The organism is Scandinavium sp. M-37 (assembly GCF_043558715.1).
GTDB lineage: Bacteria > Pseudomonadota > Gammaproteobacteria > Enterobacterales > Enterobacteriaceae > Scandinavium > Scandinavium vulneris_A.
Window position 1 is genome coordinate 1 of the sequence record NZ_JBIGIN010000007.1, and the last position, 56,649, is coordinate 56,649.

General features: G+C 56.6%; 54 protein-coding genes and 1 riboswitch (1 of these 55 only partly in view). Of the genes, 25 read left to right on the forward strand and 29 right to left on the reverse strand.

All coding sequences use genetic code 11. The annotated features are described in order from the left end of the window. Positions 1-155: transposase (locus ACG0Z5_RS07150; protein ID WP_394446431.1), on the forward strand; the 155-nt coding region annotated here is incomplete at its 5' end. 54 nt (positions 156-209) lie between these two features. Here the strand turns inward: ACG0Z5_RS07150 and rhlE are convergent. Next, a complete protein-coding gene (gene rhlE, locus ACG0Z5_RS07155) occupies positions 210-1,589 on the reverse strand; it encodes an ATP-dependent RNA helicase RhlE (protein WP_394446308.1) in 1,380 nt (459 codons plus the stop codon). A 232-nt stretch (positions 1,590-1,821) separates the two neighbouring features. Here rhlE and cecR point away from each other — a divergent pair, with 232 nt between their 5' ends. Genes cecR through ACG0Z5_RS07180 form a run of 5 tightly spaced genes read left to right on the forward strand, consistent with a single transcriptional unit; the run spans position 1,822 to position 7,461 of the window. After that, positions 1,822-2,490, forward strand: a complete 669-nt coding sequence (gene cecR / locus ACG0Z5_RS07160) for a transcriptional regulator CecR (RefSeq protein ID WP_394446309.1) — start codon at positions 1,822-1,824, stop codon at positions 2,488-2,490. 4 nt (positions 2,491-2,494) lie between these two features. Continuing rightward, positions 2,495-3,490: a secretion protein HlyD gene (gene hlyD / locus ACG0Z5_RS07165; RefSeq protein ID WP_394446310.1), complete on the forward strand. Its 996-nt coding sequence runs from the start codon at positions 2,495-2,497 to the stop codon at positions 3,488-3,490. Then, the gene (locus tag ACG0Z5_RS07170) at positions 3,483-5,222 is read left to right on the forward strand and encodes an ATP-binding cassette domain-containing protein (protein WP_394446311.1); all 1,740 of its coding nucleotides are present in this window, start codon (positions 3,483-3,485) and stop codon (positions 5,220-5,222) included. The genes hlyD and ACG0Z5_RS07170 overlap by 8 nt, the downstream gene beginning before the upstream one ends. After that, the gene (locus tag ACG0Z5_RS07175) at positions 5,212-6,345 is read left to right on the forward strand and encodes an ABC transporter permease (protein WP_394446312.1); all 1,134 of its coding nucleotides are present in this window, start codon (positions 5,212-5,214) and stop codon (positions 6,343-6,345) included. The genes ACG0Z5_RS07170 and ACG0Z5_RS07175 overlap by 11 nt, the downstream gene beginning before the upstream one ends. A 9-nt stretch (positions 6,346-6,354) precedes the next feature. Continuing rightward, complete coding sequence (locus tag ACG0Z5_RS07180) at positions 6,355-7,461, forward strand: ABC transporter permease (protein ID WP_394446313.1); 1,107 nt, start codon at positions 6,355-6,357, stop codon at positions 7,459-7,461. A 14-nt stretch (positions 7,462-7,475) separates the two neighbouring features. Here ACG0Z5_RS07180 and ACG0Z5_RS07185 read toward each other — a convergent pair whose 3' ends face one another. Beyond that, positions 7,476-7,877, reverse strand: a complete 402-nt coding sequence (locus ACG0Z5_RS07185) for a YbhQ family protein (protein WP_394446314.1) — start codon at positions 7,875-7,877, stop codon at positions 7,476-7,478. Positions 7,878-8,008: 131 nt separating this feature from the next. On the opposite strand from ACG0Z5_RS07185, the gene ACG0Z5_RS07190 reads away from it, so the two are divergent. The 3 genes from ACG0Z5_RS07190 to ACG0Z5_RS07200 are packed head-to-tail and all read left to right on the forward strand — an operon-like array spanning position 8,009 to position 10,970. Next, positions 8,009-8,770, forward strand: a complete 762-nt coding sequence (locus tag ACG0Z5_RS07190; protein WP_394446315.1) for an endonuclease/exonuclease/phosphatase family protein — start codon at positions 8,009-8,011, stop codon at positions 8,768-8,770. Continuing rightward, entirely contained in the window at positions 8,767-10,008 is a 1,242-nt protein-coding gene (clsB, locus tag ACG0Z5_RS07195) for a cardiolipin synthase ClsB (protein WP_394446316.1), read from the forward strand. The genes ACG0Z5_RS07190 and clsB overlap by 4 nt, the downstream gene beginning before the upstream one ends. Further along, positions 10,008-10,970: a lysylphosphatidylglycerol synthase domain-containing protein gene (locus ACG0Z5_RS07200; RefSeq protein WP_394446317.1), complete on the forward strand. Its 963-nt coding sequence runs from the start codon at positions 10,008-10,010 to the stop codon at positions 10,968-10,970. The genes clsB and ACG0Z5_RS07200 overlap by 1 nt, the downstream gene beginning before the upstream one ends. 50 nt (positions 10,971-11,020) lie before the next feature. On the opposite strand, the gene ACG0Z5_RS07205 is transcribed toward ACG0Z5_RS07200, so the two are convergent. The 6 genes from ACG0Z5_RS07205 to moaA form a co-directional block, all read right to left on the reverse strand. Beyond that, entirely contained in the window at positions 11,021-11,725 is a 705-nt protein-coding gene (locus ACG0Z5_RS07205) for a Bax inhibitor-1 family protein (RefSeq protein ID WP_319629400.1), read from the reverse strand. Positions 11,726-11,802: 77 nt separating this feature from the next. Continuing rightward, positions 11,803-12,255, reverse strand: coding sequence for a molybdopterin synthase catalytic subunit MoaE (moaE, locus tag ACG0Z5_RS07210; RefSeq protein WP_394446318.1), 453 nt, complete (start codon positions 12,253-12,255; stop codon positions 11,803-11,805). Positions 12,256-12,257: 2 nt separating this feature from the next. After that, positions 12,258-12,503 carry a molybdopterin synthase sulfur carrier subunit gene (moaD, locus tag ACG0Z5_RS07215; RefSeq protein ID WP_394446319.1) on the reverse strand — a complete coding sequence of 82 codons (246 nt, stop codon included), beginning with the start codon at positions 12,501-12,503 and terminating at the stop codon, positions 12,258-12,260. Next, positions 12,496-12,981 carry a cyclic pyranopterin monophosphate synthase MoaC gene (moaC, locus tag ACG0Z5_RS07220; protein ID WP_394446320.1) on the reverse strand — a complete coding sequence of 162 codons (486 nt, stop codon included), beginning with the start codon at positions 12,979-12,981 and terminating at the stop codon, positions 12,496-12,498. Before moaC ends, moaD begins: the two co-directional genes overlap by 8 nt. 3 nt (positions 12,982-12,984) lie before the next feature. Next, entirely contained in the window at positions 12,985-13,497 is a 513-nt protein-coding gene (gene moaB / locus ACG0Z5_RS07225) for a molybdenum cofactor biosynthesis protein B (protein ID WP_319629404.1), read from the reverse strand. A gap of 26 nt (positions 13,498-13,523) precedes the next feature. Continuing rightward, the gene (moaA, locus tag ACG0Z5_RS07230) at positions 13,524-14,513 is read right to left on the reverse strand and encodes a GTP 3',8-cyclase MoaA (protein WP_394446321.1); all 990 of its coding nucleotides are present in this window, start codon (positions 14,511-14,513) and stop codon (positions 13,524-13,526) included. Continuing rightward, a riboswitch (molybdenum cofactor riboswitch) is annotated at positions 14,499-14,631 on the reverse strand. (Overlaps the previous gene by 15 nt.) 225 nt (positions 14,632-14,856) lie before the next feature. Between moaA and yvcK the strand changes: the two genes are divergently transcribed. The 4 genes from yvcK to pmrB all read left to right on the forward strand — a co-directional run bounded on the left by yvcK (position 14,857) and on the right by pmrB (position 19,246). Then, positions 14,857-15,765, forward strand: coding sequence for a uridine diphosphate-N-acetylglucosamine-binding protein YvcK (gene yvcK / locus ACG0Z5_RS07235; protein ID WP_394446322.1), 909 nt, complete (start codon positions 14,857-14,859; stop codon positions 15,763-15,765). Positions 15,766-15,856: 91 nt separating this feature from the next. Beyond that, a complete protein-coding gene (gene eptA / locus ACG0Z5_RS07240) occupies positions 15,857-17,497 on the forward strand; it encodes a phosphoethanolamine transferase EptA (RefSeq protein ID WP_394446323.1) in 1,641 nt (546 codons plus the stop codon). Further along, positions 17,498-18,169, forward strand: a complete 672-nt coding sequence (gene pmrA / locus ACG0Z5_RS07245; protein WP_394446324.1) for a two-component system response regulator PmrA — start codon at positions 17,498-17,500, stop codon at positions 18,167-18,169. It abuts the gene before it with no gap. Then, positions 18,170-19,246 (forward strand): two-component system sensor histidine kinase PmrB, encoded by a 1,077-nt coding sequence (pmrB, locus tag ACG0Z5_RS07250; RefSeq protein ID WP_394446325.1) that lies wholly within the window; start codon positions 18,170-18,172, stop codon positions 19,244-19,246. 147 nt (positions 19,247-19,393) lie between these two features. On the opposite strand, the gene uvrB is transcribed toward pmrB, so the two are convergent. Continuing rightward, positions 19,394-21,415, reverse strand: coding sequence for an excinuclease ABC subunit UvrB (gene uvrB, locus ACG0Z5_RS07255; protein ID WP_394446326.1), 2,022 nt, complete (start codon positions 21,413-21,415; stop codon positions 19,394-19,396). A gap of 756 nt (positions 21,416-22,171) precedes the next feature. Between uvrB and ACG0Z5_RS07260 the strand changes: the two genes are divergently transcribed. Then, positions 22,172-22,894 (forward strand): ABC transporter ATP-binding protein, encoded by a 723-nt coding sequence (locus tag ACG0Z5_RS07260; protein ID WP_394446327.1) that lies wholly within the window; start codon positions 22,172-22,174, stop codon positions 22,892-22,894. On the opposite strand, the gene bioD is transcribed toward ACG0Z5_RS07260, so the two are convergent. Genes bioD through bioB form a run of 4 tightly spaced genes read right to left on the reverse strand, consistent with a single transcriptional unit; the run spans position 22,869 to position 26,484 of the window. After that, on the reverse strand, positions 22,869-23,558 hold the full coding sequence (gene bioD / locus ACG0Z5_RS07265) for a dethiobiotin synthase (protein ID WP_394446328.1): 690 nt from the start codon (positions 23,556-23,558) through the stop codon (positions 22,869-22,871). The two genes, ACG0Z5_RS07260 and bioD, sit on opposite strands and share 26 nt — an antisense overlap. Continuing rightward, positions 23,551-24,306: a malonyl-ACP O-methyltransferase BioC gene (gene bioC / locus ACG0Z5_RS07270; protein ID WP_394446329.1), complete on the reverse strand. Its 756-nt coding sequence runs from the start codon at positions 24,304-24,306 to the stop codon at positions 23,551-23,553. Before bioC ends, bioD begins: the two co-directional genes overlap by 8 nt. Further along, on the reverse strand, positions 24,293-25,447 hold the full coding sequence (gene bioF, locus ACG0Z5_RS07275; protein ID WP_394446330.1) for an 8-amino-7-oxononanoate synthase: 1,155 nt from the start codon (positions 25,445-25,447) through the stop codon (positions 24,293-24,295). Before bioF ends, bioC begins: the two co-directional genes overlap by 14 nt. Beyond that, positions 25,444-26,484 (reverse strand): biotin synthase BioB, encoded by a 1,041-nt coding sequence (bioB, locus tag ACG0Z5_RS07280; RefSeq protein WP_394446331.1) that lies wholly within the window; start codon positions 26,482-26,484, stop codon positions 25,444-25,446. Before bioB ends, bioF begins: the two co-directional genes overlap by 4 nt. Positions 26,485-26,571: 87 nt before the next feature. Here bioB and bioA point away from each other — a divergent pair, with 87 nt between their 5' ends. Both bioA and ACG0Z5_RS07290 read left to right on the forward strand, forming a co-directional pair. After that, a complete protein-coding gene (gene bioA / locus ACG0Z5_RS07285) occupies positions 26,572-27,861 on the forward strand; it encodes an adenosylmethionine--8-amino-7-oxononanoate transaminase (RefSeq protein ID WP_394446332.1) in 1,290 nt (429 codons plus the stop codon). 42 nt (positions 27,862-27,903) lie between these two features. Further along, the gene (locus ACG0Z5_RS07290) at positions 27,904-28,380 is read left to right on the forward strand and encodes a kinase inhibitor (protein WP_394446333.1); all 477 of its coding nucleotides are present in this window, start codon (positions 27,904-27,906) and stop codon (positions 28,378-28,380) included. A gap of 127 nt (positions 28,381-28,507) precedes the next feature. Here the strand turns inward: ACG0Z5_RS07290 and hutH are convergent, their stop codons facing one another. The 5 genes from hutH to hutI form a co-directional block, all read right to left on the reverse strand. Beyond that, positions 28,508-30,028, reverse strand: a complete 1,521-nt coding sequence (gene hutH / locus ACG0Z5_RS07295; protein ID WP_394446334.1) for a histidine ammonia-lyase — start codon at positions 30,026-30,028, stop codon at positions 28,508-28,510. Then, the gene (hutU, locus tag ACG0Z5_RS07300; protein WP_394446335.1) at positions 30,025-31,713 is read right to left on the reverse strand and encodes a urocanate hydratase; all 1,689 of its coding nucleotides are present in this window, start codon (positions 31,711-31,713) and stop codon (positions 30,025-30,027) included. Before hutU ends, hutH begins: the two co-directional genes overlap by 4 nt. A 140-nt stretch (positions 31,714-31,853) precedes the next feature. After that, positions 31,854-32,576, reverse strand: coding sequence for a histidine utilization repressor (locus tag ACG0Z5_RS07305; protein WP_394446336.1), 723 nt, complete (start codon positions 32,574-32,576; stop codon positions 31,854-31,856). A 28-nt stretch (positions 32,577-32,604) separates the two neighbouring features. Next, positions 32,605-33,564, reverse strand: coding sequence for a formimidoylglutamase (hutG, locus tag ACG0Z5_RS07310; protein WP_394446337.1), 960 nt, complete (start codon positions 33,562-33,564; stop codon positions 32,605-32,607). Beyond that, complete coding sequence (hutI, locus tag ACG0Z5_RS07315) at positions 33,561-34,787, reverse strand: imidazolonepropionase (protein ID WP_394446338.1); 1,227 nt, start codon at positions 34,785-34,787, stop codon at positions 33,561-33,563. Before hutI ends, hutG begins: the two co-directional genes overlap by 4 nt. Before the next feature lie 231 nt (positions 34,788-35,018). Between hutI and ACG0Z5_RS07320 the strand changes: the two genes are divergently transcribed. Further along, positions 35,019-36,302 (forward strand): putative acyl-CoA thioester hydrolase, encoded by a 1,284-nt coding sequence (locus tag ACG0Z5_RS07320; protein WP_394446339.1) that lies wholly within the window; start codon positions 35,019-35,021, stop codon positions 36,300-36,302. A gap of 167 nt (positions 36,303-36,469) precedes the next feature. Here ACG0Z5_RS07320 and ACG0Z5_RS07325 read toward each other — a convergent pair whose 3' ends face one another. The 7 genes from ACG0Z5_RS07325 to pgl form a co-directional block, all read right to left on the reverse strand. Then, positions 36,470-37,852, reverse strand: coding sequence for a hypothetical protein (locus tag ACG0Z5_RS07325; protein ID WP_394446340.1), 1,383 nt, complete (start codon positions 37,850-37,852; stop codon positions 36,470-36,472). Beyond that, positions 37,852-38,109: a PAAR domain-containing protein gene (locus tag ACG0Z5_RS07330; RefSeq protein WP_394446341.1), complete on the reverse strand. Its 258-nt coding sequence runs from the start codon at positions 38,107-38,109 to the stop codon at positions 37,852-37,854. The genes ACG0Z5_RS07325 and ACG0Z5_RS07330 overlap by 1 nt, the downstream gene beginning before the upstream one ends. 14 nt (positions 38,110-38,123) lie before the next feature. Further along, positions 38,124-38,822, reverse strand: coding sequence for a hypothetical protein (locus tag ACG0Z5_RS07335; RefSeq protein WP_394446342.1), 699 nt, complete (start codon positions 38,820-38,822; stop codon positions 38,124-38,126). A 2-nt stretch (positions 38,823-38,824) separates the two neighbouring features. Continuing rightward, positions 38,825-39,520, reverse strand: a complete 696-nt coding sequence (locus ACG0Z5_RS07340) for a hypothetical protein (RefSeq protein ID WP_394446343.1) — start codon at positions 39,518-39,520, stop codon at positions 38,825-38,827. 9 nt (positions 39,521-39,529) lie between these two features. Continuing rightward, entirely contained in the window at positions 39,530-41,674 is a 2,145-nt protein-coding gene (locus ACG0Z5_RS07345) for a DUF3274 domain-containing protein (RefSeq protein WP_394446344.1), read from the reverse strand. Beyond that, positions 41,671-44,184, reverse strand: a complete 2,514-nt coding sequence (locus tag ACG0Z5_RS07350; RefSeq protein WP_394446345.1) for a type VI secretion system Vgr family protein — start codon at positions 44,182-44,184, stop codon at positions 41,671-41,673. Before ACG0Z5_RS07350 ends, ACG0Z5_RS07345 begins: the two co-directional genes overlap by 4 nt. Before the next feature lie 340 nt (positions 44,185-44,524). Next, positions 44,525-45,520, reverse strand: a complete 996-nt coding sequence (pgl, locus tag ACG0Z5_RS07355; protein WP_394446346.1) for a 6-phosphogluconolactonase — start codon at positions 45,518-45,520, stop codon at positions 44,525-44,527. 131 nt (positions 45,521-45,651) lie between these two features. On the opposite strand from pgl, the gene ACG0Z5_RS07360 reads away from it, so the two are divergent. After that, positions 45,652-46,470, forward strand: coding sequence for a pyridoxal phosphatase (locus tag ACG0Z5_RS07360; RefSeq protein ID WP_394446347.1), 819 nt, complete (start codon positions 45,652-45,654; stop codon positions 46,468-46,470). Here ACG0Z5_RS07360 and modC read toward each other — a convergent pair whose 3' ends face one another. The 4 genes from modC to ACG0Z5_RS07380 form a co-directional block, all read right to left on the reverse strand. Then, positions 46,471-47,529, reverse strand: coding sequence for a molybdenum ABC transporter ATP-binding protein ModC (modC, locus tag ACG0Z5_RS07365; RefSeq protein ID WP_394446348.1), 1,059 nt, complete (start codon positions 47,527-47,529; stop codon positions 46,471-46,473). It lies immediately after the preceding gene. A 2-nt stretch (positions 47,530-47,531) separates the two neighbouring features. Then, positions 47,532-48,221 carry a molybdate ABC transporter permease subunit gene (modB, locus tag ACG0Z5_RS07370; RefSeq protein WP_394446349.1) on the reverse strand — a complete coding sequence of 230 codons (690 nt, stop codon included), beginning with the start codon at positions 48,219-48,221 and terminating at the stop codon, positions 47,532-47,534. Then, positions 48,218-48,994 carry a molybdate ABC transporter substrate-binding protein gene (gene modA, locus ACG0Z5_RS07375; RefSeq protein WP_394446350.1) on the reverse strand — a complete coding sequence of 259 codons (777 nt, stop codon included), beginning with the start codon at positions 48,992-48,994 and terminating at the stop codon, positions 48,218-48,220. The genes modB and modA overlap by 4 nt, the downstream gene beginning before the upstream one ends. Positions 48,995-49,168: 174 nt before the next feature. Then, positions 49,169-49,327: an AcrZ family multidrug efflux pump-associated protein gene (locus ACG0Z5_RS07380; protein ID WP_394446351.1), complete on the reverse strand. Its 159-nt coding sequence runs from the start codon at positions 49,325-49,327 to the stop codon at positions 49,169-49,171. A 127-nt stretch (positions 49,328-49,454) separates the two neighbouring features. Between ACG0Z5_RS07380 and modE the strand changes: the two genes are divergently transcribed. The 7 genes from modE to gpmA form a co-directional block, all read left to right on the forward strand. Further along, complete coding sequence (gene modE / locus ACG0Z5_RS07385) at positions 49,455-50,243, forward strand: molybdenum-dependent transcriptional regulator (protein ID WP_394446352.1); 789 nt, start codon at positions 49,455-49,457, stop codon at positions 50,241-50,243. A gap of 66 nt (positions 50,244-50,309) precedes the next feature. Further along, entirely contained in the window at positions 50,310-51,779 is a 1,470-nt protein-coding gene (modF, locus tag ACG0Z5_RS07390; RefSeq protein ID WP_394446353.1) for a molybdate ABC transporter ATP-binding protein ModF, read from the forward strand. 205 nt (positions 51,780-51,984) lie between these two features. After that, entirely contained in the window at positions 51,985-53,001 is a 1,017-nt protein-coding gene (galE, locus tag ACG0Z5_RS07395) for a UDP-glucose 4-epimerase GalE (protein ID WP_394446354.1), read from the forward strand. Between the two features lie 9 nt (positions 53,002-53,010). Continuing rightward, on the forward strand, positions 53,011-54,057 hold the full coding sequence (gene galT, locus ACG0Z5_RS07400) for a galactose-1-phosphate uridylyltransferase (RefSeq protein ID WP_394446355.1): 1,047 nt from the start codon (positions 53,011-53,013) through the stop codon (positions 54,055-54,057). A gap of 5 nt (positions 54,058-54,062) precedes the next feature. Further along, a complete protein-coding gene (gene galK, locus ACG0Z5_RS07405) occupies positions 54,063-55,211 on the forward strand; it encodes a galactokinase (RefSeq protein ID WP_394446356.1) in 1,149 nt (382 codons plus the stop codon). Then, a complete protein-coding gene (gene galM / locus ACG0Z5_RS07410) occupies positions 55,205-56,245 on the forward strand; it encodes a galactose-1-epimerase (RefSeq protein ID WP_394446357.1) in 1,041 nt (346 codons plus the stop codon). Before galK ends, galM begins: the two co-directional genes overlap by 7 nt. A 203-nt stretch (positions 56,246-56,448) precedes the next feature. Further along, positions 56,449-56,649, forward strand: the start of a protein-coding gene (gene gpmA, locus ACG0Z5_RS07415; protein WP_394446358.1) for a 2,3-diphosphoglycerate-dependent phosphoglycerate mutase. 552 nt of this gene lie beyond the right edge of the window; only the first 201 of its 753 coding nucleotides appear in the window; its start codon is at positions 56,449-56,451; its stop codon lies beyond the right edge, outside the window.

Sequence of the window (56,649 nt, forward strand, 5' to 3'; positions counted from 1 at the left end):
GCATAATCGCGAGTGCCACGCATCGTCTGAATACCAGCGTACTTGAGGGAATGAACAACAGGATCAAAGTGATAAAACGAATGGCATACGGGTACCGGGATAACGACTACTTTTTTATGAAGATAAAAGCAGCGTTCCCCGGTAAGGCGCGATGAACCAAAAAAATGGCCGCGTTTGCGGCCATTCTCGTAAATTACTGCTCGTGAAGCTTACTGCGCGGCAGCAGGCTTGCGCGGACGACGACGACGGGCGGCGGCACCATCGGCGGCGCGGCGTGGCTGTTCACCTTCGCTGCGGCGAGACTGACCGTTACCGGCTGCGGGCTTATCGCTGCGGCGCGCCTGACCATTGCCCGCAGGTTTGTCGCTGCGACGCGGTTGGCTCTGACCACGACCACCGCCACCGCCACGGCCCTGACGACCATTGATGATAGGCTCGGCCTGAATGCTTGGGTCCACCTCATAGCCTGGGAGGGCAATACGAGGGATCTCTTTCTTCAGCAGGCGTTCGATGTCGCGCAGTAATTTGTGCTCATCGACGCAGACCAGCGACAGCGCTTCACCGGTGGCCGCTGCACGACCGGTACGGCCGATACGGTGAACGTAATCTTCCGGCACGTTCGGCAACTCGTAGTTCACCACGTGCGGCAGTTCTTCGATATCCAGGCCGCGCGCGGCGATATCGGTCGCCACCAGCACACGCAGGTCACCGGATTTGAAGTCTGCCAGGGCGCGAGTACGGGCCCCTTGACTCTTGTTCCCGTGGATAGCGGCGCTGCGAATGCCGTCTTTATTCAGCTGTTCGGCCAGGTGGTTAGCCCCGTGTTTGGTACGGGTGAAGACCAGCACCTGTTTCCAGTCGCCTTCGCCAATCATCTGGGACAGCAGTTCCCGCTTGCGCTTCTTATCAACGAAATGCACGTGCTGGGTGATCTGCTCGGAGGCGGTGTTGCGGCGTGCCACTTCCACTTCCAGCGGGTTGTGCAGCAGCTTGGAGGCCAGCGATTTGATTTCATCAGAGAAGGTGGCGGAGAACAGCAGGTTCTGACGCTTAGCAGGCAGCTTCGCCAGCACGCGACGAATGTCGTGGATAAAGCCCATGTCCAGCATACGGTCGGCTTCGTCCAGCACCAGAATTTCGACTTTATCGAGGCTCACGGCACGCTGGTGTTCCAGGTCAAGCAAACGACCCGGGGTCGCGACCAGCACGTCAACACCGCCGCGCAGTTTCATCATCTGCGGGTTAATGCTCACGCCGCCGAAAACGACCATCGAACGAAGATTCAGATATTGGCTGTACTCACGCACGTTTTCGCCCACCTGAGCCGCCAGTTCGCGGGTCGGGGTGAGGATCAGCGCCCGCACTGGACGACGGCCTTTGGCATGCGGTTCAGTCTGCGACAGCAGTTGCAGCAGCGGCAGGGTGAAGCCTGCGGTTTTGCCGGTACCGGTCTGCGCGCTGGCCATCAGGTCGCGGCCTTGCAGGACGGCAGGAATAGCTTGTTGCTGGATAGGGGTCGGCTGGCGATAACCCTGCTCTTCGACAGCACGCAGGATCTCGGCATTCAGGCCAAGGGTTTCAAAAGACATAACAACTCCGAACCGCCCCGACCATGACAGGTATCGTTTTCAGGGTGATAGTGGGTATACGACAAGACAAAAACGATAATGTCAGCAAGGGGCGGAGTGTAGCAGTTTTTGTGACACACCGCATAAAATATCCCTCATCTCTTTTTCTACGAAATTATTTATCGGCCCGGGTGGACAAGGTTAAAATTCAGTCATAATCTTAATCAATCGATTGATTAATTTTAGAGGCGCGATGAATACCACGCCGATCACCAGCAAGGGCGAACAGGCCAAGAACCAGCTGATTGCCGCGGCAATTGCGCAGTTTGGCGAATATGGCCTGCATGCGACCACCCGCGATATCGCCAGCCTCGCCGGGCAAAATATTGCTGCAATCCCCTATTATTTCGGATCGAAAGAGGATTTGTATCTCGCCTGCGCCCAGTGGATTGCCGATTTTATCGGGGTGAACTTCCGCCCCCATGCCGACGCTGCTGAGCAATTACTCAGCCAGCCCGCGCCGGATAAAGCCGCCATTCGCACGCTGATTCTACAGGCCAGCAAAAATATGATCCTATTGTTGACCCAGGATGAAACGGTCAACCTGAGTAAGTTTATCTCGCGGGAGCAACTTTCGCCCTCCCCGGCCTATCAACTGATTCACGATCAGGTTATTTCCCCCCTGCACGGGCATCTGACGCAACTGGTCGCGGCCTATACCGGGCGTGATGCGACGGATACCGATACCATTCTGCATACCCACGCCCTGCTCGGGGAGATCCTCGCCTTCCGTCTGGGACGCGAAACCATCCTGCTGCGCACCGGCTGGACGCAGTTTGATGCAGAAAAAACGGAACGTATTTTTCAGGTGATTACCTGCCATATCGATCTCTTGCTGAACGGACTATCTCCAGGGAGTTGACGTCATGAAGAAACCCATCGCCATTATTTTGGTGGTTTTGATAATTGTTGCCGCGATTGCCGGAGGAGCAATCTGGTATCAGAGTCGAAAGGACGCTGGCCTGACGCTGTACGGCAACGTCGATATTCGCACGGTGAATATGAGTTTCCGCGTCGGCGGCCGTTTGCAGGCATTACAGGTCGATGAAGGCGATGCGGTGAAAAAAGGCCAAACGCTGGGTGAAATCGACCATGCCCCATACCAAAATGCGTTGATGCAGGCCGAGGCCAACGTCGCCGCCGCGCAGGCCAAATACGATCTGCTGCTGGCGGGTTATCGCGATGAGGAAATTGCTCAGACCGAAGCCGCGGTGCGCCAGGCGAAGGCGGCCTATGACTATGCGCAGAACTTTTATCAGCGCCAACTGGGGCTGTGGAAAAGCCGCACCATTTCTGCCAACGATTTAGAAAACGCCCGTTCCTCGCGGGATCAGGCGCAGGCCACGCTGAAGTCGGCCCAGGACAAGCTCAGTCAGTACCATGCCGGTAACCGTCCGCAGGAAATCGCCCAGGCCAAAGCCAGCCTCGAGCAGGCTCAGGCTCAACTCGCGCAGTCCCAATTGGATTTGCAGGACACCACGCTTATTGCCCCTTCCGATGGCACCATTCTCACCCGTGCCGTGGAGCCAGGCAGTATGTTGAACGCAGGCAGCACCGTGCTGACGCTGTCGCTGACTCGCCCGGTGTGGGTCCGCGCCTACGTGGATGAAAGCCATCTGAATCAGGCCCAGCCGGGTCGTGAGCTGCTGCTGTATACCGATGGCCGCCCGGATAAACCGTATCACGGCAAAATTGGCTTCGTGTCGCCGACCGCCGAATTCACGCCGAAAACAGTGGAAACCCCGGACCTGCGTACCGACCTGGTGTATCGCCTGCGCATTATCGTCACCGATGCCGACGACGCGCTGCGTCAGGGGATGCCGGTCACGGTCACTTTCCCGCAAGGAGACACGCATGAGTGAAGCGGGGATTAAGCTCGACGGGCTTATCAAACGCTTTGCTGGCATGGATAAGCCTGCGGTCGCCCGGCTGGATTGCACCATTCAGCCCGGTTATGTCACCGGGCTGGTTGGTCCGGACGGCGCGGGAAAAACGACCCTGATGCGCATGCTCGCCGGGCTGTTGAAGCCTGATGAAGGCCAGGTCAGCGTGATTGGCTATGACCCGATCAATGACAACAGCGCCCTACATGCGGTGCTCGGCTATATGCCACAGAAGTTCGGACTGTATGAAGATTTGACGGTGATGGAAAACCTGACGCTGTACGCCGATTTGCGCAGCGTCACCGGTGAGGTGCGGGAAAAAACCTTTGCCCGTCTGCTGGAATTTACCTCACTTGGTCCATTCACCGGGCGGCTGGCGGGAAAACTCTCCGGCGGCATGAAACAAAAGCTGGGCCTGGCCTGTACCCTGGTCGGCGAACCCAAAGTGCTGTTGCTTGATGAACCCGGGGTTGGCGTGGACCCGATCTCACGCCGCGAACTGTGGCAAATGGTTCACGAACTGGCGGGGGATGGGATGCTGATCCTGTGGAGCACTTCCTATCTCGATGAGGCGGAACAGTGCCGGGATGTGCTGCTGATGAACGAGGGCGAGCTGTTGTATCAGGGCGAGCCGAAGGCGCTGACCGACACCATGCGCGGACGCAGTTTCCTGATGAGCAGCCCGGCGGAGAATAACCGTAAATTGCTGCAACGGGCGCTGAAGCTGCCCCAGGTCAGCGACGGTATGATCCAGGGGCGGTCGGTACGCCTGATCCTCACCAAGGACGCCACCGCAGACACGATTCGTCACGCGGACGGGATGCCGGAAGTCATCATCGACGAAACCGCCCCGCGTTTTGAAGATGCGTTTATTGATTTGCTCGGCGGCGCGGGCACCTCTGAATCCCCACTGGCGGCGATTCTGCACACCGTTGACGGCAAACCGGGCGAAACGGTGATTGAAGCCAAAGAGCTGACCAAGAAGTTTGGCGATTTCGCCGCGACCGACCATGTGAACTTTGCCGTCAAGCGCGGTGAGATTTTTGGCCTGCTCGGCCCGAACGGCGCGGGCAAGTCCACCACCTTTAAAATGATGTGCGGCCTGCTGGTGCCCACCTCCGGCAAAGCGCTGGTGCTGGATATGGATCTCAAAGTCAGCTCCGGTAAGGCCCGTCAGCATTTGGGCTATATGGCGCAGAAGTTCTCGTTGTACGGCAATCTGACGGTGGTGCAAAACCTGCGTTTCTTCTCCGGAGTGTATGGCCTGCGCGGCAAAGCGCAGGCAGAGAAAATTGAACGGATGAGCGAGGCCTTCGGCCTGAAAAGCATCGCCGACCATGCTACCGATGATTTGCCCCTCGGCTATAAGCAGCGTCTGGCGCTGGCCTGCTCGCTGATGCACGAGCCGGACATTCTGTTTCTCGACGAACCAACCTCCGGCGTCGACCCGATCACCCGCCGTGAATTCTGGCTACACATCAACAGCATGGTGGAAAAAGGCGTTACCGTGATGGTGACCACCCACTTTATGGATGAGGCAGAATATTGTGACCGCATCGGGCTGGTGTATCGCGGCAAGCTGATCGCCAGCGGTACACCGGATGACCTCAAAGCGCAGGCCGCGGATGATGAGACCGCCGATCCGACCATGGAACAGGCGTTCATCACCCTGATTAACGACTGGGATAAGGAGCATCACGATGTCCGGTAGCGTTCTGTCGTGGCGGCGGGTCCGCGCCCTGTGCGTGAAGGAAACGCGGCAAATCATCCGTGACCCCAGCAGCTGGCTTATCGCAGTAGTGATCCCGCTGCTGCTGCTCTTCATCTTCGGCTACGGGATTAACCTCGACTCCAGCAAGCTCCGGGTCGGTATTTTGCTGGAGCAGCAAAGCGAAGAGGCGCTGGATTTCGCCCACGCCATGACCGGCTCACCGTATATCGACGCGACCATTAGCGACAATCGCCAGAATTTAATCCAGAAGATGCAGGCCGGGCGCATTCGTGGCCTGGTGGTTATCCCGGTGAACTTCGCCGCGCAGATGGCCCGGCCGGGCGACACCGCGCCGCTACAGGTCATCACCGACGGCAGCGAACCGAATACCGCCAACTTTGTGCAGGGATACGTGCAGGGCATCTGGCAAATCTGGCAGATGCAACGTGCCGAAGACCGGGGCGAATCCTTTGAACCGCTGATTGACGTGCAGATGCGCTACTGGTTTAACCCGGCGGCGATCAGCCAGCACTTCATTATCCCGGGGGCGATAACCATTATTATGACGGTGATCGGTGCGATTCTGACCTCACTGGTGGTCGCCCGTGAATGGGAGCGCGGCACCATGGAGGCGCTGCTGTCGACGGAAGTCACCCGCGCCGAACTGCTGCTGTGCAAGCTGATTCCGTATTACTTCCTTGGGATGCTGGCGATGGGGCTGTGTATGCTGGTGTCGGTATTCATCATGGGCGTGCCCTTCCGCGGGTCGCTGCTGGTGCTGTTTGTGATTACCAGCCTGTTTTTGCTCAGCACCCTGGGGATGGGGCTGCTGATATCAACCATCACCCGCAACCAGTTTAACGCCGCCCAGGTGGCGCTCAACGCCGCGTTTCTGCCGTCCATTATGCTGTCCGGGTTTATTTTCCAGATAGACAGTATGCCCGCGGCCATTCGGGTGGTGACCTACGTTATCCCGGCCCGCTATTTTGTCAGCACCCTGCAAAGCCTGTTTTTGGCAGGCAACATTCCGGTGGTGTTGATTATCAACACTCTGTTTTTGATTGCCTCGGCGGTGATGTTTATCGGCCTGACGTGGCTGAAAACCAAACGTCGGCTGGACTAAGGAGAGGGCATGTTTCATCGCTTATGGACGCTGATTCGAAAAGAGCTGCAGTCGCTGCTGCGCGAGCCGCAGACCCGCGCAATCCTGATTATGCCGGTACTGATTCAGGTGCTGCTGTTCCCGTTCGCCGCCACCCTCGAAGTGACCAACGCCACCATCGCAATTTACAGCGAGGACAGCGGCAAGCACGCGGTTGAGCTCACCCAGCGTTTCGCCCGCGCTAAAGCCTTTACCCACGTGCTGCTGTTGCACAGTCCGCAGGAGATCCAGCCCACCATCGACACGCAAAAGGCGCTGCTGCTGGTGCGCTTCCCGACGGATTTCTCGCGCAATATTGATAGCGGGCAGACCGCGCCGATGCAGCTGTTGCTCGACGGACGTAACTCTAATAGCGCGCAGATTGCCGCCAACTATGTGCAGCGCATCGTGGAGGATTACCAGCAGGAGTTGCTCGACGGCAAACCGAAACCGAATAACAGCGAGCTGGTGGTGCGCAACTGGTATAACCCGAACCTGGATTACAAATGGTTTGTGGTGCCGTCACTGATTGCGATGATCACCACCATCGGGGTGATGATTGTCACCTCGCTGTCGGTCGCCCGCGAACGCGAACAGGGCACCCTCGATCAACTGCTGGTGTCGCCGCTGGCGACCTGGCAGATTTTCGTCGGCAAAGCGGTTCCGGCGCTGATTGTTGCCACTTTCCAGGCCACTATCGTGCTGGCGGTCGGGATATTTGCCTATGACATTCCATTTGCCGGTTCGTTGTTGCTGTTTTACTTCACGATGCTGGTGTACGGATTGTCGCTGGTAGGATTTGGTTTGCTGATCTCTTCCCTGTGCGAGACACAGCAGCAGGCGTTTATCGGGGTATTTGTGTTTATGATGCCCGCGATTTTGCTGTCGGGGTATGTATCGCCCGTGGAGAATATGCCAGTGTGGCTACAGAATGTGACGTGGATTAACCCGATCAGACACTTTACGGATATTACTAAGCAGATTTACCTGAAGGACGCCAGCTTCGATATCGTCTGGCAAAGCCTGTGGCCGCTACTGGTAATAGCGACCACGACCGGCTCAGTGGCGTACGCGATGTTTCGGCGTAACGTGGCGTAGTCCTTGTTGCCGACTCAATGCCATCTGAATTTTTTTGGAACGCGCTTTTTCTCTTTGATAAGCACCGACAGCAAGGCGGGCCCGGCAAGGATAACGACGCCTGCCAGCGCCAGCAGCACATTGTTGTGCAGCACGCGAGACAGCAGCCAGAGAACAATCACCGCCGCACCGAAGTACCAGGTGGTGGTTAACTCTTCGAGAAAATCGCCGATGTCACGCCAGCGCTCTTCGTGGTGGCGTTGCAGGGCCAGCATCAGCACCACCGTGACCACATAAAGCACGCAGAGCCCTAGCCCCACCTGCACCAGCGTCCGGCTCATCCAGCCCATCACCAGAACTGCAACCACCAGCAAATGCAAAATAATCTGCCAGCAGCTTAGCCCGGTTGCGACACGAATTCGTTGTTGCCACTTCATGTCTTCTCTCCTGAAGCATTTTCAACTGTAACTGAGAGTACCGGACTTTACGGAAAATTCCGTAACACCGCACCTTTTTGTGACGGCTACTACACTATTTCATTCAGGACAGAGAAGCGGACAGGGGAAATATGACTAAACCGTCGCCACATTTTTCATTAAAGATTCTGACTATCAACACACACAAAGGCTTTACCGCGTTCAATCGCCGCTTTATTTTGCCCGAGCTTCGCGACGCGGTGCGAGCCGTTGGCGCCGATATTGTGTGCCTGCAGGAAGTGCTGGGCGCGCATGATGCTTTGTCTCTTCGGGTCGAAAACTGGCCGAACACCAGCCATTATGAATTTCTTGCCGATACCCTGTGGAGTGACTACGCCTACGGGCGTAACGCGGTCTATCCCGAGGGCCATCACGGCAATGCGGTGCTGTCACGTTTCCCGATCGAACATTATGAAAATCGGGACATTTCCGTCGGTGAAAGTGAAAAGCGTGGCCTGCTGTACTGCCGTATTCTTCCCCCCGAGTTGTCAACGCCGGTTCATGTAATCTGCGTGCATCTGGGGCTGCGTGAAGCCCATCGTCAGGCGCAGTTAACCATGTTGAGCGACTGGGTGAACAGCCTGCCGGACAACGAGCCGGTGGTGGTGGCCGGGGATTTCAACGACTGGCGGCAGCAGGCTAACCTGCCGTTAAACCGTCAGGCCGGGCTGGAGGAAGTTTTCACCCTTGCCTCAGGCCGCCCGGTTCGCACCTTCCCGGTTCGCTTCCCGCTGCTGCGCCTCGACAGAATCTATGTCAAAAATGCGCACGCCAGCAGCCCGACGGCGCTGCCGCTTCGGGAGTGGCGACATCTCTCTGACCATGCACCGTTGAGCGCGGAGATCCATTTATGAAATGCGGTTGGCGTGAAGGTAATCAAATTCAGCTGCTGGAAAACGGCGACCAGTATTATCCGGCTGTTTTCAGCGCCATTGCGAAAGCAGAAAGTAAAATCATTCTCGAAACCTTTATCTGGTTCGAGGACAGTGTCGGTTGGCAACTGCACGAGGCGTTGCTCACTGCCGCCCGGCGCGGAGTGAGTATTGAAGTGTTGCTCGACGGCTACGGTTCGCCTGACCTGAGCGATCGTTTCGTTGGCGAACTGACGGCGGCAGGCGTGGTGTTCCGCTATTACGATCCGCGCCCTCGCCTGTTTGGGCTGCGCACCAATCTGTTCCGCCGAATGCACCGCAAAATTGTGGTGATCGACGCCGCAGTGGCGTTCGTGGGCGGGATTAATTACTCCGCCGAGCATATGTCGGACTACGGTCCGGAGGCCAAACAGGATTACGCCGTGCGCGTCGAAGGCCCGGTCGTACAGGATATTCTACAGTTCGAGCTGGATAACTTACCCGGTCATGCTGAGGCCAGACACTTCTGGCGACGCCGCCATCGCGCGGAAGAAAACCGTGCTCCCGGCGAGGCACAGACGCTGTTTGTCTGGCGCGACAACCATGAGCATCGGGATGATATTGAACGTCACTACCTGAAAATGCTGGCTAACGCCCGCCATGAAGTGATCATCGCCAACGCCTATTTTTTCCCGGGCTACCGTCTGTTGCACGCGATGCGCAATGCCGCCCGGCGTGGGGTGCGGGTTAAACTGGTGGTCCAGGGCGAGCCGGACATGCCGATTGTTAAAGTCGGTGCGCGCCTGCTGTATCGGTATTTACTCAAAGGTGGGGTACAGATTTTTGAATACAAACGCCGCCCGCTGCACGGCAAAGTTGCGCTGATGGACGATCACTGGGCGACGGTGGGTTCCAGTAATCTCGACCCGCTAAGCCTGTCGCTCAATCTGGAAGCCAATCTTATTATTCACGACCGCACGTTTAATCAGTCCCTGCGCGACAATTTGAATGCCCTGATTCAACAGGATTGTCTGCGGGTAGACAGCGCTATGGTGCCAAAACGCAGCTGGTGGAATCTGGGTAAAAGCGTGCTGGCGTTTCACTTCCTGCGCCACTTCCCGGCGATGGTGGGCTGGCTGCCTGCCCACACGCCGAAGCTGGCCCAGGTTGACCCGCCGGTGCAAACCACGCTGGAAACCCAGGATCGCATCGATGCCGAAAATACGGGGGTTAAGCCCTGATGAGCCACCCTCACCCACGCTGGCATAAGGCGAAAAAAATCCTCACCTGGCTGTTCTTCATTGCCGTCGCGGTGCTGCTGGTTATTTATGCGCAGAAGGTCGACTGGCAGGAAGTGTGGAAGGTCATCCGCGATTACAACCGCACCGCCCTGCTCAGCGCCGTGGGGCTGGTTGTCGTCAGCTATTTACTGTACGGCTGTTACGATTTGCTCGGCCGCGCCTACTGCGGACATAAACTGGCGAAGCGGCAGGTCATGCTGGTGTCGTGTATCTGCTATGCGTTTAATCTGACGCTGAGCACGTGGGTAGGCGGCATTGGGATGCGCTATCGCCTCTATTCACGACTCGGCCTGCCGGGCGGCACCATTACCCGCATTTTCTCCCTGAGCATAACGACCAACTGGCTCGGTTATATTCTCCTCGGCGGGGTCATTTTCAGTATTGGCGTGGTCGACCTGCCCGCGCACTGGTACATCAGTGACACGACCCTGCGGATTATTGGCGGCTGTCTGCTGTTGCTGATTGCCCTTTACCTGTGGGCCTGCGCCTTCGCTAAACGCCGCCATCTGACCATCAAAGGGCAGAAACTGGTGCTGCCGTCATGGCGATTCGCGCTGCTGCAAATGCTGATTTCCAGCGCCAACTGGATGGCGATGGGGGCGATTATCTGGCTGCTGCTCAGCCAACAGGTGAATTATTTCTTCGTGTTGGGGGTACTGCTGGTGAGCAGTATCGCCGGGGTCATCGTGCATATTCCGGCGGGCATTGGCGTTCTTGAAGCGGTGTTTATCGCATTGCTGGCAGGGGAACATGCGTCACAGGGCACCATCATCGCGGCGCTGCTGGCATATCGTATGCTCTATTTCTTTATTCCGCTGGCGCTGGCCACGGTAGGCTATTTGGTGCTGGAGAGTCGGGCGAAGAAAATGAAGGCGAAAAATCAGAGGGCGATGGCAGAGTAGTTATCCCCTCACCCCGGCCCTCTCCCCATTGGGAGAGGGCGTTTAACAGTCTAGCGGCGGTTGCCCATGATGCGCAGCAGCATCAGGAACAGGTTGATGAAATCAAGGTACAGCGTCAGCGCACCGAGAATGGCATATTTGCGCAGGTTGCTGCTGTCGCGGGTATCGATTTGCTCACCAATCGCCTTCAGCTTCTGGGTGTCATAGGCCGTCAGGCCGACAAACACCACCACGCCGATATAGGTCACGGCCCACATCAGCGGCGTGCTCTTCAGCCAGATGTTAACCAGTGATGCCAGCAGAATACCAATCAGCGCCATAAACAGCATTTTACCCATGCCGGTCAGGTCGCGCTTGGTGGTGTAGCCGTACAGGCTCATCGCGCCAAACATCCCCGCCGTCACGATAAAGGTGCTGGCAATGGAGCTGTAGGTATAGGCGATGAAAATACTGGAAAGCGTCAACCCGGTTAGCGCCGAATAGAGCATAAACAGGGTGGTCGCCATCCCTGCACTCAGTCGCTGCACCATACCTGACAGCACGAACACCAGCGCCAGCTGGGCGATGATCAGGCCAAAGAAGGTAATTTTACTGGAGAAGACGAACATCATCACTGCCGGGGTGTTGGCAGCAAACCATGCCACAAACGCCGTGAGCAGCAGTCCACAGGTCATCCAGCCATAGACCTGTGCCATGTAGGTCTGCAGTCCAGAACGTGCCTGAACAATTGAATTGGGACGCGAGTATCGGTCCATGATGAAACCCTCAAATAAAGGTGTGTGTTTAGTAAGCGTACCACAAGCGCAATACACTCATCGTCAATAAACGCGTTTTACCAGCGCTTTGCCGCTTCGTGGTCGCTGTCGCGGGACTCGACCCAGCGGTCGCCTTCCGGCGTGGCTTCGCGTTTCCAGAACGGGGCGCGGGTTTTCAGGTAATCCATGATGAACTCCCCGGCGGCAAATGCGCTGCCGCGATGCACGCTGGTGACCCCGACAAAGACGATTTCCTCGCCAGGCCACATTTCACCGATGCGGTGAACCACGCTCACTCGCCCTAACGGCCAGCGGTCACGCGCTTCTGCCACGATTTCCGCCAGCGCTTTTTCGGTCATGCCGGGATAGTGCTCCAGGGTCAACGCCTTGACGCTATCGCCCAGATTATGATTGCGGACTTTGCCGGTAAAGGTCACCACCGCGCCGTCTTCGTCGCGTTCGGCGAGCCAGGCGTATTCGGTGCCAACGTTAAAACGGGCATTTTCCACACGGATAAGCGTGTCGCTCATGATTAGCCCCCTGTCACCGGCGGGAAAAACGCCACTTCATCACCTGCCACAATGGGATGGTCGGGGCTGACTAAGGTCTGATTGACCGCGGTCAACAGCTTGCCCTCTTCCAGCGCCAGCGCCCAGCGCGAATCCTGCGCGGCCAGCTGCTGTCGCAGTTGTTCTACGGTAGTGGCGTCAGTGTCCAGCGTCAGGCGGTCGGTGCCCACCAGCTCGCGCACCTGAGCAAAAAAGAGAATATTAATCATGCGTGTCTGCCCTGAAATCTCCGGATTTGCCGCCGCTTTTCGCCAACAGGCGCAGCGGGCCAATCACCATATCCTTCTGTACCGCTTTGCACATGTCGTAGATGGTCAGCGCAGCGACCGACGCGGCGGTCAGGGCTTCCATTTCAACCCCGGTTTTCCCGGTCAGACGGCACAGCGACTCAATGCGCACCCGGTTATGCTCGGGCTGCGCCTGTAAATTAACTTCCACTTTGCTGAGCATCAGGGGATGGCAGAGCGGGATCAAATCCCAGGTGCGTTTTGCAGCCTGGATCCCGGCGATGCGGGCGGTGGCAAACACATCACCTTTGTGATGGCTGCCGTCGATAATCATCGCCAGCGTTTCCGGGAGCATGGTAACAAAGGCTTCGGCGCGGGCTTCGCGCACCGTTTCCGCTTTGGCGGAGACATCCACCATATGGGCTTCACCGGCGGCGTTAATGTGCGTCAGTTGCGACATGGTTTATTTCTTCAAATGAGGGTGGAAATTACACGGGCGGGTACGCGCATCGAGCTGCGGCGCGATGATATTTTCCCATGCGGTGCGGCACGCTTTGGTCGAGCCCGGCATGGCGAAAATCAATGTATTGTTCGCCACACCGGCCACCGCGCGGGATTGCAGCGTTGAAGTGCCGATTTCTTCGAACGACAGCATGCGGAACACTTCGCCAAAGCCTTCGACTTCACGGTCAAACAGCGGCAGCAGGGCTTCGGGCACCTGGTCACCGTCGGTAAAGCCGGTCCCGCCATTGATCAGCACCACCTGCACGTCGTCGCTGGCGATCCAGGCAGAAACCTGGGCGCGAATGGCGTAGCGGTTCTCTTTCACAATGGCTTTATCGACAATGTGGTGGCCTGCATCGTGGGCGCTGTCGCGCAGATAGTGGCCGGACGTGTCGTCCTCTTCACCGCGCCGACTGGACACGGTAAGAATTGCGATGCGGGTCGGGATAAATTCAGCACTAACCTGACTCATTCTCAATCTCCTTATTTTGAAACGGCTCAGCCACCGATATACGAAAGATTCTGAGTAATGCCGGTCTGGCCCTGATGCAGGAAATGGGTCTGTTTTTTCTGCGCCAGCGCCGCGGAAATGCGCGCTTCCAGTTCAGGCTGCTGCGCATCGTCGGCGAGTAAATCACGCAGATCGACACCACCTTCGCCAAACAGGCACAGATGCAGTTTTCCGGTCGAGGAGACGCGCAGGCGGTTGCAGCTGGCGCAGAAGTCTTTTTCATACGGCATGATGAGGCCAATCTCCCCGGCATAATCGGGGTGGCAGAAGACCTGCGCCGGGCCGTCGCTGCGTTGACGAATCTGGTGGATCCAGCCACGTTTGAGCAGTTCATCGCGCAGAACCATGCCGGAAATATGGTGCTTACGGAACAGGTCGCTGCCCTCGCCTGTTTCCATCAACTCGATAAAACGTAGCTGAATCGGACGCGGTTTAATCCACTCAAGGAAGGTATCGAGCTGGTGATGGTTCACATCGCGCATCAGCACGGTGTTGACCTTCACTTTGGCGAATCCCGCCGCAAAGGCGGCGTCGATACCGTCCATCACCTGCTGGAATTTATCCTGCCCGGTGATGGCCTGAAACTGGCGGGCGTCGAGGCTGTCGACGCTGACGTTGACGTGGGTTAATCCGGCGTCGCGCCAGCTTTGCGCATCGCGCGCCAGACGGTAGCCGTTGGTGGTCACCGCGATCTGGCGAATAGCGTCGTTTTCACGCACGGTCGAGATGATGTCGGTGAAGTCGCGGCGCAGCGAAGGCTCGCCGCCGGTCAGGCGCACTTTTTCGGTGCCCATGGCGGAAAACGCCCGGGTCACGCGGCGCACTTCAGCGACGGAGAGAAAGCCGTTGTTATTGACGCCGCTCGGTTTGTAACCGTCAGGCAGGCAGTAGGTGCAACGGAAGTTGCAAACATCGGTTATCGACAGGCGCAAATAGTAAAACTTGCGTGCGAAAGCATCGGTAAGTTGTGGGGCCATACACCTTTCCAAATACGGGAGGCACAGTCATTTCTTCCTGCACCCTGGTGACATCGTCACGGCCAGAACCCCCTATCCACAGGACTTAGGCGTTAAGGCTAGAGTGTAGCTTCTGATTACACAGAAGCGGGTTATGCAGATAGTAGCGCGGAAATGACGCTTTCGCCATTTCCGACTTACGCTATATAATCTTATACATAGCGTCCCAATCGTGCACTTTCGCTACAGAATACGCATAAATGGGGGTTTTGCATTGATATGGGTCATTTTGACGGGATCCGCCCATCGTCTTTTAGGGGTAGTTACGCTAAGGTAGCCACGACCGACTCTTCTAAGGAATTCTATGCGCAATCGTACTTTTGCGGATCTCGATCGTGTGGTCGCCCTTGGCGGCGGGCACGGTCTGGGGCGAGTGATGTCCTCTCTCTCCTCGCTGGGTTCGCGCCTGACAGGTATCGTCACCACCACCGATAACGGCGGGTCTACTGGCCGGATTCGGCGCTCCGAAGGCGGGATTGCCTGGGGAGATATGCGCAACTGCCTGAACCAGCTGATCACCGAACCGAGCGTGGCCTCGGCGATGTTCGAGTACCGTTTTAGCGGTAACGGCGAGTTATCCGGGCATAACCTCGGAAATCTGATGTTAAAGTCGCTGGACCACCTGAGCGTGCGGCCGCTGGAGGCTATCAACCTGATCAGAAATCTGTTGAAGGTGGACGCCTCGCTGATCCCAATGTCGGAAGTGCCGGTGGACCTAATGGCTATCGACGACGAAGGCCATGAAATCTATGGCGAAGTTAATATCGACCAGCTCAAACTGCCGCCGAAAGAACTGCTGCTCACGCCGTCGGTACCGTCCACCCGCGAAGCGGTACATGCCATCGCCGAGGCCGACCTTATCCTGATTGGTCCTGGCAGTTTTTATACCAGCCTGATGCCGATTTTATTGCTCGCTGAAATGGCGCAAGCCCTGCGCAGAACCCCTGCCCCAATGGTCTATATCGGCAACCTGGGGCGTGAACTGAGTCCGGCAGCGGCCAGCCTGTCGCTGAGAGACAAGCTTGAGCTGATGGAACATTACGTGGGTAAACCGGTGATTGATGCCGTCGTCGTCGGGCCCATGGTCGACGTGTCTGAGGTGTCTGACCGGGTTGTGATTCAGGTCCCGCTGGAAGCCAGCGATATCCGCTATCGCCATGACCGGCATCTGCTGCGTGACGCGCTGGAGCAAGCCGTTCAGGCTTTAGGTTAAGATGTAAAGTTAAGGCAATCCTTAATTTCTTAAGGTTGTCTTAACGCACCCTGGTCATCATGGCGCCATGTTTTTCTGTTGGATACCCGTGATGTCACGATTTTCCCTGCGTCGCCCTGCGATGGGGCACATCTCTTTTCTGGTGCTGTTCGCACTGTACATCTCGCTATTTTTAAATATTGTTTACTATAAACAAGCCTTTAATCTGCTCCCGGTCGATTCGCTGCACAATGCTCTGGTGTTCGCCACCATGCCGCTGGTGCTGTTTAGCGTTATCAATATTCTGGTAACCCTGGCGTCTTTTTTGTGGCTCGACAAACTGGTCATCAGCCTGTTTATCCTGGTCAGCGCCGCCGCGCAGTATTTCATTATGACTTTTGGCGTGGTTGTCGACCGGTCGATGATCACCAATATTATCGACACCACGCCGGCCGAAAGTTTCGCCCTGATGTCGACCAAAATGGTGCTGACAATGATGATATCCGGGCTATTAGCGGTGCTGATTGCCTGGTGGATCCGGGTGAAAAAGCCGCACAGTGCCTGGCGGAGCATCGTCCTGCGCGCAGGCAGCATTGTCATCTCAGCCCTGCTGATCGTGCTGGTGGCGCTGCTGTTTTATAAAGATTACGCCTCGCTGTTTCGCAATAACAAAGAGCTGGTCAAATCCCTGAACCCGTCCAACAGCATTGTGGCGGTGAATTCCTGGTACTCGCATAACCGCCTGGCACACATGCCGCTGGTGCGCATCGGTGAAGATGCGACGCAGAAAGCGGTGATGAAAAATGGCCCGCGTCATAACCTGACCATCCTGGTGCTGGGCGAAACCTCGCGGGCGGAAAACTTCTCCCTCGGCGGTTATTCCCGTGAAACCAACCCGCGCCTGAAGCAGGACAACGTGGTCTATTTCCCGAACACAACCGCCTGCGGCACCGCCACCGCGATTTCCGTACCCTGCATGTTCTCGAACATGCCGCGCGCACGTTACAAGGAGGAGCTGGCGCAGCATCAGGAGGGCCTGCTGGATGTGATTCAACGGGCAGGCATCAACGTGCTGTGGAATGAAAACGACGGCGGCTGTAAAGGGGCCTGCGATCGCGTGCCGCATCAGGACATGACGCGCCTGAATGTGCCGGGCCAATGTGTGGACGGCGAATGCGACGACGAGGTGCTGTTCCAGGGTCTGGAAGCGTATATTAATAATCTGAAAGGCGATGGCGTTATCGTATTACACACCATCGGCAGCCACGGCCCGACCTATTACCATCGCTATCCCAAAGCATTGCGTACCTTCTCACCTACCTGTGACAGCAATGAAATTCAAAACTGCACCAAAGAGCAACTGGTGAATACTTACGACAACACTCTCGTTAACGTGGATTATATTGTCGATAAGGCCATCAAATTATTACAGTCGAAACAGAACACCTTTACCACCAGCCTCGTATATCTCTCCGATCACGGCGAATCCTTAGGCGAGAACGGGGTGTACCTGCACGGTCTGCCGTGGTCTATTGCCCCGGATACGCAGAAACACGTGCCGATGCTTATCTGGCTGTCCGAGGATTATCAGAAGCGTTACAACGTGAATTATTCCTGCCTGAAAGAGCATGCAAAAGCGAACCACTATTCGCAGGATAATCTGTTCTCAACCATGCTAGGCTTGGCGGGAGTGGACACCAGGGAATATCAGACCAGCGACGATATTATTGCGCCATGCAGAGGAGCGAATTAAATGAAAGTGCTGGTGGTTGAAGATGACGCATTATTATTGCAGGGATTGATCCTTGCGATGCAAAGTGAAGGTTACGTCTGCGATGGCGTCACCACGGCACATGAGGCGGCTCTGTGCCTTGCCAACGGGCATTACGGCCTAATGGTGCTTGACCTCGGCTTACCGGACGAAGACGGCTTACATTTCCTGGCCCGCCTTCGCCGGGAGAAAATCAGCCTGCCGGTGCTGATCCTCACCGCGCGTGACACCGTGCTGGACAGGATCACCGGGCTTGATACCGGGGCCGATGACTATCTGGTTAAGCCATTTGCGTTGGAAGAGCTTAACGCCCGTGTGCGCGCCCTGCTGCGTCGGCACAATAATCAGGGCGACAACGAAATCAGCATTGGTGATTTGTGCCTCAATGTGACGCGCCGTCTGGTTTCTCGCGGTGACACGCAGCTCGATTTGACACCGAAAGAGTACGCCCTGCTCTCGCGCCTGATGGCCAAAGCGGGCAGCCCGGTACATCGCGAAGTGCTGTACAACGATATCTATAGCTGGGACAACGAGCCGTCGACCAACACCCTCGAGGTTCACATTCATAACCTGCGTGACAAAATCGGCAAATCGCGGATCCGCACGGTGCGCGGTTTTGGTTATATGCTGGTGAAGACCAGTGAGGATGCATAAATGAGTCTGCCGTTTCTGCGTAACGTGCAGTGGACCATGCGCCGTCAGCTGCTGCTGACAATCGCCGCCATTCTGCTGGTGTGTCAGGTGATCAGCGTGTTCTGGCTGTGGCACGAAAGCCAGGAGCAAATTCAGCTGCTGGTACAAAGTGCCATTGACGGGAACAACAACCGCAAACACATTGAACACGAAGTACGTGAAGCCGTCGCCAGCCTGCTGGTGCCGAGTATGCTGATTATCGGTCTGGCGCTGTGGATTTCCCTGCAGGCCGTCAAGCGTATTACCCGTCCGCTGTGGGAGTTACAGCAAGAGCTTAACAGCCGCACCCCGGATAATCTGAAGCCTATCGACCTGCCAAAATCGGTCAGCGAAGTGGATGCCGTCACCTCTGCCATCAATCAACTGGTCGAACGCCTTAATCAGACGTTAGAGCGTGAACGCCTGTTTACCGCCGATGTGGCGCATGAGCTGCGTACCCCGCTCTCCGGGCTGCGTCTGCATCTTGAGCTGATGGCGAAATCCAACCGCGTGATGGTTGACCCACTGTTACAACGTCTGGATCAGATGACGCAGAGTATTTCGCAGCTCTTGCAGCTGGCGCGCGTCGGCCAGTCATTTTCAGCGGGAAGCTATCAGCGCGTGCCGCTGGTCGTCGAAGTGGTAGAGCCGATTCAGGACGAGCTGGAAGCGATGCTCAGCCAGCGCGGACAAACCTTAGCCTTGCCTGTCGGTAAGCAAGAGGTCACGGTGTCAGGAGATGCCACGCTGCTGCAGGTGTTATTGCGCAATCTGGTGGAAAACGCCCATCGCTATAGCCCGGAGAATTCGACGATTACGGTCACGATTGATGCCGGGATGATGGCGGTAGAAGATGAAGGGCCTGGGATTGATGAAGCTAAAAGTGGCGAACTCAGTAAAGCGTTCGTACGAATGGACAGCCGCTACGGCGGTATTGGTCTGGGTTTAAGCATTGTGACCCGCATCGCACAGCTGCACGACGCGCAGTTCTTTTTGCACAACCGTCAACCCGGACCGGGCGTGAAAGCGTGGGTTAAATTTCCACGCCGTTCACGTTGATTAGAATGTCAGGATCCACTGGTGGAAGAAGCCAACCACAATCAGGAAGGAAACCAGTACGGTCAGCGTGGTGAAGAAATTGTCTTTTTGCATGGCACTGTCCTCATTAAACTGAAGACAGTGTCGTCGATAAAGATTAACGCAACATTAAGACGCGGCGATAAACAGATCGCGCAGCTGATGCAGGCGGTCGCGCACTTCGGCGGCTTCTTCAAACTCGAGATTTTGCGCGTGCTTCATCATCTGCGCTTCGAGTTCGCTGATTTTCTGCTGCAACGCTTTCGGCGTCAGCGCCAGTTCTGCCGCCTCAGTCTGAGCAGCCGTTTTCGATTTGCCGCGACCTTTACCGCGCGTTTTCGCCAGACTCTCGCCCAACGACAGAATATCGACCACCTTCTTGTTCAGGCCCTGCGGCACGATGCCGTTTTCCAGGTTGTACTGCTCCTGCTTCTCACGACGACGCTCGGTTTCACCCATCGCTTTCGCCATTGAGTTGGTGATTCTGTCGGCGTAGAGAATTGCCTTGCCGTTGATGTTACGCGCCGCACGACCGATGGTCTGGATAAGCGAACGTTCAGAACGCAGGAAGCCTTCTTTATCGGCGTCCAGAATCGCCACCAGCGACACTTCCGGCATATCAAGACCTTCCCTTAACAGGTTGATCCCCACCAGCACGTCAAACTCGCCAAGGCGCAAATCACGGATGATCTCCATCCGCTCGACGGTGTCGATATCCGAGTGCAGGTAGCGCACGCGTTCGCCGTGTTCTTCCAGATATTCGGTCAGGTCTTCGGCCATGCGTTTGGTAAGCGTAGTGACCAGCACGCGCTCATTAATCGCTACGCGCAGACGAATTTCTGACAGCAGGTCATCCACCTGGGTGCCGACCGGGCGCACTTCAATAACAGGGTCCAGCAGACCGGTAGGACGCACCACCTGATCGACAACTTCATCGCCGGATTTTTCCAGCTCGTAATTACCCGGTGTCGCCGATACGTAGATAGTTTGCGGCGCCAGGGCTTCAAATTCTTCAAACTTCAGTGGACGGTTGTCCAGCGCCGACGGCAGGCGGAAACCATACTCCACCAGGGTCTCTTTACGCGCGCGGTCGCCCCGGTACATGCCGCCAATCTGTGGCACGGTAACGTGGGATTCGTCGATCACCAACAGGCCATCGGCGGGCAGATAATCAAACAGCGTCGGCGGTGGCTCGCCCGGCCCACGCCCGGAGAGATAGCGCGAGTAGTTTTCAATGCCCGAGCAGTAACCCAGCTCGTTCATCATCTCGAGGTCGAACTGGGTACGCTGCGAGATACGCTGCTCTTCCAGCAGTTTGTTGTTTTCCAGCAGCACCTTTCGGCGGTCTGCCAGCTCAACTTTGATCTCTTCCATTGCCTGCACAATGCGTTCGCGCGGCGTAACGTAGTGCGTTTTCGGGTAGACGGTAAAGCGCTGGAGGGTGGATTCCAGCTGCCCGGTCAGCGGATCAAACAGCGACAGCCGTTCAACCTCTTCGTCAAACAGTTCGACGCGCAGCGCAATGTCGTCAGATTCGGCCGGGAAAATGTCGATAACTTCCCCGCGCACGCGGAATGTCCCGCGCTGGAATGCCTGATCGTTGCGGGTGTACTGCAACTCTGCCAGACGACGCAGAATCGAACGCTGATCGATAATCATGCCCACCGTCAGGTGCAGCATCATCTTCAAATACAGATCAGGGTCGCCCAGACCGTAAATGGCAGACACCGAGGCCACTACGATCACGTCGCGGCGCTCAAGCATCGCTTTGGTCGCTGACAGACGCATCTGCTCAATGTGTTCGTTCACCGATGCATCTTTTTCGATAAAGGTATCCGAGCTGGGAACGTAGGCTTCCGGCTGGTAGTAGTCGTAATAGGAGACGAAAAACTCGACCGCGTTATCGGGGAAGAACTCTTTCATTTCGCCGTACAGCTGCGCGGCGAGAGTTTTATTCGGGGCCAGCAGCATGGTCGGGCGCTGGAGGTCGGCAATCACGTTGGCGATAGTAAACGTTTTCCCTGAGCCCGTTACCCCGAGCAGCGTTTGATGCGCCAGACCATCTTCCAGCCCCTCTTCCAGGCGACGGATGGCCTCGGGCTGGTCGCCTGAGGGACGGAAAGCAGAATGCATTTTGAACGGTTTACTCATGAACGACAACCTGATGAAGGGAAACGGGCGGACGATTAATTCTACTCGTCGCACCAAAATTTGCCAATAAAAAACACTGGATATAAAAACAGTAACGCATTAGGGTATTTGTGTTAGCGCTGTCATCTGCGATCAACTGCGGTGAAAATTTCCGCTGTGACGAGATAAAACACCGGGCGGATCGGGTTATCCCCAGAACATTGTCGTATTTAACATTTGTCAATAAGGGTGATGAATCTTTTATGGCAGCCGGTGACACTTTTCTTACAGGCATTGCTTTTATTAAACACATTGATAAATAAAGGAAATATCGAAAAGCCGCGTTTCGCATCAATTTGGGTGCAGGCCGCGTCTTCTCTAGCCTATCGCAAGTTTTCTAACTCTCATGCACATGGTTATCCACAGGAATAGTGGATAAGTGTCTGCAGCCCAACTCCCCTGCCACTCGCGCAACACGAATCGAGCCCCTCAAAGTCATCGCGAAAAATTTTTTATCGCTATTTTTTGTCTTTAATCATGCAAAACGCCCGCTGTTGCGCAACGAGATGGCGCTCACAAAACCAGCGTTATCACTGCACCATCAGCCGACACCCTCTTTCATTCACAGCACTGACAAAGTGCAACGGCACGGTTAAAAACGCGAACCACTCCCCTCTTTTTTAGGTAGAAATCCGAAATATGCGGTCATTGCGCAAAGCCTTTTCTGTTCTGGCAAGGGATTTGCAAAACCCTAAGCCACAACGTAAGGAGATGCCGATGTTGAGTCTACGCGCAGTGAATCACTATTACGGAAATCAGCATATTCTGTGGGATCTCAATCTCGACCTTGCCCCCGGGAAGTGTACCTGCGTGCTCGGTCTACCGGGCATGGGAAAGACCACGCTGGTGAACTGTATTGCGGGCTTTCAGGCTATCGAGAGCGGCACCATGTTCTGGCAAGAGGCCAGCGGGCCGCCGCGCGACCTGCTTACCCTTTCCCCACCGCTGCGCGCGGCGATGGGTATCGGCTATGTGCCGCAGGATAAGCGGATTTTCTCGCAGATGACGGTGGAAGAGAATCTACAGATAGCGATGCGAGCGGGCCACGAAGGCACCGGCGCGGTAGGCAGTGATATTTTTGACCTGATGCCGGAGCTGTATCCGCTGCGTCAGGTCAAGGGGGCGGCGATGTCCGACGATGACCAGTATCAGCTGGCGCTTGCCAGCGCGTTGGTTACCCGGCCCAAACTGCTGATCCTCGACGAACCGACGCGCGGGATGGGGCTCGGGTTTATGCACAAGCTGGGCGAATGCCTGCTACGTCTCAATCGCGACCTGGGGCTAACGGTGCTGCTCGCCGAACAGCACCTGCCGTTTATTCGTCGGGTGGCGGATACCTTCTGCCTGCTGCATCGCGGGCGTAACGTCGCGCAGGGCACGGTAAATCAGCTTGATACCCGGCTGCTGGAGCAATTTATGTCCCCGGACGAAGCGCCGTAAGGTCGAGATACTGTCCCGGCTCTGCGGCCTCTGGCCCCTGTTCCAGATAAGGAATTTCTCCCAGCAACGGCGCGGGTAGCATCCGCGTCAGGGTCGCCAGGTATTCGGCGTGACGTTTACCCGGCGGGATAACGTCATTGGCAATCCAGCCCGCGAGGTGCAATCCGGCCTGCTGCACCGCCTGCGCGGTCAGCAGCGCATGGTTGATACAGCCGAGCTTCACGCCCACCACCAGGATCACCGGCAAGCGCTCGGTTTGCACCCAATCGGCAAAGGTATACGAGGCTGATAACGGCGTAAACCAACCCCCCGCCCCTTCGACCAGCACCCACTCCGCTTTCTGCGACAGCGCCTGCAGCCCTTCGGAAAGCGTACGCGCCTCTATGGGTCGACCTTCATCTGCGCTAATGATATGCGGGGAGGTCGGTTCCGCAAAGGTGTAGGGATTAACCTCAGCGTAGCTCAGCGCCACCGCGCTATGACGTTGCAGCGCCAGCGCGTCGGTGTTGCGCAACCCATCGGCGGTCATTTCGCTACCCGATGCCACCGGTTTATAGCCTGCGCTGCGATAGCCCGCGCGGTTTGCTGCCTGCAAAAGTGCGCAACTGGCAACGGTTTTACCGACTTCGGTGTCGGTGCCAGTAACAAAATAACGTTCAGTCACGACGTATTACTCCGGTAAAAATATGGTACGTCAGGGCGCAACGCCCCTGTTGTTTCGGCCACGCCAACTGAATTTGCTGCAAATGGCTGCGGGTCAGGGTGTACGCCGCCCGGCCCTGATGCAGATGCGTGGCGCCAATGCCTTTCAGCGAGCGCATCGCGCTCAGGGCATCGTCAAAGGTCAGGCAGAAAGTGTGCGTATGATGCTGGCAGCGATAACCCGCCAGGGCGGCAACAATCTCGGTCTGAGTTAAAAAACGATTGGCATGCGGCTGGCGGTCGATGGGCTGCCATGCCTGATGCAGTTCCGGCAGCGAATCCGCCACCAGAGTGCTAAACGCCACCCGCCCCCCCGGACGCACCACGCGGTACAGTTCGCTCAGCGCCGTCGGCAGCGAGTCACACCACTGCACCGCGAGGTTGCTCCAGGCCAGGTCGTACTGCTCATCAGCCAGCGGCATGGCTTCAATATCCGCCTGAACATAGTGTTGCGCCGAATGCTGGTACAACGCCTGGTCCAGCATTTGCGAGGAGAGATCCAGTGCCGTGACCTGGCTTCCCACGTCTGTCCAGTAGCGACTCATACTCCCCGGCCCACAGCCCGCATCCAGCACCCGGTTGAACGCCCGTCCGGGAAGCTGTGCCAGCAAGGCCGCGGCGCTCTGGCGCTGGAGTTCATCGTGTTGCTGATAGTGACTGGCGGCCCGGCCAAACGCGGCCGCAATCGCTGATTTATTAACGGGCGGCATCCAACACCTCCAGTAACTGGTCGATATCCTGCGGCTGATGGGCGGCAGTCAGAGTCACCCTCAGACGCGCCGTCCCCGCTGGCACCGTCGGTGGGCGGATAGCCGTCAGCCAACAGCCCTGCTCGCGCAGACTTTCCGCCAACCGTAATGCCCGGGTATTTTCACCGACGATCACTGGCTGAATGGCGCTGTTCGATGCCGTAAGCTGCATGGAGAGCTGGTCTGCTCCCTGGCGAAAACGCGCGATGTGGCGGCGTAACGTCTGGCGGCGTGCTTCGCCCTCTGCACTGCGGATAACCGCCAGCGCCTGACTGAGTGCCACCGCCTGTGCGGGCGGCATACTGGTGCTGTAAATCAGGTGACGCGCGAACTGCAGCAGATAATCCGCCACCGCATCGCTGCACAGCACCGCCGCCCCGCTCAGGCCAAACGCCTTCCCGAACGTCACCACCAGTAGCTCAGGATGGACGCCCTGTGCGGCGCAGCTGCCCCGGCCGTTGTCCCCGCTGACGCCAATCCCGTGCGCATCGTCCACCAGCAGCCAGCCGTTGGCTTCGCGGGTAACGGCAGCGATCCCGGTAAGCGGGGCGCTGTCACCGTCCATACTGAAAATGCCTTCGGTGACCGCCAGTTGCAGGCCCTCGATGGGCTTAGCCAACAGGTTTGCCAGCTGCGTGCTGTCGTTATGGGCGAAGCGGCGCAGCTGCGCCGGGCTATGGCTGGCCGCTTCAAGCAGCGAGGCGTGGCTCAATTTGTCCGCAACAATCCGGTCGTCTTTGTGCATCAGGGCAGCAATCACCGCCTGATTCGCGGCGAAGCCAGAGATAAACAGCAGCGCACGCGGATAGCCCAGCCACTGCGCCAGTTCCTGCTCAAACTCCTGATGCGCTTCGCTGTAGCCGGTAACATGTCCGGACCCGCCGCTGCCGGTGCCGTAGCGCTCAGCGCCCTGCTGCCAGGCGGCGACGATCTGCGGATGCTGGCTCAGACCGAGGTAATCGTTGCTGGAAAAATTCAACCAGCGGCGTTCCCCCTGAACCAGCCAGCGTCCTGCGCCGTGGCTGACCGGCAGTCGACGACGAAACGCATCGGCCTGGCGCCGTGCCGTTAGCGCAGTGTCGATGCGTTGCTGCCAGTTCATACCGCCGCCGCGTTGTAATACGTTTCGGTATCCGGCGTCAGCAGCGCCTGTTCGAGTTTTTGCTGCTGTTCGATATCACCCGCCAGCACCGCCGTCTGCTCTGGATTGATCCCCAGCTTGCGGAACAGCAGCAGATCTTTGTCCTCTTCCGGGTTCGGCGTGGTCAGCAGCTTACAGCCGTAGAAAATCGAGTTGGCTCCGGCCATAAAGCACATCGCCTGGGTCTGCTCGTTCATCTTTTCGCGTCCGGCAGACAGACGCACGTGCGAGGTCGGCATCATGATCCGCGCCACGGCGATGGTGCGAATAAATTCAAAGGCATCAACGTCTTCGTTGTTTTCCATTGGCGTACCTTTGACCTTCACCAGCATATTGATCGGCACGCTTTCCGGTGGCGTCGGCAGATTCGCCAGCTGCAACAGTAGCCCGGCACGGTCGGTCACCGTTTCGCCCAGGCCGACAATCCCGCCCGAACAGACTTTTATCCCGGCGTCGCGCACTTTGCCGAGGGTGTCGAGCCGCTCCTGATAGGTACGAGTGGTGATGATGTTGCCGTAGAACTCTGGCGAGGTGTCGAGGTTATGGTTGTAGTAATCCAGCCCGGCATCCCCCAGACGCTGCGCCTGTGAATCAGACAGCGTGCCGAGCGTCATGCAGGCCTCAAGGCCCATCTCCTTCACGCCTTTGACCATCTGCTCGAGGTACGGCATATCGCGCTCGTGCGGGTTTTTCCACGCCGCGCCCATGCAGAAACGGGTCGAGCCGGCGTTTTTCGCTTTGCGTGCCGAGGCCAGCACTTCCTCGACTTCCATCAGGCGTTCGGCTTCCAGCCCGGTTTTGTAGCGGGCGCTCTGTGGGCAATATTTGCAGTCTTCCGGGCAGGCACCGGTCTTAATCGACAACAGGGTGCTGACCTGAACCTGGCGCGGATCGAAGTGTTGGCGGTGAATGGTCTGCGCTTCAAACAGCAGGTCCAGCAAGGGTTTGTTAAACAGTTCAGTGACCTGCGACATTGTCCAGCGTGCGTGGTGAGCCATTGGCGTCTCCAAAAGGGGTTCAGTTGTTTCTCGGTTCGGTGTAGGATCGTAAACCTAAAACTTTTCAAAATGGTTTACAAGTCGATTATGACCCAGGACGATCTCGCCTTCGATCAACGCCATATCTGGCACCCCTACACGTCCATGACTGCCCCACTACCGGTTTACCCGGTGGTGGCCGCGCACGGCTGCGAACTGGCGCTGGCCTCTGGCGAGCAGTTGGTTGACGGCATGTCGTCCTGGTGGGCGGCAATCCATGGCTACAATCACCCGCGCCTCAACGCCGCGATGACTCAGCAGATGGCGCAGATGTCGCACGTGATGTTTGGCGGGATAACCCACCCTTCAGCCGTGGCGCTGTGTCGCAAGCTGGTGTCGATGACCCCTGACTCACTGGAATGCGTGTTCCTCGCGGACTCTGGTTCGGTGGCGGTCGAAGTGGCGATGAAAATGGCGTTGCAGTACTGGCAGGCCAAAGGCGAACCGCGTCAGCGTTTTCTCACCTTCCGTAATGGTTATCACGGCGATACCTTCGGGGCGATGTCGGTCTGTGATCCAGACAACTCAATGCACAGCCTGTGGCAAGGGTATCTGCCGGAAAACCTGTTCGCTCCGGCCCCGCAAAGCCGTTTTGACGGCGAATGGGATGAGAAGGATATGGTGCCGTTTGCCCGCCTGATGGCGGCGCATCGCAGCGAGATAGCGGCGATTATCGTCGAACCCGTGGTGCAGGGTGCGGGCGGGATGCGGATGTATCACCCGGAGTGGCTGCGTCGGTTGCGCAAGATGTGCGACCGCGAAGGTATTCTGCTCATTGCCGATGAAATCGCCACTGGCTTTGGCCGTACCGGAAAGCTGTTCGCCTGTGAACACGCGGGCATTGCCCCGGATATTCTTTGTCTTGGCAAGGCGCTGACCGGTGGCACCATGACTCTTTCCGCCACGCTCACCACCCGCGACGTTGCGGATACGATCAGCAACGGGGAAGCAGGCTGCTTCATGCATGGCCCGACGTTTATGGGCAATCCGCTGGCCTGCGCGGTAGCGGCTGAGAGTCTGGCCCTGCTGGAAGAAGGCCACTGGCAGCAGCAGGTGGCGGATATTGAAGCGCAGTTGAAACGCGAACTGGCAGACGCACGCCAGTCACCTTTGGTCGCCGACGTGCGCATTTTGGGGGCGATTGGCGTGGTGGAAACCAATGTGCCGGTGAATATGGCGCGGCTGCAAAAATTCTTCGTCGAGCACGGGGTATGGATCCGTCCGTTTGGCAAGCTTATCTATCTGATGCCACCGTATATCATCACGTCTGCGCAGCTGACACGCCTGACCGACGCGGTAAAAGCCGCTCTCAACGACAACACGCTTTTCGCGTCCTGAGCTAAACTTCGTGATTATTCAGCACCCTGAAGAGGCTTTAAGATGAAATTGTTGAGTCAAGATTTTAAGGATGGCGATAAGCTGCCACACCGTCAGGTTTTCAACGGTATGGGCTACGACGGGGATAATATTTCGCCCCACCTGGCCTGGGATGACGTGCCGTCTGGCACCAAAAGTTTTGTGGTGACCTGCTATGACCCGGACGCCCCAACCGGTTCCGGCTGGTGGCATTGGGTGGTCGTTAATTTACCGGCCAGCACCCGCGTGCTGCCGCAGGGCGCAGGCTCAGGCATCGCCGATTTGCCAGACGGCGCCCTACAGACCCGGACCGATTTTGGCAAAGCGGGTTACGGCGGCGCAGCGCCACCGAAGGGTGAAACGCACCGCTATATTTTTACCGTTCATGCACTGGACGTGGAAAAACTGGACGTAGATGAAAACGCCAGCGGCGCGATGGTTGGCTTTAATGTGCATTTCCACAGCCTGGCCAGCGCGTCGGTGACGGCGAAGTTTAGCTAGTATATAGGCCCGGTATGCTTCAGCGCCACCGGGTACTTCGTTCAGAAAGGTATCGCCTGATGCCCTCACCCCGACCCTCTCCCACAGGGAGAGGGAGCAAAACAAGCCTGCACCGTTCGGTGCCTCATCACAACACCGACAGCACCAGCTTCTGCAGTTGGCCTTCAGCCAGCATCTCCATCGCGGCTTCGATATCCGGAGCGAAATAACGGTCCTGCACATAGTGCGATACTTTCTCACGCAGCAGATGACGCGCCTGTTCCAGCAACGGACTGGTGGTCAGCCCCTCGCGCATATCAATACCCTGCACCGCCGCTAACCATTCCACCGCAATCACGCCGCGCGTGTTGGCCGCCATTTCCCACAGACGACGTCCGGCCGCCGGGGCCATCGACACGTGGTCTTCCTGGTTAGCCGATGTCGGCAGGCTGTCTACGCTGTGCGGATGTGCCAGCGCTTTGTTCTCGCTCGCCAGCGCGGCGGCGGTTACCTGGGCAATCATAAAGCCGGAGTTTACCCCGCCGTTTTTAACGAGGAATGGCGGCAGCTGCGACATGTGGCTGTCCATCAGGAGCGCAATTCGACGTTCGGCCAACGAACCGATTTCGGCAATCGCCAGCGCGATATTATCGGCCGCCATCGCCACCGGTTCAGCGTGGAAGTTGCCCCCGGAAATCACTTCGTTTTCATCTGCAAACACCAGCGGGTTATCGGACACCGCGTTGGCTTCGGTGAGCAGCACCTCTTTGGCCTGACGCAGTTGAGTCAGACACGCGCCCATCACCTGCGGCTGACAGCGTAAGGAGTAAGGATCCTGCACCTTGCTGCATTTGGCGTGAGACTGCGACACCGCGCTGGAATCTGTCAGCACCTGACGATACAGCGCCGCTGCGTCAATTTGCCCACGCTGGCCGCGCGCCTCATGGATACGTGCATCGAACGGACGACGTGAGCCGAGGGCGGCTTCGGTGGTCAGCGCCCCGCAGATCACCGCCGAACGGAACAGTTCTTCGGCTTCAAACAGGCCGCGCAGAGCGAAAGCCGTGGAGGCCTGAGTGCCGTTCAGCAGCGCCAGGCCCTCTTTCGCCGCCAGCGTCAGCGGCTCAAGCCCGGCTTTTTTCAGCGCCTCTTTGGCCGGGAGCCATTCCCCCTGCCAGCGGGCTTTACCCTCGCCGAGCAACGTCAGCGACATGTGCGCCAGCGGGGCCAAATCGCCGGACGCGCCGACGGAGCCTTTGGCCGGAATACACGGATAAACCTGGTGATTCACCAGCTTCATCAGAGCCTGAATCACGCTCAGGCGGATGCCGGAAAAACCGCGTGCCAGGCTGTTAATTTTCAGCACCATAATCAGGCGGACCATCGCATCGTCGAGCGCGTCGCCCACGCCTGCGGCGTGAGAAAGCACCAGCGAACGCTGGAGATTTTCCAGATCGTCGGTGGCGATGCGGGTCGAGGCCAGCAGACCAAAACCGGTGTTGATACCATAGGCGGTGCGCCCTTCGGCCATAATCGCGTTCACGCAGGCAACGCTGGCATTAATGCCAGGAATGGCGCTGTCATCGAGCGTCAGGGTCTGCGGCTGGCGATAAACGTTCAGCAGTTGGGCAAGGGTCAACTGACCCGGAATGATGTTCAGTGTGCTCATTTTTTATGCCCCTGGGTTGCAGCGATCATCGGTAAATTCAGTCCTTGTTCAGCGGCGCATTCTACCGCGATTTCGTGCCCTGCGTCGGCATGACGCATGACGCCAGTGGCCGGATCGTTATGCAGCACACGGGCGATTCGCGCCGCGGCCTCGTCGGTGCCGTCGCAGACAATAACCATTCCGGCATGTTGTGAAAAGCCCATTCCCACGCCGCCGCCATGATGCAGTGACACCCAGGTGGCACCGCTGGCGGTGTTGAGCAGGGCGTTGAGCAATGGCCAGTCGGATACCGCATCAGAGCCATCACGCATCGCTTCAGTTTCACGGTTAGGGCTGGCGACGGAACCAGAATCCAGATGATCGCGACCAATCACAATGGGGGCAGAGACTTCGCCTGAACGCACCATTTCGTTGAACGCCAGGCCGAGTTTTTGCCGCCATTCGAGCCCCACCCAGCAGATACGTGCCGGTAAGCCCTGGAAGTTGATCCGCTCCCGGGCCATGTCCAGCCAGTGGTGCAGATGCTTATCGTCGCTGACGACCTCTTTCACTTTGGCATCAGTTTTGTAGATATCCTCCGGGTCGCCGGAGAGCGCCACCCAACGGAACGGGCCGATGCCGCGACAGAACAACGGGCGGATATAGGCCGGAACGAAGCCCGGGAAATCGAAGGCGTTGCTGACGCCCATCTCTTTCGCCATCTGACGGATATTGTTGCCGTAATCAAAGGTCGGCACGCCCATTTCATTGAAAGCCAGCATCGCCCTGACGTGTTCCGCCATTGACTGTTTGGCGGCTTTAACGGTGCCCTGCGGGTCGTTTTCAGCCTGCTGCTGATACTGCTCCCAGCTCCAGCCCTGCGGCAGATAACCGTGCAGCGGGTCATGGGCGCTGGTCTGGTCGGTGACCATGTCCGGGCGCACGCCGCGTTTAACCAGTTCAGGCAGAATGTCGGCGGCGTTGGCACACAGCGCCACGGAAACCGCGCGGCCTTCTGCGGTGTATTTTTTGATACGGGTCAGCGCATCGTCGAGGGAATCAGCCTGTTCGTCGATGTAGCGGGTACGCAGACGGAAATCGATGCGGCTTTGCTGGCACTCAATCACCAACGAACACGCGCCTGCCAGGGTAGCGGCCAACGGCTGCGCGCCGCCCATGCCACCCAGCCCGGCGGTGAGTACCCAGCGCCCTTGCAGGTTGCCGTTATAGTGCTGACGTCCGGCTTCGACGAAGGTTTCATAGGTGCCCTGCACGATGCCCTGACTGCCGATGTAAATCCAGCTCCCGGCGGTCATCTGGCCGTACATCGCCAGCCCTTTAGCATCAAGCTCGTTGAAGTGCTCCCAGGTCGCCCAATGCGGAACAAGGTTCGAGTTAGCAATCAGCACGCGGGGCGCGTTTTCGTGCGTTTTAAACACGCCCACCGGCTTGCCGGACTGCACTAACAGGGTTTCATCATTTTCGAGCTGCGTCAGGGATTCGACGATGGCGTCGTAGCAATCCCAGTTACGTGCCGCCCGCCCAATGCCGCCGTAGACCACCAGCTCATGCGGATTTTCCGCCACGTCCGGGTCAAGGTTGTTCATTAACATGCGCAACGGGGCTTCGGTCAGCCAGCTTTTGGCGGTGAGGGTGGTGCCTCGTGGGGCACGGATTTCCTGCGGACGGTATTTGTTCTGAGACATCGGTAAAACTCCTGACGGATACGATGAAGACAAGAAATATATACTTGTCTATACAATCATTCGCAAGCCAGGATTTAACAATTCAGATACATTTTTGTTATCTTGCGTCAGCAATCACGCTTTTGCTGACGCAACGAGCGTTATGAACCGAAGTGGCCCTGTAAACGATAGCGCGTGCCGGGGAAAATCAGGCGGGCGTGGGAAACAATGGTCGAGCGCGACCAGGTGCGGCGGCGTATTAGCAGACACGGATCGTGTTCATGAATACTGAGCAAACGACACTCTTCGGCGCTGGCCTTCACCGCTTCGACGATATGCTCCCCCTCGGTGAGCGGGGCAATCAGCGACAGATAATCGTGTGCGGTGGTGGCGGTGTAATCCTGTTGCAGGTATTCGGGCACCACGGTGGCATTGACGCAGCGATCTTCAATCTGTACCGGCACATCGTTTTCAAAATGCACCATCAATGAATGGAAAATGCGGGTGCCTTCCGCCACGCCCAGCGCCTGGGCCTGTTGCTTATCCGCTTTCACTTCTTCAAGCAGCAGCACTTCGCAGCGGTGCTGGTGCTGGCGCGCGGCGATTTCATCGGCAATGCTGTGGACTTCAAACAGCGCCGACTGTCCTTTTGGCTCGGCCACGAAGGTGCCGACGCCCTGCAATCGCACCAGCAGGCCCTCATCGGTCAGTTCGCGTAGGGCGCGGTTGATGGTCATCCGGCTGAAACCAAACTGCGCCACCAGCTCCGCCTCCGACGGAATACGATCATGCGGACGCCAGATCCCGGCGGCAATGTTGTCGCTGATAACGCGTTTGATCTTCTCATAGAACGGCGCGGGAGCGCCGGTTCGCGGTGAATACATGTGTCGTCCTTTCATAGTCCGGGTGCTGTCACGCATGCCAGCAATCAACAATTTGCCAGGCCAGTCTGGCCGCGGTGCGGGCACCCTGTTCGTCTCTGTCATAGTGCGGGTTGAATTCAACCAGATCAACCGCCTGCAGCTTGCCACTCTGACACAGCGGCATCACTATCCGCAACAAAATTGCCAGTGGAACGCCCAATGCCGCAGGGGCCGATACGGCAGGCATTTCCCAGGCCGGGAGCACGTCCAGATCGATGGTTAAATAGATTCGGTCATGTTCAGCAATGACCCGCTGGACATCGGCTTGCCACAGCGACGTGAGCGGATCCAGCAGGGTTAAATCTTCAAACACCGTGACCTTGCGGTCATGCGCTTCCTGCCATAATGCCTGAGTGTTAGCCGCGCGGCTGGCACCGTAACAGGTGTAATTAAACCGGCGCCCCTGACTTTCACAGTGCAGCGCCAGCTGGCGGAACGGCGTGCCCGACGTCGCGACTGCGGCCTGGCGCAAATCCAGGTGCGCATCCAGATTAACGATGGCGATGTTCTCATCAGGAAACGCATCCAGCACCCCGGCACCGTGGCCCCAGGCGGTTTCGTGGCCTCCGCCCAACACCAGGGTTTTCATCTGCGCCCGCTGACAGGCCAGCACCGCGTCGTGCAGCGCCTGCTGTGCCGCTTCCAGCCGATCGGGTTCGGCATGCACGTTGCCGACATCCACCAGCCGCTCATGGCCCTGGTGACTCGCCATGTTCGCCAGGGCTTTACGCAGTGCATCTGGCCCCTGCTGTGCGCCAGGCCGCCCCAGATTGCGCTTCACGCCTTCGTCACAGGCAAACCCCAACAGCGCTATTTTCCCCGGATGCGCGTCGGGGGCAAAGTCGCGTGTCACCGTGACGGTCTGAAAAAGACGCTTTGCCGCGGGTGATTCGGCGCTATCGTCGCGCCCGGTCCACCGTTCCGGGGCCGTCGGTTGCCACAGGTTCATTGCCTCACCTCGCCGCGAAAGACACGCTGCCACAAAGGGTTGCGCCCTGGCTCATAGACCATTTCTACCGGATGTTGCGCATCCCAGATGGCGAAATCGGCCACGAAACCGACGGCCAATTGCCCGTGGGTTTCCTGTCGTCCCAGCGCACGTGCGGCGTGACGGGTGACGCCTGTCCAGGCTTCTTCCGGCGTCAGACCAAATTTCACGCAGGCCATGTTCATCGCCAGATGCAGGCTGGCAAACGGACTGGTGCCCGGGTTGTAATCAGTTGCCACCGCCATCGGTACACCGTGCCGGCGCAATGCGTCCACCGGCGGCTTTTGCGTTTCGTTAAGAAAATAGAACGCACCGGGCAACAGCACCGCAACCGTGCCGCTGTCGGCCATCGTCGCCACGCCCTCTTCATTCAGATATTCAATATGATCGGCGGAAAGCCCCTGGTAGCGGCTGACCAGCTGCGCCCCGCCCAGCGAGGAAAGCTGCTCCACATGACCTTTCACCGGAATATTCAGCACCTGCGCGGCACAAAAGACGCGTTCAGTTTGTTCCGGCGTGAAACCGACGTTTTCGCAGAAGGCATCGACGGATTCGAATAGCCCTTGCTCCCAGAGCGTGGGCAGGATGGTTTCACAGACCAGAGTGATGTAGTCGTCCCCACGGCCTTTATATTCGGTTGGGATAGCATGTGCCGCCAGCAGGGTTGGGCTGATTTCAACGGCATTGTTCTCGGCCAACTGCTGGGCAACACGCAGCATTTTGCTTTCGTTGGCGACATCAAGCCCGTATCCCGACTTCACCTCCACGGTGGTCACCCCTTCGCGCATCAGGCGGTTAAGCCGCTCCTGCGCCAGCGTTAACAGCTCTGCTTCGCTGGCCGCGCGGGTGGCCTGCACGGTGGCATTAATCCCGCCGCCGTTGGCGCTGATGGTCTGATAGGACACGCCGTTCAACCGCTGTTCCCATTCGGCGGCCCGATTGCCGCCAAACACCAGATGGGTATGGCAGTCGATCAGCCCCGGCGTCATCAGTCGACCTTGCAGGTCAATGCGCTTGCCCTTTTTTGCTCCGAGCGAGGCGTCAGGCACAATGTCAGCAATGCGCCCGTCGCGCACGATAATGGCGTGATGTTCCAGTAAACCGTAGGGTTGAGGGTGATTCGGATCGAAGGTCGCAATTCGGGCGTTATGCCAGATTACGTCGGTATCAGCATGTTCAGGCATGGGCACGTCACTTATCAGGGATAACTTGTCATAGGTTGTATAGACATTTATTGATAGCAACGCCGAGGATGTCAACCTTCCGGCGGGATATGTTGCTTTTTTGTGATATTCAGCGCGTGAGGGTGACGGTTCGCCACTAACTTTTTTACGCCACTGCTTCCCGTTTCGCTCAACTTAGTATAAAAAGTCTGGTTTTAGGGACACTTTCCATTTAAATCAGCCTGGAGCACCATGAACACATTCTCGGTTTCCCGTCTGGCGCTGGCACTCGCCTTTGGCGTGGCGCTGACCGCCTGTAGCTCAACGCCACCCGATCAGCAGCCATCTACCCAGGCCGCACCGGGGACGTCTTCTCGCCCTATCCTGACCGCTGGCGAAGCCAAAAACTTCGTGCAGGCGCGCTATTTTACCACCATGGCCCCGAATGCGGCCCCGTGGTCGCCTTCTGCTATCGCGACTCCGGCGAAACCTGATTTCGTAGTCGGCCCGGCGGGCACGGCGGGCGTGACCCACACGACCATTCAGGCTGCCGTTGATGCCGCTATTAATCGTCACAGCAGCTCACGCGTTTATATCGCCGTGATGCCGGGTGAATATCAGGGCACCGTGTATGTGCCTGCGGCCCCAGGCAGCGTGACCCTTTACGGCACCGGTGACAAAGCGTCTGATGTGAAAATCGGTGAAGCCATCGATTCTGAAATCGACCCGAATACCTGGCGTCGACTGGTTAACCCGGCGGGCAAATACATGCCTGGCAAACCGGCGTGGTACATGTTTGACTCCTGCCAGAGCAAGCGCACCGCCACCGTGGGCGTGATGTGTTCTGCGGTCTTCTGGTCGCAGAACAACGGTCTGCAGTTGCAGAACATGACTATCGCCAATAACCTCGGTGATAGCGTTGACGCCGGCACGCATCAGGCCGTTGCCCTGCGCAGCGATGGTGACCAGGTGCAGTTGAATAACGTCAATATTCTCGGTCGTCAGAATACCTTCCTCGTGACCAACAGCGGCGTGAAGAACGCGATGCAGAACGACCGTATCACCCGCACGCTGGTAACCAACAGCTACCTCGAAGGCGATGTAGATATCGTTTCTGGCCGTGGCGCGGTGGTGTTTGATAACACCAACTTCCAGGTCGTGAACTCTCGCACCCAGAAAGAAGCGTACGTGTTCGCCCCTGCGACGCAGTCCAACCTGTTCTACGGTTTCCTCGCCACCAACAGCCGCTTCAACGCAGCCGGTGACGGCGTGGCGCAGCTCGGTCGCTCTCTGGACATCGACGGCAACACCAACGGTCAGGTCGTTATCCGCGATAGCGCGATCAACGAAGGCTTCAACACCGCCAAACCGTGGGCCGATGCCGCTATCTCTAACCGTCCGTTCAGCGGCAACACCGGTGCTAAGAACGACAAAGACGAGATCGAACGTAATCTGAACGACACCAACTTCAACCGCATGTGGGAATACAACAACCGCGGCGTGGGAAGTTATGTTGTGGCCGAGCCGAAGAAGTAATCCCTCTGCTTTAGCCATAAAAAACCTCGCTTCGGCGTAGTGTTTGTCGGTTTAGCATTAATAAAGAAGGCCGTAATGGATAACATTGCGGCCTTCTTCACTTTTAATGTCAAAAATCAGCATGGTAATAATCAAGAATAGTCAAGGTTATCGGGTAAAACTGTCCATTAATACCCCCCCATATGTTCAGAGGCTTTTTTACTGATATACCGCGTTAACGCTATCCCTAAACCCAAAAAAACCACAATCGGCGTGATAAGAAAGAATAAAGCCATTCCACCTGACTCGTCACTTTTGGCAGCTGCATCAGTAAAAGCAGTGGGGCCGAATACTAAGGCGAACGCAATAAACACCCCCATTAACCCAGACCAATGCCAGGGTTGAGCATAATCCACAAATAGCGATTCTGTGAATGGATCTGTTAGACGTGATGACAGCGGGATGATATCTAACCGGTTGCTATCAGACGCAGCAATTAACTGGTCCCCCTGGGCGTATTTCACTGCATCTGCCGCCAGCGCTAACGCCAGCCATCGATATCCCGCCGATTTGTCCCCGAACGACGTTTCCAGCTCCAGCCGGTTCGCCACCAGCTTAGCCTCGTCGAACCCCTGCATGAGCGGGTATTTTTCAACTTTCGACAGACCGGTGTACCAGAGTGTTTTCGGCGCACTGACAGGCTTTACTTGCAAATAGACTGGCAGGGTTATTTCGACGTCTGTGATGCTGGTTATTGGCCGATAAAGGTACACCGGCTTCTCACCCTCCGTTTTCCGGTAATGGCTAGTCAGCAGCAGAGCAGTGGCGTTTTCCATCGCTTTGGGGTCCCCCTCTTCGTCGTGCATATCCACGATGACCAGCAACCGGTTCAACACGTAACCATGCGCCTTGTCTATCCAGTCATTGAGCAGGGAGTAACCCGGGCACGTTAGCAAATATTCAATTCTGTCAGATTCCAGCCCCAGTCGTTCGAACGCTCGCCGCAAATCTTCAGTACACGACGCATCACCACCCCGCACCCACAGTGCCGTCTCAAACGATGGGTAATTTGAGGATTTGAGCTTTTCAATCAGAGGAGTTAACAGTCGGTAGAACAGCTGTTCATTGGCGGTAAATTCAAAATCTTCTTGGCGGGGGATTTTTAGCGGCGTTTTGGGGGCCAGCGGAAACTCCCCCTCAAGTTTGAGCATACTCAGGGCCAGTTCGTCCATGGGAGTGAGTGCCGCCCAGCCCGCAATAATGACGTTATGGTTGGCGTAAATCTTGAGCTCATTTTTCCGTTTTTTTGCAATCTCTAACCGGCATTCGTCGTAGTGCCGGTTAGAACTTATTGCGGTCATGCAGAAAAAACCTAGCGCTAAACAGATCGTCGCAGGTACGGCTATAGATTGCGAAAAAAAAGTAGAATCAACGTGTTTATCACCGGGCCACGTCAATGCACGGATTACGACACAGATGATAACGACGATAAGCGTAAAAATGACCACCTGTAGCGCCGGAAAGTCAGAGCGGTTCGGCTCATCTTGTTCATTGTATAACCACCATTTCATCACACGGCTCCCGCCACTGGCAGCGTACTTTTTATCGCGCACCCGCACTCTGCTTTACAACCATCTACCACCACGCCCCGGCCGTACATTGTCCATGTGGCGTGACACTGCTTAATAGCAAACGTGCCCTTATGTAACGGGCATTGGACCTTATCGCCCTTCAGCGCAACGGGGATCCCCATAAACTCCGCCCCTGACGCTGTAATGACTTTTCCACCGCTTATCAGCGGGTCGTTAAGACGTATAACTCCGTTCATGTGTTTTTATCTCCTTATCGTCCCGCATCCATATCGCAGCGCATGTGATCCCAGCCGGTGTAACCCTTAACTTCTGGTACCTTGTCTGGCAAGTCCTGATAATTTGTGTGAAATTTTGCCGTATCGTTTTCGAGTCCTTGCTTCGTGATGTAATCCATCCCCCATGCTGGACCTGGAGATTGCGGTTCAATTCTCTGCACAGTTCCGTCTTCAAGTGTGTAGGTAATTCCTGGCCCCCCCTCAACAACACGCGGATCATCAAACGGTTTTGACGACATATACAGCCGGTGTTTGGTCTGTAAAAATCCCTGGTTGTTAACGACGGTGAAGGAAAGAACGTCATCGTAAGGGCCATAATTGTCCCCATTAGGCTCATTTCCGGATGGTGAGAATTGTGCGAGGTGCCAGGTTTGACCATAGTCTTTTGAAACCCGAAAACCATCAACTCCCCAGCCGGTAATCGCAATATAGCGTTCCGAAGGGTGGATAAATTTCCGGGTAAAAATACGATAGAATTGATAATACAGCTGCGAGTGTATTCCTCGTTGAGTGTCCGTGTACCATAGCGCCCCCTCGCAGTCCCAGCCCGTCAGCTCCAGATAACGGTGGTCATCAAAACGATAAACGACCTGCGTTGGCGGTTCTTTTGCCTGGCATCCGGCTGCCAGCAGAACGGCGGCGGCCGTCAGCGCCTTACTCAATCCTTTCACCATTCTTAGCGCCCCTTATCCATATCGCAGCGCATGTGATCCCAGCCGGTGTAACCCTTAACTTCTGGTACCTTGTCTGGCAAGTCTTGATAATTTGTGTGAAATTTTGCCGTATCGTTTTCGAGTCCTTGCTTCGTGATGTAATCCATCCCCCATGCAGGACCAGGTGAGCGGGAGTCTATGTGATGTACTGCGCCATCTGACGCCGTGTACGTAATTCCCGGCCCTCCAGCGACAAGGCGCGGATCATCAAACGGTTTGGACGACATATACAGCCGGTGTTTGGTCTGTAAAAATCCCTGATCGTTGACCACCGTAAGGGAAAGAATGTCGTCATAAGATGCCTGGTTAGTGCCATCAGGTTCATTTTGACCAATTGAAAAAAACTGGGGATGCCAGGTTTTCCCGTAATCTTTGGATATTATGGTTCCGGGAGAATCCCAGGTTGGGATAGCAATATACTGTTCCGAAGGATGAATAAATTTTTTGGTAAAAATGCGGTAAAACTGGCTGACAGGTTCAGTATGGATCCCGCGTTGCGTATCCGTGTACCAAAGTTCACCTTCGCAGTCCCAGCCCTTCAGCTCCAGGTAACGGTGGTCGTCAAAACGGTATATTACCTGGGTCGGCGGTTCTTTCGCCTGGCATCCGGCCGCCAGTAAAACAGCAGTGGCTGTTAGCACCGTACAAAATCCTTTCATTCTTTATCCTTATGCCAGTTGGCTGTCGCTAAGTGGTTCGGGCATATCCCATTGCAGATTTGGCACTTCTTTATTCCCTGCGGCCAGGTCACGGGACGGAACAACCGTCGTCGCGTTATTAAACTGGTTTACCACGCCATATTCGCCTGTCGGCAAAACAGCATTCGGTTTGTTCATATGAAATTTGGTTTGAGGTTCTTGCAGTTTTCCCGTCCTGTAATACTCAACAGTCGGCTTGAATCCATTCAACGGATCCCTCCAGTCAGCACGGTGCAACAGGCCCTCCCAGAATTTCCCGGCCTTGAAGTCAAAGGCCTTGCACTGGCCGATGGCCAGGTCAAACGCCATCGCGTGAGACGGTGCAAATTCGCTCATGACAATCGATGAATGCTGGCTGTAGCCTACCGGGTCGGTTTTTTGCCATTCCGCCTGCAACTCTTCATCCGTTTTCTTCCAGGTCAGCGTCACGCTCTGAAAATCTTTGCTGCCTGAAACGATGCCGTGAATCACTTCCCGCTTGCGGTCATAGCTCTCTACTTTCAGCTCGTCGGACGTCAAAACGTGGCCCGGTCGCCAACTGAGACTCTGGTAACGACTCACCTGATACGTCCCACTTTCGGTGCGTTTGATGGTGTACGCCTTCGCAGAATAAGAGATATAGGCATCCGGGCTGTTCGGGTCGATATACGCTTCATACGGGGTATCGCAGGTCGCCGGGTCGTCATCTTTTTTGTTTCGCTCGCCCTGTAGCTCGAAGATAAAAGGCGCCGGCAACTCTTCGCCATTAATCACCACGTCACTGTAGGAATAGGCCGCATTCATCACCGGCGTGGGGCTGAAATCCCCTTCGCGCTCCGGAGCCATACTGAACGGTTTCCCCTGTACGGCTTGCCCTACCCAGCGGTGCTGGCAAAACACCCGCTGGCGAAGATTGGGGATATCTTTGGCTATCTCATTCGGAATACCGCGCCAGCCAACCCCCTGGATAGGTTGCAGCGACACCGTGCCATCCTGGGGGCACCAGTAGTTATAGACCTTGCCGTTATTGTTCCGCCGGTATCTCATGTCTTCCCGCAGCGGATTGTCTGCCGCTTTCCGTGACGCGCAGCTGGCTTCCATCGCCTGCATCTCCCCGTCGGATAACTCGCCCCCTTTGTACTGCGTCGCCATCAGCGCGCAAAAGTGCCTGAATGTTTCCACCCGCGCCTGTTCCGTCTGGTGATGACCGGGCTGACCGTTTTCAAGAAGTCGCCCCTCCAGCGAGTACGGGGAATGATTCAGGATGGTACAGTTCACCGGGTCATAGCCGGCCTGCTTGACCAGCATGTTTGCCAGCATGGTGAGGATCGTGCCCTGACTGTGCGCCACCACGTTAATTACGTCATTTTGCGTTACCGGCTCACGGCGGATAGTCATGATCAAATCCGCCAGACGCTGGGCGGCAAAAAACTGATAGATACGGTGCGGGTTCGCGAAAATGGGATGGGTATAATCGCCTCCATTCGCGTACAACGAACCGAAACCGGCAGCGGCCAGGGCGGCCCCCCCGGCACCCGGCCCCAGCATATCGGGGATGCAGGTGGTGGCGTTCGCAAAGGTTCCGCCCCCTTTGGCAAAATTCACATCAAGGCCGTTTTTAAAGTTGTCATTCTGAAACTTAAACGGCCCCTTGCCATCGTTCCCCAGTTTGGCTTTCTTTTCCTTATCGTCTTCCTGATACGCGTCATAGGGCAGACGGGCCTGCGATGACAGCTTACTGATTTCGGCCTTGTAACGTTGCTGGTCAGCCTTGTAGTCGGCATGCGTGACCGGCTTATACCCCCAGTAGAACGGGATCACCGGCGAACGGCCCGGCTCTTTGATTTTCTTCTGGGCCTCTTCGTTGTGCATCATGATGAAATCGCGCCAGCCGTGCGCGTACAAATCCGTCCGGGCCAGGCGCTTACTCAGCCCGGCAATGATCCCCCGCTCCTGATTCTGATACGCCTCACCCACGTCGTTGACCCCGTGAACCAGGATAACAATACAGGGCATTGGGCGCGGGACGGCCACCCGGCACGTCTGGGCCACTTCCCCCAGATCTTTATGAACCGGGATATCGCCCTCTGAAATTACGCGTGGGGCATACGGGCTTTTTTTCGTCGTGTCCGTCATTCCATCAATTCCATTTTTAGCGTATCGAGATCGTCCGCATCGATGAGCGGTGTATAGCCGTCACTGTCGGTCACCCCCTCTGTCACTTGCCCGGATGAGCTGGTCATTCTGAATTTTTTGTTGGCGAGGATTTGCTGGTCGTCATCAGGAGAGTGCAGTTGGTAACGCTGTTTAAACGCCCCTTTGTTAAACGATGGCGTCTGGACCTGGGCGCTTTCCGGCCCGTCGTATTTCAGGCTCGGGCCTTTCAGCTCAATACCCGTCGGCGAGAAGATCGTCACCAGCCCGTTTGGGCTGATACGTATCCCACCGCCCCCGCAGGTAAACTGCATGCCCTGCTTGGCGCTACCGTTCATTTTTCCCGCGGTGCTGGTCAGCGTGAAATCCTGCTGTGACAGCATGTGCATGGCCCCGCGCTGGGCTTGGGTATTGATATCCCCGGCGCCGGCAATCAGCTGGATACCGAGCTTGCGGACGAACAGCGTGAGTTTATCGCCCACGGCCATCGAGAGTTTTTTAACGACGTTCACCGTGGCGTTATTTCCCGCGGTGGCGATCAAATCTTTTCCGGCCGATAGCTGCAGGGTTTGCGGCGTCACTTGAGCCAGCCCCTCACCGGCATACGTCAGAATGCCCGCGCCGGTCAGCTTGTTCAGCGTCTGCTTTAAGGTGTTTTGCCGATCGGTTTCCACAGTGTCGGCCCCCGCCGTCAGGGCGCTTTGTTGCAACGTTTTCGCCAGTGACAGCGCTTTTTCCAGCTGCGCCACGGCCTCGGCCATATCCAGCTGCTGCCCCTGGGCTCGTGGCTGGGCTTCGGTGGTGATCAGCATCCCTTTCGCGGCACGCAGCGTCATCCGGTTATCGGTTCGCGCTTCAACCCCTTCTCCGCGTGGTTTGCCCTCGGCATCGACCAGGTGGCCCACGCTGAGCTGGCTCTTTTCGTATTCGGTGGAAATCTTGACGTGTTCCTTGCCGCGCCTGTCCTCCAGGCGGATTTTGTTCAGACCGGCGGTGCGGATGACGTTGCGGGTATTGTTGCGGTTTGTGACCAGATCGGGGCGGGCACCGTCATGCATCACCTGGGCGATATACGGCCTGTCCGGGTCGCCATTCTCAAACATCACCGCGACTTCGGTCTTATCCAGCAGCGGAAAGTGAAAACCGTAGGTGTCGCCTGCATACGGCCTGCCCAGACGTACCAGTGCGCTTTCAAAGCCCGCCCGCTGTTCATCCAGGTCAAAATCAAACTTCACGCGGTAGCGGCCCTGCGCATCCACCCCGGCGTACGTTTTATCCCCCCCGATGGAGGCCACCCTTGCAGGCACCGATCCGGCAATCATCGGACGTGTCAGCAGTGCCGGTCGAAAACTGTAGCCATTGAGATACGGAATGCCGCCCAGAGTCGCACGATAGTGCTCAGCCCGACTCCCGCCGATCGTCATCGACGAAATCAAATAGCCTGATCTAAAACTGTCTGGAATAGGTCCAGTTGGCGTAAACATCATGCCGGGCTGCAGCGCCGGATCGCTGGTTGTCGCCCTCAGAATACTCTGACCATTAAGCAGCCGTTCATAACGCACCCGGGCGTAAAACGTGGCCGTTTCTCCTTCATCTCCGGCCACATCCCCGGATTCCAGAAAATGATCGGCATAGTGGTATTCCCTCCCGGTGGTCACGCCCTCGGGGATAGCATGCGTTTCAATGGTTTTATCGGTTTGCGGCGAGTGCGGGTCACGGTAGTTATAACTCCGCACCAGCACATTTTTGGGGATTAATGTGTGCTGCTCTTCCAGGTCAGTAATGTACTCGTCGTGACCGGTCAGGCCGGAATGGCGAACGTAGGGCAGCGTCTTGTCACTGAAAATATAACCCCCGACTGAATCACCAAAGATAACCACGGTTTCCGTCGGAACTTGGTCATGATTTTCAAAGCGGAACCAAATCCCGACTTCAGCCAGCAATCGGCGGATAAAGGTCAGGTCAGTTTCCTTCCATTGAACAATCATTTCCCGCCGTGGATAGCCGTGACTCAATTTATCGAAATCGATGTTATAGCCGTCAAAATACCCGCTGTCTTTCATCAGCTTCGTGACGAGCTCAGGAACCGACATATCCATGTAAACGGCAGAGCGATAGTTACGGTCCAGCAACGCCAGTTCATGCTCCAGGACGCACTCATAGAGTGCCTCATCGGCGGAGGATTTGATGCGGGAAAACGAGGTGATCACGCCGTTGATGTGTCGTACCGGCAGCCAGGGGGATTGCCCGTGCCAGGTCGCCTTTGGGTTTGGGGCACGGAGAAGAAATTCAGCCGTCTGGTTAAGCACGGCATTCATCGGGAGGTTTTGTTCCGGAGTGGTGAATCGGATGGTGTAGCGGTAAGGCTGACTTAACGCCTCTTCGCCTGTGAAGGAATGCACATCAAGGGTAATCGCTTTATTTTGGGGGAAAAATAATAAATAACGGTTTAACGTATTCTGCTGTTGAATCGTTCCTGATTGTCCTGCCATAGACAAATATCCTTTTCATATAACTTCCGATTTTATAAAAAAGAATACTCCCGCACCCAAACAATTAAAACACCCTTTCACTGCACCAAATCAGCATCACTGCCAAATTCATTCACCACAAAAATAAATAAACACCACATTAATCACGAAGAAAATAAAATATTCATGATGAAATACAGATAGGGTTATCTGTTATAAAACCGAGCGCGTAATAAACTTGCGGTTACGAGGTTGGCTTCATCGGAATAATAAAGGCCGTAACGTAATCCGTTACGGCCTTCTTCAGTAGCCAGGCAGAAAAAACTGATGCAAAGCGGTGTTTTTTATTTCAGCGCATGGCTTAGTGCGCGTTGACCACCACCCACATCGGGCCCTGGCCGACCGCATAACGGCCTTTCTCTTGCAACAGCCCCTGCTCACCCTGAATCTCATACACCGCAATGTGATGGGATTTCTGACCGGCAGCAATCACGAACTTACCGCTGTGATCGACATTAAAGCCGCGCGGCTGGGTTTCGGTTGGCTGGAAGCCCTGAACCTCGAGCACGCTGCCGTCTTCAGATACCGTGAACACCGTCAGGGTGCTGGAGGTACGGTCACAGGCATAAAGATGGCGGCCATCCGGGGTGATGTGAATATCCGCCGCCCAGCGCGTGCCGGTGAAGTCCGGCGGCATCATGTCCAGGGTCTGCACACATTCAATTTCACCGTGGGGATCGTTCAGTTCCCAGACGTCGACAGAGCTGTTCAGCTCGTTGACGCAGTAGGCGTACTGCTGATTCGGGTGGAACACCAGGTGACGCGGACCCGCGCCTTCCACGGTGGTCACTTCCGCCGGGGTCTGCGCAACCAATTTACCGTCGTCGCTCAGCGTAAACAGGCAGATGCGGTCCTGCTTCAGGGCCGGAACCCACAGGGTACGGTTGTCCGGGGTGATGTTTGCGGAGTGGCAGCCTTCAAGGCCTTCCACCACGTCAACCACACCGACCGGGAGGCCGTCTTCCAGACGCGTCACGCTGACGCAGGCCTGGTTGTAAGAACCGCTGAACAGGAACTGGCCGTGATGGTCAGTGGAAATATGGGTCGGGCTGCCCGGCAGTGCGGATTCCGCCGCGTAGGTCAGCGCACCGTCATCCGGGGCAATACGGTATGCCAGGACGCGAAACTCCGGGCGCACGCCAACGTAGAGATAACGCTTGTCCGGGCTTATCACCATCGGCTGAACCTGGCCCGGCACGTCGACCACCTGCACCAACGTCAGCTTACCGTCGTGATGCAGGCTCCAGACGTGGATCTGCTGACTTTCCGGGCTGGCGGTATATACGGTTTGTTTCATGAAAACTCCTTTCCATACTGCACGTGGAAGCAAATTATACATAATAGTGAGTGCTGAAAAATTTGCCCTGCGCGCGCTGCGGTGTACCATCGTGAGCTGCACATTTTTCAACATTAACCCTGGACTGCAACATGACATCACGCGTGATAGCTCTCGATTTAGACGGTACCCTGCTGACGCCCACGAAAACCATTCTTCCCGAATCCCTCGAGGCGCTGGCTCGCGCCAGACAAGCAGGTTACAAAATCCTCATCGTCACGGGCCGACATCACGTTGCTATCCATCCTTTTTATCAGGCACTGGCACTGGATACACCTGCAATTTGCTGTAATGGCACCTATTTGTATGATTATCAGGCAAAAAAGGTTGTCGAAGCCGATCCGATGCCGGTCGAAAAAGCACGCGCGCTGGTCGGTTTGCTGGCCGAACATGACATTCATGGCCTGATGTACGTCGATGACACCATGATGTATGAGCAAGCCACCGGGCACGTGACGCGTACCCTGAACTGGGCACAGCAGTTGCCGGAAGCACAACGTCCGTCGTTCACTCAGGTCGCGTCGCTGACTCAAGCCGCACAGGAAGTGAAGTCGGTGTGGAAGTTCGCGCTGACGGACCAGGACACACACAAGCTGAACAATTTTGCCAACCATGCGGCGAAAACGCTGGATCTGGAGTGCGAATGGTCGTGGCACGATCAGGTGGATATTGCGCGCAAGGGCAACAGCAAGGGCTATCGTCTGGCACGCTGGGTCGAATCGCAGGGATTATCGATGCAGGATGTGATTGCTTTTGGCGATAACTTTAATGACATCAGTATGCTGGAAGCCGCAGGCACCGGCGTGGCGATGGGCAATGCCGATGACGCGGTCAAAGCCCGCGCCAACGTCGTTATCGGTGATAACACCACCCACAGCATCGCCGAGTTTATCTACACCCGCCTGCTGTAATCAGGCGGTTATCGACACGCTTTTAATCTGCGCATACAGCCACTGGCCTGGCTTCACCGCCAGGTCATCGCGGGCCCACGGGCTGATGCGCGCCCACAGCGTGCGCCCCCCGACTTCAAGCTCGACTTCCACCTGGCCGTTATTGTCGTAGCAATTGGCCACTTTGGCTCGCAGCACGTTCCGGATACTGGTGTGCACCGGCGGCTGGAGCACCAGCGACACATCGGACGCCTGAATGCGCACCCGCACCGCCGACTGTACCGGGCGCTCAAGTTTGTTGACCCACAGATGCTGGTCGCCCAGCGCCAGCGCGGTCATCGCGTAATGTGGATGATGCTCCAGCACCGTGACTTTCAGAATGCTGCTTTGTTGATCCTGCGGCAGCCACGGATGCATCACGCTGCTGCCCCAGACGTCTTCCAGATTGCCAAACGCTTTAACGTTACCCTCCTCCAGGACCAGCACCTTATCGGCCAGATGCAGAATTTCATCGAGGGAATGGCTGACGTAGAGCATCGGAATGTTGATTTCGCGAGCCAGACGTTGCAGGTAGGGCAACAGCTCACGTTTACGTGGAATATCAAGCGAGGCCAGCGGTTCATCGAGCAACAACAGTTCCGGGGCGGTGAGCAGCGCCCGACCAATCGCCACGCGCTGTTTTTCGCCGCCGGAAAGTCCGCCAGGCAGGCGGTCGAGCAGCGTTTCTATCCCAAGCAGGGCCACCAGTTTATCGAACTGCCCGGCCATGCTTTTTGCCATGCCGTAGCGCAGATTGCCGCGCACTTTGTAGTGCGGGAACAGGCGCGCATCCTGAAAGACGTAACCAACCCGCCGCTTTTCCGGCGACATGCAAATCTTTTTCTCGACATCGTTGAGCACCCGCCCGTTGAGCACGATGCGTCCCTGCTGCGGTCGGGTCAGGCCGCTGATGGCGTTGATCAGCGATGTTTTACCCGCCCCCGAAACGCCAAATACGGCGGTTATACCGGTAGCGGGGAGCGATTCGTTAATGGTCAGGCAGTGGTTGCCGAGTGTCTGTGTGAAATTGAGTTCCAGCATGATTATTTCCCCATCCGCTCACGGCTGAGGCGCGCCAGCCATTCAGAGATCAGCAGAGAAACCAGCGCCAGCACAATGGAAATTACGCACAGACGCGCGGCAGCACCTTCCCCGCCCGGCGTCTGAATCAGGGTATACATCGCCGAGGGGAGGGTTCGCGTTTCGCCTGGGATGTTTGACACAAAAGTGATCGTCGCGCCAAATTCGCCCAGCGATCGGGCAAAGGCCAGCACGGTGCCGACAATAATTCCCGGCAGCATCAGCGGCAGCGTGATAGTCGCAAACACCCGCCAGCGCCCGGCCCCAAGGGTGCGGGCCGCCTGTTCGAGTTTGATATCAACGCCTTCCAGCGCCAGGCGTATGGCGCGCACCATCAACGGGAAGGACATGACTGCCGCAGCCAGCACCGCCCCGCGCCAGCTAAAGGCAAAGGTCAGGCCGAACCAGTCGTATAGCCAGGCACCGATAAACCCGCGCCTCCCCATCGCAATCAGCAATAAATAGCCGACCACCACCGGGGGCAACACCAGGGGAAGATGGATGACACTGTCGAGGAGCGCTTTGCCAGGGAAATTACGCCGCACCAGCAGCCAGGCAAAGAAAATCCCAAACGGCAAGCTGAACACCACGGCCAGGGATGACACTTTTAGGCTCAGCAATACCGCCTGCCATTCGGGATCGGTCAATATCATTGGTGCGTTGTAAATCCGTACTGTTTAAAGATGGCTGAGGCCTGTGGGCCTTTCAGATAATCGTAGAAGGCTTTGACCGTGGCGTTGTTGTGTCCGTCGGTGATAGCCATCGGGTATTCCACTTTTTTATGAGAATCTTCAGGGAATGTACCCACCACTTTGACACCTTTACTGGCCACTGCATCAGAACCGTAAACGATGCCCAGCGGCGCTTCGTTACGTTCCACCAGCGCCAGAGCGCCACGGACGTCTTCCGCCGGAGCCAGTTTCGGTGACAGGGTATCCCATGCGCCCAATTTCTGTAACGCTTCTTTGGCATAGATGCCCGCCGGAACGTGATCCGGATCGCCCACCGCCAGACGACCGCCCTTCAGCAGGCTGGACCAGTTGGTTTTGGCGTCAAGGGTGACTGCGCCCTGCTCGCTGGCTTTCGATGCAATAACAACCAGGCTGTTGCCGAGCAGCGTTTCACGGCTTGCGTTATCGATAGCTTTTTTCTCAACCGCGTAATCCATCCATTTCTGATCCGCAGAAATGAACAGATCGGCTGGGGCACCCGCTTCAATCTGACGCGCCAGGGTTGAGGAAGAGGCAAAAGAAGAGACCACCTCGACGTTGTTCTCTTTTTTATACTCTTTGGCAATGTCCTGCATCGCGTTGGTCAGCGAAGCGGCTGCAAACACGGTAATTTTGCCTGCGTCCGCCGCCGCATGCCCCACAACCGCAAGGTATAACGTTGCGCCAGCGAAAAGGCGTAACCATGATCGTTCCATCTGTAACTCCTGTGAATATCGTTATGTATTTTACAATATAACGATAACGGTAGGGTTTTCCCAGCGCAAATTAGGGGGATTCAGGGATACTATCGGCAGAAAGAAAAGGAACTTAAACGAAGAGAATACAGGTAAGGGATAAAAAAACGCCCGGCGGTGCCGGGCGTCTTGAAATCAATGATGTTGTTTGGACTGCTGGCCGTTGTCTTTATGGCCCACGTTCGACAGAACGTTAAACACTTCACCCAGACCGTAAATCAGCCCCAGGATGATTGCCATCACCACGGGAACCATGATCACGGCAAATACCAGACTTTTCAATAACTCTAACATGGTCAACTCCAGACACTGTGATTCCTTTATTGTAACTGCTTCATCAGGAAATTCACGCCCCTTTTGTGCGATGCGCTGTGTAATAATAGCGTTGACTGAGCCCTTTTCTTCTGAGCAGGACATGGATATGCAGGCCGAAATTCTACTTACTCTCAAGCTCCAGCAGCGCCTTTTTGCCGATCCGCGTCGCATTGCGCTGCTTAAGCAAATTGCGGTGACCGGCTCGATAAGCCAGGGCGCGAAGAATGCCGGGATTAGCTATAAGAGCGCCTGGGATGCGATCAATGAAATGAATCAGCTCAGCGAACAGCCGCTGGTTGACAGAGCGACTGGCGGCAAAGGCGGTGGCGGCGCGGTGCTCACCCGCTACGGTCAGCGTTTGATTCAGCTGTATGACCTGCTGGCACAAATACAGCAAAAAGCCTTTGACGTGCTTAGCCATGACGATGCCCTGCCGCTCGACAGCCTGCTGGCAGCAATCTCACGCTTCTCGCTGCAAACCAGCGCCCGCAACCAGTGGTTTGGCACCCTCACCCGCCGCGACCACCAGCAGGTGCAGGAACACGTCGACGTCCTGTTGGCCGACGGTGAGACGCGCCTGAAAGTGGCGATCACCGCCCACAGCGGTGAACGGCTGGGGCTGGAAGAAGGCAAAGAGGTCTTAGTCCTGCTGAAAGCGCCGTGGGTGGGGATCACTCGCGATGCGAAGGTTGCCGCCGCGGCCGACAATCAGCTGCCTGGCACAATAAGCCATATTGAACGCGGCGCAGCACAGTGCGAAGTATTAATGACGCTGCCGGACGGTCAGGTGCTGTGCGCTACCGTTCCGCTGGAAGAGGCCGCAGAATTACAGGCGGGCGAACCTGCTATCGCCTGGTTTAATGCCGACCGGGCTATCCTCGCCACCCTGTGCTGATGGCTTGACTTTCGCGGTCAGAAAACGTATCCCTGAATGACTTCGCTGCAAAAACCGGGATACATCATGTCATCATTGCAAATTTCGCAAGGTACGTTTCGTCTTAGCGATACAAAAACACTCTCTATTGCCGAGTTAACCGTTCGCTCCGGCGAGTCCTGGGCCTTTGTCGGCAGCAACGGCAGCGGTAAATCGGCGTTGGCCCGCGCCCTCGCCGGCGAACTGACGCTGCTTACCGGGACGCGTGAAAGCCAGTTCACACGCCCGACCCGCCTCTCGTTTGAGCAATTACAGAAGCTGGTCAGCGACGAGTGGCAGCGCAACAATACCGATTTGCTGAGCCCTGGCGAAGAAGACACCGGCCGCACCACCGCCGAAATTATCCAGGATGATGTGAAGGACGCCGCACGCTGTGAAGCGCTGGCGAACCGTTTTGGCATCCATCACCTGCTCGATCGTCGCTTCAAATATCTGTCCACGGGTGAAACCCGCAAAACGCTGCTGTGCCAGGCACTGATGAATACCCCAGACCTGCTTATCCTCGATGAACCCTTCGACGGGCTGGACGTGGCGTCGCGCAAAGCCTTAGCCGACCTGCTCGACACCCTGCATCAGGACGGCCTGACGCTGGTGCTGGTGTTGAACCGCTTTGATGAAATCCCTGATTATGTCCAGTTTGCTGGCGTGCTGGCTGACTGCACGTTACTGGAAACTGGCGCGAAAAAAGCCCTGCTCGAACAGGCGTTGATTGCCCAACTGGCGCACAGCGAAAAGCTGTCAGGTATTGCCCTGCCCGAGCCGGACGCCCCTCCTGCCCGTCTTACGCTATCGGACGATCAGCCGCGCATTGTGCTCAATAACGGCCATGTTTCCTATAACGACAAACCGATCATTAACGCGCTGAGCTGGACGGTAAACCCCGGCGAACACTGGCAAATTATCGGGCCCAACGGCGCAGGAAAATCGACGCTGTTAAGCCTGGTGACCGGCGACCATCCGCAGGGGTACAGTAATGATTTGACGCTATTTGGTCGACGTCGCGGCAGCGGAGAAACCATCTGGGATATTAAAAAGCACATCGGCTATGTCAGCAGCAGCCTGCATCTCGATTACCGCGTTAGCACCAACGTGCGTAATGTGATCCTCTCCGGCTTTTTTGACTCGATTGGTATTTATCAGGCGGTTTCTGACAAACAGCATAAGCTGGCGCAGGGCTGGCTGGATATTCTGGGGATAGACAGTCGTACCGCCGATGCACCTTTCCATAGTTTGTCCTGGGGACAGCAGCGGCTGGCGCTGATTGTTCGCGCCCTGGTGAAACACCCGACCCTGCTTATTCTGGATGAACCATTGCAGGGACTTGATCCGCTCAATCGCCAACTGGTGCGCCGCTTTATTGATGTTCTGATTAGCGAAGGCAACACCCAGCTGTTGTTCGTGTCGCATCACGCCGAAGATGCTCCGGACTGCATCACCCATCGCTTAGAGTTTGTGGCCAAAGAAAACGGCTACGGCTATGCGATAGGGGAACGGTAAGTTCACCTCGCGGGAGTTCCGGCTCCCGCTTTTCAGATAAAGAGCAACACCCCTTCGCAGTCGCTTTGATTTATAATGCAAAATCTTCATGTTTCAGGAACAAAACGCACCGTGTAAACGATTCCACTAATCTATTCCATGTCACACTTTTTGCATCTCTGTTATGCTAGTCTTATTACATACCATAAGCCTAATGGAGCGAAAAATGAGAGTTCTGGTTACAGGTGGTAGCGGTTACATTGGCAGCCATACTTGTGTACAGTTACTGAAACAAGGCCACGACGTCATCATTCTGGATAATCTCTGTAACAGTAAGCGCAGCGTGTTACCGGTGATTGAACGTCTGGGCGGGAAACAGCCGACTTTCGTTGAAGGCGATATTCGCAACGAAGCGCTGATGACCGAAGTACTCCACGATCACGCGATTGATACCGTGATCCACTTCGCGGGCCTGAAAGCCGTCGGTGAATCCGTCGCCAAGCCGCTGGAATACTACGATAACAACGTAAACGGCACCCTGCGTCTGATTGCCGCCATGCGCGCCGCTAACGTCAAAAACTTTATCTTCAGCTCTTCCGCTACCGTTTACGGCGATCAGCCCAAAATCCCTTATGCCGAAAGCTTCCCCACCGGCACGCCGCAAAGCCCGTACGGCAAGAGTAAGCTGATGGTCGAGCAAATCCTGACCGATCTGCAAAAAGCCCAGCCAGAGTGGAGCATTGCACTGCTGCGCTATTTCAACCCGGTAGGGGCGCATCCGTCAGGTGATATGGGTGAAGACCCGCAGGGCATTCCTAATAACCTGATGCCGTACATTGCGCAGGTGGCGGTAGGCCGCCGTGAATCGCTGGCCATCTTTGGCAACGATTACCCGACCGAAGACGGCACCGGCGTGCGCGATTACATTCACGTAATGGACCTCGCCGATGGCCACGTTGCGGCGATGGAAAAACTGGCTGAAAAACCAGGCGTTCACATTTACAACCTCGGTGCCGGAGTCGGCAGCAGCGTGCTGGACGTGGTTAATGCCTTCAGCAAAGCCTGCGGCAAACCCGTTACTCATCACTTTGCGCCACGCCGCGACGGCGACCTCCCGGCCTACTGGGCTGATGCGAGCAAAGCCGACCGCGAACTTAACTGGCGCGTCACCCGTACTCTTGACGAAATGGCGCAGGACACCTGGCACTGGCAGTCACGCCATCCGCAGGGTTATCCCGACTAAGGATTTGTCATGACTCAATTTAACCCCGTCGATCACCCACATCGCCGCTTTAATCCGTTGACCGGGCAGTGGATCCTGGTCTCGCCGCATCGCGCCAAGCGCCCCTGGCAGGGGGCGCAGGAAACGCCAGCCAAACAAACGCTGCCGACGCACGATCCTGATTGTTTCCTGTGTCCGGGCAACACCCGCGTCACCGGCGACAAAAATCCGCAGTACAGCGGTACCTACGTGTTCACCAACGACTTTGCCGCACTGATGACCGATACGCCAGATGCCCCGCAAACCGACGATCCGCTGATGCGCTGCGAAAGCGCGCGCGGCACCAGCCGGGTTATCTGCTTCTCGCCGGATCACAGCAAAACGCTGCCTGAGCTGAGCGTCAACGCACTCGAAGAAGTGGTACAAACCTGGCAGCAGCAAACCGCTGATTTAGGTCAACGCTATCCATGGGTTCAGGTTTTCGAGAACAAAGGCGCGGCAATGGGCTGCTCCAACCCCCATCCGCACGGCCAGGTCTGGGCCAACAGCTTTTTACCGAACGAAGCCGAACGCGAAGACCGTCTGCAAAAAACGTATTTCACCGAGCAGGGTTCACCGATGCTGGTGGACTACGTGCAACGTGAACTCGCCGACGGCAGCCGCACGGTGGTGGAAACCGAACACTGGCTGGCAGTAGTTCCTTACTGGGCAGCCTGGCCGTTTGAAACCCTGCTGCTGCCGAAAGCCCACGTGATGCGTATTACCGATTTAACCGATGCCCAGCGCGCCGACCTGGCGCTGGCGTTGAAAAAACTGACCAGCCGTTACGACAACCTGTTCCAGTGCTCCTTCCCGTACTCAATGGGCTGGCACGGTGCGCCGTTCAATGGCGAAGAGAATTCACACTGGCAGCTCCATGCCCATTTCTACCCACCTCTGCTGCGCTCGGCGAGCGTACGTAAATTTATGGTCGGTTACGAAATGCTGGCAGAAACCCAGCGCGACCTGACGGCAGAGCAAGCCGCTGAACGCCTGCGCGCCGTCAGTGACGTCCACTATCGCGAATCAGGAGTCTAAAAATAATGAGTCTGAAAGAGAAAACCCTGTCCCTATTTGCTGAGAAATTTGGCTACCCTGCCAACCACACGATCCAGGCCCCGGGCCGCGTGAACCTGATTGGCGAACACACCGATTACAACGACGGCTTTGTGCTGCCATGCGCCATTGATTACCAGACGGTGATTAGCTGTGCCCCTCGCCAGGACCGCACCGTGCGGGTGATCGCCGCCGATTATGATAACCAGACCGATGAATTTTCTCTCGATGCGCCGATTGTCAGCCACGACACGCAGCAATGGTCCAATTACGTGCGCGGCGTGGTCAAGCATCTGCAAAAACGTAACCCTAATTTTGCGGGCGTCGATATGGTTATTAGCGGCGACGTGCCGCAGGGCGCGGGTCTGAGTTCTTCTGCCTCACTGGAAGTGGCGGTCGGAACCGTGTTCCAGCAGCTTTATCACCTGCCGCTCGACGGGGCGCAAATCGCCCTCAACGGTCAGGAAGCGGAGAACCAGTTTGTCGGCTGCAATTGCGGCATCATGGATCAGCTGATTTCAGCGCTGGGTAAGAAAGACCACGCGCTGCTGCTCGACTGCCGCACGCTCGGCACCAAAGCGGTGTCGATGCCGAAAGGCGCGGCGGTGATTATCATCAACAGCAACTTTAAGCGCACGCTGGTCGGCAGCGAGTACAACACCCGCCGCGAACAGTGTGAAACTGGCGCTCGTTTCTTCCAACAGCCTGCCCTGCGCGACGTGTCTCTGGAAAAATTCAACGCCGTTGCGCATGAGCTGGATCCGGTCGTCGCCAAACGCGTGCGTCACGTACTGACGGAGAACGCGCGAACCGTGGAAGCCGCTTCCGCGCTGGAGAAAGGCGACCTGAAGCGCATGGGCGAACTGATGGCGGAGTCTCATGCCTCAATGCGTGACGATTTCGAAATCACCGTGCCGCAAATTGATACCCTGGTTGAGATTGTCAAAGCGACCATCGGCGATAAAGGCGGGGTGCGCATGACCGGTGGCGGTTTCGGCGGTTGTATCGTGGCGCTGGTCCCGGAAGAACTGGTGCCTGCGGTGCAAGAGGCCGTGGCGGCGCAATATCACGCCAAAACCGGCATCAAGGAAACCTTCTACGTGTGCAAAGCATCACAAGGAGCGGGCCAGTGCTAAAAGAAATTCCAACTCTGGCCCCTGACGGGCTGCCCTTCCGCCTGCTGACCCTGCGCAACGGTGCCGGGATGGTGGTCACACTGATGGACTGGGGCGCGACGCTGCTGTCAGCCCGCGTTCCGATGCAGGACGGCACCGTCCGTGAAGCGCTGCTTGGCTGCGCCAGCCCGGAACACTATCCGTCTCAGGCGGCCTATCTTGGTGCCTCCGTAGGGCGTTATGCGAACCGTATCGCCGACAGCCGCTTTACCCTCGGGGGCACGACCTATGAATTGACCCCGAACCAGGGGCCAAATCAGCTGCATGGCGGCCCGGATGGATTTGATAAGCGTCGCTGGCGGGTGGTGAATCAGAATGACGAATCGGTGCTGTTTGCGCTCGAATCGGCCGATGGCGATCAGGGCTTCCCCGGCAATCTTAGCGCCACGGCGCATTATCGTCTGACCGACGATAACCGCATCGCCATTGAATACCGTGCCACCGTCGATAAAGCCTGCCCGGTGAACCTGACAAATCACGTCTATTTCAACCTCGATGGCGGCCAAAGTGACGTGCGCCAGCACAAGCTGCAAATCGCGGCTGAGGCATATCTCCCGGTCGATGAGATGGGCATTCCGCGCAGCGGACTGAAAGAGGTTGCGCAAACCAGTTTCGATTTCCGCCAGCCGAAGGCCATCGCCAGCGCCTTTTTAAGCGATGACGATCAGCGCCAGGTAAAGGGTTACGATCACGCCTTTTTACTCTCGACCGAGGGCGACGTCTCCCATCCGGCGGCAGTGCTGTGGTCGGCGGATGACAAATTGCAGCTGAAGGTCTTCACTACCGCGCCTGCGCTACAATTCTATTCCGGCAACTATCTGGGTGGTACGCCGTCCCGGGAAACCGAACCCTATGCCGACTGGCAGGGCCTGGCGCTCGAAAGCGAATTCCTGCCGGACAGCCCTAACCATCCGGAATGGCCACAGCCTGACTGCGTGTTATTGCCGGGTGAAGAGTACCTCAGCGTTACCGAATACCAGTTTACCTCGTTGTAATCCCTGCCCTCCTTTCGGAGGGCTTTTTTTCGCCAAATTGCCGAAAGTCCCGCCACTTACCGACAAATATACAACTGCTGATTCACAAGCCGCTTACACTACGCCGCTATTTTCGCTATGGTTAAGGATAAGCGTTGCCGTTGGTTATAAGGCGGCAATATAATGAGAATTGTTATCATTCAATCTAGTTCAGGAGTAACGGTATGGCTGTAACTAAGCTTGTGCTTGTTCGCCACGGCGAAAGCCAGTGGAATAATGAAAACCGCTTCACCGGTTGGTATGACGTTGATTTGTCTGAGAAAGGCGTTGGCGAAGCAAAAGCTGCAGGTAAACTGCTGAAAGATGAAGGCTTCAGCTTTGATTTTGCTTACACCTCTGTGCTGAAACGCGCCATCCACACTCTG

What these genes read in the sequence shown, in the direction of transcription:
- rhlE (WP_394446308.1), bottom strand. Translation starts at nt 1,589, where the DNA reads ATGTCTTTTGAAACCCTTGGCCTGAATGCCGAGATCCTGCGTGCTGTC.
- cecR (WP_394446309.1), top strand. Translation starts at nt 1,822, where the DNA reads ATGAATACCACGCCGATCACCAGCAAGGGCGAACAGGCCAAGAACCAG.
- hlyD (WP_394446310.1), top strand. Translation starts at nt 2,495, where the DNA reads ATGAAGAAACCCATCGCCATTATTTTGGTGGTTTTGATAATTGTTGCC.
- ACG0Z5_RS07170 (WP_394446311.1), top strand. Translation starts at nt 3,483, where the DNA reads ATGAGTGAAGCGGGGATTAAGCTCGACGGGCTTATCAAACGCTTTGCT.
- ACG0Z5_RS07175 (WP_394446312.1), top strand. Translation starts at nt 5,212, where the DNA reads ATGTCCGGTAGCGTTCTGTCGTGGCGGCGGGTCCGCGCCCTGTGCGTG.
- ACG0Z5_RS07180 (WP_394446313.1), top strand. Translation starts at nt 6,355, where the DNA reads ATGTTTCATCGCTTATGGACGCTGATTCGAAAAGAGCTGCAGTCGCTG.
- ACG0Z5_RS07185 (WP_394446314.1), bottom strand. Translation starts at nt 7,877, where the DNA reads ATGAAGTGGCAACAACGAATTCGTGTCGCAACCGGGCTAAGCTGCTGG.
- ACG0Z5_RS07190 (WP_394446315.1), top strand. Translation starts at nt 8,009, where the DNA reads ATGACTAAACCGTCGCCACATTTTTCATTAAAGATTCTGACTATCAAC.
- clsB (WP_394446316.1), top strand. Translation starts at nt 8,767, where the DNA reads ATGAAATGCGGTTGGCGTGAAGGTAATCAAATTCAGCTGCTGGAAAAC.
- ACG0Z5_RS07200 (WP_394446317.1), top strand. Translation starts at nt 10,008, where the DNA reads ATGAGCCACCCTCACCCACGCTGGCATAAGGCGAAAAAAATCCTCACC.
- ACG0Z5_RS07205 (WP_319629400.1), bottom strand. Translation starts at nt 11,725, where the DNA reads ATGGACCGATACTCGCGTCCCAATTCAATTGTTCAGGCACGTTCTGGA.
- moaE (WP_394446318.1), bottom strand. Translation starts at nt 12,255, where the DNA reads ATGAGCGACACGCTTATCCGTGTGGAAAATGCCCGTTTTAACGTTGGC.
- moaD (WP_394446319.1), bottom strand. Translation starts at nt 12,503, where the DNA reads ATGATTAATATTCTCTTTTTTGCTCAGGTGCGCGAGCTGGTGGGCACC.
- moaC (WP_394446320.1), bottom strand. Translation starts at nt 12,981, where the DNA reads ATGTCGCAACTGACGCACATTAACGCCGCCGGTGAAGCCCATATGGTG.
- moaB (WP_319629404.1), bottom strand. Translation starts at nt 13,497, where the DNA reads ATGAGTCAGGTTAGTGCTGAATTTATCCCGACCCGCATCGCAATTCTT.
- moaA (WP_394446321.1), bottom strand. Translation starts at nt 14,513, where the DNA reads ATGGCCCCACAACTTACCGATGCTTTCGCACGCAAGTTTTACTATTTG.
- yvcK (WP_394446322.1), top strand. Translation starts at nt 14,857, where the DNA reads ATGCGCAATCGTACTTTTGCGGATCTCGATCGTGTGGTCGCCCTTGGC.
- eptA (WP_394446323.1), top strand. Translation starts at nt 15,857, where the DNA reads ATGTCACGATTTTCCCTGCGTCGCCCTGCGATGGGGCACATCTCTTTT.
- pmrA (WP_394446324.1), top strand. Translation starts at nt 17,498, where the DNA reads ATGAAAGTGCTGGTGGTTGAAGATGACGCATTATTATTGCAGGGATTG.
- pmrB (WP_394446325.1), top strand. Translation starts at nt 18,170, where the DNA reads ATGAGTCTGCCGTTTCTGCGTAACGTGCAGTGGACCATGCGCCGTCAG.
- uvrB (WP_394446326.1), bottom strand. Translation starts at nt 21,415, where the DNA reads ATGAGTAAACCGTTCAAAATGCATTCTGCTTTCCGTCCCTCAGGCGAC.
- ACG0Z5_RS07260 (WP_394446327.1), top strand. Translation starts at nt 22,172, where the DNA reads ATGTTGAGTCTACGCGCAGTGAATCACTATTACGGAAATCAGCATATT.
- bioC (WP_394446329.1), bottom strand. Translation starts at nt 24,306, where the DNA reads ATGCCGCCCGTTAATAAATCAGCGATTGCGGCCGCGTTTGGCCGGGCC.
- bioF (WP_394446330.1), bottom strand. Translation starts at nt 25,447, where the DNA reads ATGAACTGGCAGCAACGCATCGACACTGCGCTAACGGCACGGCGCCAG.
- bioB (WP_394446331.1), bottom strand. Translation starts at nt 26,484, where the DNA reads ATGGCTCACCACGCACGCTGGACAATGTCGCAGGTCACTGAACTGTTT.
- bioA (WP_394446332.1), top strand. Translation starts at nt 26,572, where the DNA reads ATGACCCAGGACGATCTCGCCTTCGATCAACGCCATATCTGGCACCCC.
- ACG0Z5_RS07290 (WP_394446333.1), top strand. Translation starts at nt 27,904, where the DNA reads ATGAAATTGTTGAGTCAAGATTTTAAGGATGGCGATAAGCTGCCACAC.
- hutH (WP_394446334.1), bottom strand. Translation starts at nt 30,028, where the DNA reads ATGAGCACACTGAACATCATTCCGGGTCAGTTGACCCTTGCCCAACTG.
- hutU (WP_394446335.1), bottom strand. Translation starts at nt 31,713, where the DNA reads ATGTCTCAGAACAAATACCGTCCGCAGGAAATCCGTGCCCCACGAGGC.
- ACG0Z5_RS07305 (WP_394446336.1), bottom strand. Translation starts at nt 32,576, where the DNA reads ATGTATTCACCGCGAACCGGCGCTCCCGCGCCGTTCTATGAGAAGATC.
- hutG (WP_394446337.1), bottom strand. Translation starts at nt 33,564, where the DNA reads ATGAACCTGTGGCAACCGACGGCCCCGGAACGGTGGACCGGGCGCGAC.
- hutI (WP_394446338.1), bottom strand. Translation starts at nt 34,787, where the DNA reads ATGCCTGAACATGCTGATACCGACGTAATCTGGCATAACGCCCGAATT.
- ACG0Z5_RS07320 (WP_394446339.1), top strand. Translation starts at nt 35,019, where the DNA reads ATGAACACATTCTCGGTTTCCCGTCTGGCGCTGGCACTCGCCTTTGGC.
- ACG0Z5_RS07325 (WP_394446340.1), bottom strand. Translation starts at nt 37,852, where the DNA reads ATGAAATGGTGGTTATACAATGAACAAGATGAGCCGAACCGCTCTGAC.
- ACG0Z5_RS07330 (WP_394446341.1), bottom strand. Translation starts at nt 38,109, where the DNA reads ATGAACGGAGTTATACGTCTTAACGACCCGCTGATAAGCGGTGGAAAA.
- ACG0Z5_RS07335 (WP_394446342.1), bottom strand. Translation starts at nt 38,822, where the DNA reads ATGGTGAAAGGATTGAGTAAGGCGCTGACGGCCGCCGCCGTTCTGCTG.
- ACG0Z5_RS07340 (WP_394446343.1), bottom strand. Translation starts at nt 39,520, where the DNA reads ATGAAAGGATTTTGTACGGTGCTAACAGCCACTGCTGTTTTACTGGCG.
- ACG0Z5_RS07345 (WP_394446344.1), bottom strand. Translation starts at nt 41,674, where the DNA reads ATGACGGACACGACGAAAAAAAGCCCGTATGCCCCACGCGTAATTTCA.
- ACG0Z5_RS07350 (WP_394446345.1), bottom strand. Translation starts at nt 44,184, where the DNA reads ATGGCAGGACAATCAGGAACGATTCAACAGCAGAATACGTTAAACCGT.
- pgl (WP_394446346.1), bottom strand. Translation starts at nt 45,520, where the DNA reads ATGAAACAAACCGTATATACCGCCAGCCCGGAAAGTCAGCAGATCCAC.
- ACG0Z5_RS07360 (WP_394446347.1), top strand. Translation starts at nt 45,652, where the DNA reads ATGACATCACGCGTGATAGCTCTCGATTTAGACGGTACCCTGCTGACG.
- modC (WP_394446348.1), bottom strand. Translation starts at nt 47,529, where the DNA reads ATGCTGGAACTCAATTTCACACAGACACTCGGCAACCACTGCCTGACC.
- modB (WP_394446349.1), bottom strand. Translation starts at nt 48,221, where the DNA reads ATGATATTGACCGATCCCGAATGGCAGGCGGTATTGCTGAGCCTAAAA.
- modA (WP_394446350.1), bottom strand. Translation starts at nt 48,994, where the DNA reads ATGGAACGATCATGGTTACGCCTTTTCGCTGGCGCAACGTTATACCTT.
- ACG0Z5_RS07380 (WP_394446351.1), bottom strand. Translation starts at nt 49,327, where the DNA reads ATGTTAGAGTTATTGAAAAGTCTGGTATTTGCCGTGATCATGGTTCCC.
- modE (WP_394446352.1), top strand. Translation starts at nt 49,455, where the DNA reads ATGCAGGCCGAAATTCTACTTACTCTCAAGCTCCAGCAGCGCCTTTTT.
- modF (WP_394446353.1), top strand. Translation starts at nt 50,310, where the DNA reads ATGTCATCATTGCAAATTTCGCAAGGTACGTTTCGTCTTAGCGATACA.
- galE (WP_394446354.1), top strand. Translation starts at nt 51,985, where the DNA reads ATGAGAGTTCTGGTTACAGGTGGTAGCGGTTACATTGGCAGCCATACT.
- galT (WP_394446355.1), top strand. Translation starts at nt 53,011, where the DNA reads ATGACTCAATTTAACCCCGTCGATCACCCACATCGCCGCTTTAATCCG.
- galK (WP_394446356.1), top strand. Translation starts at nt 54,063, where the DNA reads ATGAGTCTGAAAGAGAAAACCCTGTCCCTATTTGCTGAGAAATTTGGC.